The following is a 57671-nucleotide window of genomic DNA, read 5'->3' as shown; positions in this document are numbered from 1 at the left end:
TGAAAGAGAAGAGTTTGATTCGCTTGCAGGTCAACGGCGAGAAAGTGGTGGAGGAGCAGAGATTGCTGGAAAATCGTGGTGAGCGTATTCGAGATGTGCGTCAAGGCCCGGATGGTTATCTGTACGTGCTAACCGATGAATCCAACGGCAAGCTGCTGAAAGTGGGGCTGCCAGACACAGCCACCGCCCCACGCGGTTAAATTAGCGAGCCCAGTTACACACTTCCCATCCGCGCTGTTGTGCTTCCTGCAGCAGCAGCGGATTGGGATTGACCACCCACGCATGATCGGCATGTGCCAGCAGCGGTAAATCATTCATCGAATCGCTGTAAGCCCAGGTGCGTTCAAAGCGTTGATCTTGCTGTAAGGCTTTCCAGTCACTGAGGCGTGTCACTTTACCTTCGCGATAGGTCATGGTGCCGTAGGTTTGTCCGCTGTAGCGTTCATCCACCACTTCCACGCCAATCGCCAGCGCGCCGTGTACACCAAGGCGTTCGGCGATGGGCACCGCAAGATGATCGCCGCTGGCGGTGATGATCATTACCGTGTCGCCGCGCTGCTGGTGCCACGCAATACGCTCGCGGGCGGCAGGGAACACGCGCGGCATGATGTCGCGATGGATAAAGCGGCGTACCCAGCCTTCAACGGTCATCGTAGCCATGCCGGCGAGTGGCGCCAGCGTGGTGTTCATATACTCTTCAATGGATAACGTACCGGTGTGATATTGCTCCATCAGGATTTTCTCCTGCTGGATGATCTCTTCGGGGGCAAAGCCCTGTGAAACCAACCAGCGCAGCCAGAGGCTGGTGCTGTCTTCACAAATCAGGGTTTCGTCCAAATCGAAAATGGCTAAGTCCATCGCGGCTCTCCTCAGGCTGACTGAGTTCAGGTTAGCGGAAATTTGTGACTGGCTTAACCGTTCTGCGAAAAATCGGAATTACACGCAAAATTTTTCAATAGTCAGATGGGCAAAAGTGGCGGCGCTGCGCGGTTGGTGCCAGGGTTAGTCTAATAAACTCTATAAAACTTTACGATTGAGCGGTTTTTTTCGCTGGCCTGAACCGTTAGCGTGGGGCAAGACATGTCTTGCCTGCAAGAAAACCGAGATTTAACAAGGACAATCTGGTCACGCTCATGAGAAAAAACACCTTCGCTTCTGTCTGGCGGCCGTTGGCTGCGTCTTCACTTCTTTTACTCTTTATCCCCGCAGCCACCCTGGCTGAACAGGCACCTGCGGCACCGCAAATTGACGCCAAAGCCTGGATTTTAATGGATTACAACAGCGGCAAAGTGTTGGCGGAATCCAATGCCGATCAACGCCTCGATCCCGCCAGTTTGACCAAAATGATGACCAGCTATGTGGTCGGCCAGGCGCTGAAATCGGGCAAGATTCACAACGATGACATGGTTACCATCGGCCAGGATGCGTGGGCAACCGGCAATCCCAAGCTGCGCGGCTCATCGCTGATGTTCCTTAAGCCCGGCGATCGCATTCCGGTCTCTGAGCTGAATAAAGGTGTGGTGATTCAATCCGGCAACGATGCCTGTATCGCGCTGGCTGATTATGTCGCGGGCAGCCAGGATTCATTTATCGGGTTGATGAACAACTACGTCAAAGCCTTTGGCCTGCAAAACACCCACTTTATGACGGTACACGGCCTGGACGCCGAAGGGCAGTACAGCACCGCGCGTGATATGGCGATTATCGGCCAGCGCCTGATTAGCGATGTGCCGGAAGAGTATGCGATCAACAGCGAAAAAGAGTTCACTTTCAATAAGATTAAGCAGATGAACCGCAACCGTCTGCTGTGGAGCACCAATCTCAAGGTGGATGGCATTAAAACCGGTCACACCTCCGGCGCGGGTAACAATCTGGTGGCGTCGGCAACCGAAGGCGATATGCGGCTGATTTCCGTGGTGCTCGGTGCGGCGACCGATGCCACGCGTTTCCGCGAAAGTGAGAAGTTGCTGACGTGGGGCTTCCGCTTCTATGAAACCGTGACGCCGATTAAGGCCGATAAACCGTTTGCGCAGCAGCGCGTTTGGTTTGGCGATCGCAGCCAGGTCAATCTTGGCGTCGCAAAAGACGCCGCGATCACCGTGCCAAAAGGGCAGATGAAAAACCTCAAGGCCAGCTTTACCCTAAATTCACCGCAGCTGGAAGCGCCGCTGGAGAAGAATCAGGTGGTGGGCACTATCGATTTCCAGCTGGATGGCAAAACCATTGAGCAACGTCCGCTGGTGACGATGGAAGCTGTGCCGGAAGGTGGCTTTGTTGGTCGCATTTGGGATTTCATCATGATGAAATTCCACGGCTGGTTCGGGAAGTGGTTTAGTTGAGACAAAAACGGTGCGCTTGATGCGCACCGTTTTTTACAGGCTCGTCATTAATGGCGACCCCATCGCTTACTCACGAATCCACCCTTTCTTAATCGGCATGGCGAACAGCGCGCGATACACCTGATGCGTAAACGCCAGCATGCGTTCGCCATACAGCTGCCACGCCATGTGCGACGCCAGACAACCCAGCAAGCCAACCAGGAATCCGCCCAGCATATCCAGCGGCCAGTGCACGCCAAGATAGACGCGTGACCAGGCGATGGCGCTGCCTATCACCAGCAACACCACACCTGACCAAAGGCGATGCCAGAAGATAAATGCCAGCGCAAAGGTGAAAATGGTGGTGCCGTGATCGCTCGGATAGGAATCATCAGGTCGGTGTGACAGTAACTGATGGCCAAAACCAATAGCGAACGGACGCGGATGCGGCAGCAGCTGGCCGACGCACCATGAAATGCTCAGCGCGTACAGCAGCGCCATGCCGGTTTTTAGCACCAGCTCGCGTTGAGACTGCACCTGATCGCGCGGTCCCCACAGCCACAGTGCCACAATCAGCAGCGGTACGATGGCGATCACATCTTTGGCGATAAAGGTCGCCAGAGTGATCAGCCACTGCGGTGAATCCTCTGTGGCGTTGATCCATAAAAAGAGCGTGTGGTTCAATGCTTCCATCACGATTCCTTGTCCTCGTCTTGTTTACCCGAAAAACAGCAGAGCAAAATTGTCTGCAAAATAAAGCTGATAGCCTAGAAGCGTCCGAACCAGGAATAAATAGTCGCGCTCTTAATCTTATCGCGGGTTGTTGGAGTGTTTAACTTTGATGAAAGTTGCATGAAGATTTGAAAAAACGACATCAGAGTGGCTGGATGGAGTTTTTGTCTGAGAAGAACCTTAAGCGGCAGAATGGCAGCCATAAAAAAACCCGCAAGTCAGTGACCGGCGGGCTCCACAATTTGGGGATTTCAAAGAAAAGCAGTGGCACTTATTCAGACTGCGACCCCAGAAGAAAGTTCTGGACAGCGCAAAAATATTTTTATAAAGGCAAAAGCGGCCAGATTATCACAATCAGGGTACCGGCCAGCGTCAGCAAAACATTCGCGATCGCATATGTTCCTGCATAGCCCAAGGCTGGGATGCTGCTGCGCGCGGTATCGCTGATGATCTCCATCGCTGGCGCACAGGTACGCGCGCCCATGATGGCACCAAACAGCAGCGCGCGGTTCATACGCAGCACGTAAGCGCCGAACAGATAGCAAATCACCACCGGCAGCAAACTCACCAGCAAGCCACTCAGCAGCATCAACGCGCCGGCGCTGCCGAAACCGTGCTGCAAGCCGCTGCCCGCGCTCAGACCTACGCCCGCCATAAACACCATCAGGCCAAACTCTTTCACCATCGTCAGCGCACCCTGCGGGATGTAGCCAAACGTAGGATGGTTAGCGCGCATAAAGCCCAGCATGATGCCTGCGAACAACAATCCAGCGGCGTTACCGATGCCGAAGCTGAAATTGCTGAACTGGAAGGTGATCATCCCGACCATCAAGCCGACGATAAAGAAGGCGCAGAAGGCCAGCAGATCGGTGATTTGGCTGTGAATGGCGATAAAGCCAATGCGATCGGCCAGGCTTTTCACGCGACGCGCTTCGCCGCTTACCTGCAGCACATCGCCTTTGTTCAGCATAATGCTGTCATCGATCGGCATTTCGATTTGGCTGCGAATCACCCGGTTAAGGAAGCAGCCGTGATCGGTCAGTTTGAGATGACTCAGGCGCTTGTTCACCGCGTTGTGATTTTTCACCACGATCTCTTCGGTGACGATGCGCATATCCAGCAAATCACGGTCGAACACCTCTTTGCCGTTACGGAAGCTGGGATCAAGGCGTGCGTGCGCATCGGGATAGCCCACCAGCGAGATATCGTCGCCCAGCTGCAGCATCGCGTCACCGTCCGGGCTGGCGAGAATACCGTTGCGGCGCAGGCGCTCAATGTAGCAGCCGGTCTGGCGATGAATGCCCAGCTCGCGCAGGTTTTTACCGCCGCTCCACTCCACCAGTTCCGGACCCACGCGATACGCGCGGATCACCGGTAGAAACACTTTGCGCTGGCTATCAGCGTCGAGGCCGCGCTCGCGCGCGATTTGCTGCGCGCAAGTCGGCAGATCCTGATGCTGCAGGCGCGGCAGATAGCGGGCGCCAAAAATCAGGCTGACTAAACCTACCAGATAGGTGAGGGCATATCCGAGGCTGAGGTTGTCCTGCATCAAGGTGAGCTGATGGCTGTCGCTGATGCTTTGCCGCAACGTATCGCCAGCACCCACCAGCACCGGCGTTGAGGTCATTGAACCGGCCAACATGCCCGCGGTTAAACCAATATCCCAGCCGAATACTTTGCCGAGCGTCAGGGCGATTAACAGCGCGCTGACCACCATGACAATCGCCAGAAAGAAGTAGTTTTTACCGTCGCGGAAAAATATCGAGAAAAAGTTAGGCCCGGCTTCCACGCCAACACAAAAAATAAACAACATAAAGCCAAGACTTAATGCGTCAGTATTAATGGCGAAATGCTGTTGACCTAAAATCAACGAAACAACCAGGACTCCAATGGAATTACCGAGTTGGACCGAGCCGAGGCGTAATTTACCTAAGCAGAGTCCGAGGGCTAAAACGACAAATAATAACAGAACGTCATTTCCGCTTAACAATTCTGCGACGTTAATGTTCACGGTTTAACTTCTTCTTAACCTGTAACCAGTTGATGAGAGGGACTTTTTTCGCTATCTTGTGCCGAACGTTAAGGTTCTTGCAACAAAAGCGTTCAAGCCGAAATCTAAAGCGGCGTCATTCTAATCATAATTAACACCCTCAGCTATCGGCAGTTTTCATTCCTTTCGCCTCCAGCTGTTTCTTTTTATTTCCAGTCGTGCGCATCAGGGCAGTAAAAGTTTCATAATTGTTAACGTCAAAGTTGAGGATAATTATGTTGCAGCGCAATAATCGCTGGCCAGCATCCATTCTGGGCGTGATGCTTTATACGCTGGTGTTTATTTATGCACATCATTTCTGGGCCGCCGCCAGTGAACAAGCCGTTCGCGGACAGCCAGAATTACTGCTGTTTTTACTGCCGGGATGTTTGATGGCGCTACTGCAGCCGCAAAGTCCGCTTATCAGCACCTTGTGGGTCGCGCTAGGCGGTACGCTGCTGGGTATGATGTGGTTAATGCTGGCGGTGCCAATGACGCACAGCGGCTTGTTGATTGTGGCCTGGAGTTTGAGTGCGCTGTTTTGGGCGGGTTGTGGTGCGCTGCTGGTGCGCTTGCTGCGGATTATGCTGGCGATGCGAGCCGAATAGCACCTGCAAAAACGGGCCCGCAGGCCCGTTCTCTTAGGCTTCGATACCCAGGTTTTCTTTGGTCCAGGCAGCGAATTCGGTGTAACCACCGATGTGCTGATCGTCGAGGAAAATCTGCGGCACGGTTGTCACCGGCTTGCCGGCACGGGCTTCCAGATCGGCTTTAGTAATGCCGGTGGCCTGAATATCCACGTACTGATAGTTAAAATCGTCGCGCTCGCTGGTCAGCTTAGCCGCCAACTCTTTCGCACGTACGCAGTAAGGGCAGCTAGAACGGCCAAAAATCACTGCAATCATTGCTTCTCTCCTTCCGCTGCTGTTTTGTGACTAGAATCACATCACAGCGTGAATAATGCGTCACATCATGCCCGCCCATCCTGCTTAAAGGAAGAAGAATATACCTGTTACTCTAATACTTACCGCCTATACATTGGGTAAAATGCGGCTAACGCTGAAAGAACAATCAAGGAACCATCGCATGCGTAATCTCGCCACATTACCCAAACCCGTGTTGCTACTCGAAGTGCTCGGCGTGCTTGCCGTCATTGGCGCCTTGTTGCTTACCAACGATTGGGTGAGCGCACCTGATTTCATCGCCAAAAAGCCGCTGGCGACGCTGCTGTTTTTTCTTGGTATCGCGCTGATGCTGCCTGCCGCATGGATGATGATGTGGCGCACGGCGAAGGCGATGGCCCCGCAATTGTTCAATCATTCCAACAAAAAGAAGTAACCACCGGAGAGAATTTATGACGCCGACTATCGATTTACTGTGCAGCCACCGTTCCATTCGCGCTTTTACCGAACAGGGCATTGACGAGGCGCAACGCAGCGCCATCATTGCAGCGGCACAAGCGGCTTCGACCTCCAGCTTTTTACAGTGCTCCTCAATTATTCGTATCACCGATCCCGCTAAGCGCGAGCAGCTGGTCCAGCTGACCGGCGGCCAGCCTTGGGTCAGCGCAGCGGCGGAGTTTTGGGTGTTCTGCGCGGATTTCAATCGTCATCAACAGATCTGCCCGGATGCGCAACTGGGGCGTGCTGAACAGCTGCTGCTCGGTTGCGTTGATACCGCGCTAATGGCGCAAAATGCCATGGTGGCGGCGGAATCGCTGGGCCTTGGCGGCGTATTTATTGGCGGGATTCGCAACAGCATCGCTGAAGTGACCGAGCTGCTTGAACTGCCGAAGTTTGTGCTGCCGCTGTTCGGCTTCTGCATCGGTCATCCGGCTGATACACCCGATGTTAAACCCCGCATGCCGCACGCGATGCTGGTACATGAAAACCGCTATCATGCAGTCGATAAAAATCTGTTGGCGCAATACGATGAGCAAATTACCGCCTATTATCAGCAGCGTGATAGCAACCAGCGTTCCGAAACCTGGAGTCAGCTGATTCAGCGTCTGATTATCAAAGAAACGCGTCCCTTCATACTGGATTACCTGCATCAGCAGGGCTGGGCGACGCGCTAAGCACAAGGAACTCTGCAATGAAAATGGCCATTCTCACTCGCGATGGATCGATCTATTCGTGTAAGCGTCTGCGCGACGCCGCGGAGGAGCGTGGCCATCAAGTGCAGATGATCGATCCGCTCTCCTGCTACATGAACATCAATTCCGATTCGCCTGCGGTGCACTATCGCGGCGAGGCGCTGGGGCATTTTGATGCGGTGATCCCGCGCATCGGCACCGCTACCACTTTTTATGGCACCGCGGTGCTGCGTCAGTTCGAAGTGCGCGGCAGCTATCCACTCAATGAATCGGTGGCCATTACCCGCGCGCGCGACAAACTGCGTTCGCTGCAGCTGCTGGCGCGTGAGGGCATTGATATGCCGATCACCGGTTTTGCTTCTTCGCCGGATGATACTGATGATTTGATCGCGATGGTGGGCGGTGCGCCGCTGGTGGTGAAACTGGTGGAGGGCACACAGGGCATCGGTGTGGTGCTGGCGGAAACGCGGCAGGCAGCGGAGAGCGTGATTGACGCTTTTCGTGGCCTCAATGCCCATATTCTGGTGCAGGAGTTCATCAAGGAAGCGCAAGGACGCGATATTCGCTGCCTGGTGATTGGCAATGAAGTGGTGGCAGCGATTGAGCGCGAGGCGAAAGAGGGCGATTTTCGCTCCAATCTGCATCGCGGCGGCAAAGCGCGTGCGGTGGAGATCACTGAACAGGAGCGCAAAATCGCGGTGAAAGCCGCCTGCACGCTGGGGCTGGAAGTGGCCGGTGTGGATATCCTGCGCGCCCAACGTGGTCCGCTGGTTATGGAGGTAAACGCCTCACCGGGACTGGAAGGGATTGAGGGCGTTACCGGTTTAGATATCGCCACCATGATGATCACGTGGATTGAGCAGCACGCTTGCCCCGGCTATCGTCCTAAAACCGGCGGCTAACCGGCGCTTTTCAGCGGTTTTCGTGGCATCCAGATCGGTTTTTCCGTAAGCTAAGGCGCTTATTTCTTCACCCCACAGGATATTACGATGGATTCACTGGTCGTTCCGGACATTGACGTACTGCGTCGCTGGCTGGATCAACAAAATATCACCTGGTTCGAATGCGATGCCTGTCAGGCACTGCACCTGCCGCACATGCAGAATTTTGACGGGGTGTTTGATGCAAAAATTGACCTGGTGGATAACGTTATCCTCTTCTCCGCGCTGGCAGAAGTAAAACCTACGGCGCTGATTCCGCTGGTGGGCGATCTCTCGCAGATCAATGCCAGTTCGCTAACGATTAAAGCCTTTGTTGATATTCAGGACGACAATCTGCCGAAGCTGATTGTCTGCCAGTCGATCAGTACCAGCGCCGGATTAACCTTCGGGCAGTTCTCCCACTTTATGAAGCAGAGTGAAGAGGGCGTTTCTATGGTAATCATGGAAGCCTTTGCTAACCACCTGCTGGTGGTTGAAGAAGAAGAGGAGCGACAGCCGAGCTCCAGCAGCCACGCGATGCTGCACTGAGTTCCCCGCCTCGCTAACTGCCGCTTTTTGCGGCAGTTTTCATTTTTGTCCCACCACTTTTTATTCTGCACTTTGCCCTTTATTGCCAGATATTAGTCGTGCTTTATGCCACTAGTGCCAAACCCCATAGCAGAAACATGCATAACTCATCGCAAAAAGGCGTTTTTTAAGCTGGGATCTGGTGAAGGTGGTGCGGGGGGGCTATTCTTGCGGGGCTGCTTGAGACGTGCAACCTCAGCGCAGGTATAGGTTTTTGCTATTAAACTCCCGCTGAATATTGATTCATTGTGTGCCTGTGATTTAACAGAAAACGCAACGTCCGGATCGCCGTGTATGCAGCGTTGTGATGACCCGCTCAGGAGGAAGTAAAACATGTTCAACCAACGTCAAAAATGGTTGTCAGGTGTGGTTGCTGGTGCATTGATGGCTGCGGCCGGCGGTGTGCAGGCCGAAGGCAGTACGGTACATGTGTATAACTGGTCCGATTATATCGCGGCGGATACCGTGCCGAACTTCGAAAAGCAGACCGGCGATAAAGTGGTGTATGACGTCTTTGATTCCAACGAAGTGTTGGAAGGTAAACTGATGGCCGGTAGCACCGGTTATGACGTGGTGGTGCCGTCGTCCAGCTTCCTCGCGCGTCAGCTGCAATCCGGCGTATTCCAGGAGCTGGATAAGAGCAAGCTGCCGAACTACAAAAACCTTGATCCCGATCTGATGAAGAAACTGGAGCAGCACGATCCGGGTAACAAATTTGCGATTCCTTATCTGTGGGGCACCACCGGCATCGGCTATAACGTCGATAAAGTGAAAGCCGCACTGGGCAAAGATGTGCCGCTGGATAGCTGGGATCTGGTGCTGAAACCGGAAAACCTGGAAAAACTGAAAGGCTGTGGGGTTTCCTTCCTTGATGCGCCGGAAGAGATTTTCGCTACTGTGCTGAACTACCTTGGCAAAGATCCCAACAGCTCTGACGCGAAAGATTACTCTGGCGCAGCCACTGATTTGCTGCTGAAATTGCGTCCGAACATCCGTTACTTCCACTCGTCGCAGTACATCAACGACCTGGCGAACGGCAACATCTGCGTGGCGATTGGCTGGTCGGGCGATATCCTGCAGGCGAAAGATCGTGCGGACAAAGCCAACAACGGCGTGCATGTCGGCTATATCGTGCCAAAGCAGGGCGCTCTGGCATTCTTTGACATGTTCGCGATTCCCAAAGACGCGAAAAATGTGGAAGGCGCCTACCAATTCCTTAATTACATGATGGATCCCAAAGTCATCGCTGACGTTTCCAACAACATGAACTATGCCAACGGTAACAAAGCCTCGCTGCCGCTGATCAATGCGGACGTGCGCAACAATCCGGGCATTTTCCCAACGCCGGATGCCATGGCCAAACTGTTTGTGCTCAAGGTCCAGGATCCGAAACTGGATCGTGTGCGCACCCGTGCATGGACTAAAGTAAAAAGTGGTAAGTAATTCGTTCTGAACGATTATTGCCTGAAGACGACAGCAGAGGCGCAGTAATGGCCTCTGTTGTGCCATTTTTAGCGGCTGGCTGTGCCGCGCGATTTTAGCGCCGGAGAAATGTTAGTGAACGACGCGATTCCCCGCCCCCCAAATAAAACGGCTAAGGCGATGACGCCGCTGCTGGAAATTCGCAACCTGACTAAATCGTTTGACGGCCAGCACGCCGTGGATGATGTCAGTCTGACCATTTACAAAGGTGAGATTTTTGCGCTGCTGGGCGCATCCGGCTGTGGTAAATCGACCTTGCTGCGCATGCTGGCGGGATTCGAACCGCCCACCAGCGGCCAGATCGTGCTGGATGGCCAGGATCTCTCCCATGTTCCGCCGTATCAGCGCCCGATCAACATGATGTTCCAGTCCTACGCACTGTTCCCGCACATGACGGTGGAGCAGAACATCGCCTTTGGCCTGAAGCAGGACAAACTGCCGAAAGGCGAAATCAGCAGCCGCGTTGAAGAGATGCTGTCGCTGGTGCATATGCAGGAGTTCGCGAAGCGTAAGCCGCATCAGCTCTCTGGCGGTCAGCGTCAGCGTGTGGCGCTGGCGCGTAGCCTGGCGAAGCGGCCCAAACTGCTGCTGCTCGACGAGCCGATGGGCGCACTGGATAAAAAGCTGCGTGACCGCATGCAGCACGAAGTGGTCGATATTCTCGAGCGCGTCGGCGCCACCTGCGTAATGGTGACGCACGATCAGGAAGAAGCGATGACCATGGCGGGCCGCATCGCCATCATGAACCGCGGTAAATTTGTGCAGATTGGTGAGCCGGAAGAGATCTACGAGCATCCCACCAGCCGCTACAGCGCCGAGTTCATCGGTTCGGTAAACGTGTTCGAAGGCTTACTGCGCGAACGCGGTGAAGACGCGCTGATCATCGATGCGCCGGGCCTGGTGCATCCGCTGAAAGTGCAGACCGATGTTTCTGTCGTCGATAACGTGCCGGTCCATGTGGCGCTGCGTCCGGAAAAAGTGATGCTGTGCGAAGAGGTGCCTGCCGATGGCTGTAACTTTGCCGTAGGTGAAGTGGTGCATATCGCCTATCTCGGCGACCTGTCGATTTATCACGTGCGCCTGCGCAGCGGCCAGATGATCAGCGCACAGTTGCAAAACGCCCACCGCTACCGCAAAGGCGCGCCAACGTGGGGCGATGAAGTGCGTCTCTGCTGGGACGCCGACAGCTGTGTGGTTCTGACGGTTTAAGGGGGCGATATGAGCCAGATTTCTCAACGCAGCGAGCCCGAAGTGGTGGGCACGCCGCTGCAGCGCTGGGCGACGCGCATCAAGATGCAGCACGGCCGCAAGCTGGTGATTGCCATGCCATATCTGTGGCTGATCCTGCTGTTCCTGCTGCCGTTCCTGATCGTGCTGAAGATCAGCTTTGCCGATATTGCGCGCGCTATTCCGCCGTACACCGATTTGGTCACCTGGGCCGATGGTCAGCTCAATCTGGTACTCAATCTCGGTAATTACTTCACGCTGACCGACGATCCGCTGTATGCCGATGCGTACCTGACGTCGCTGAAAGTGGCGGGCATCTCCACCATTATCTGCCTGATGATCGGATATCCGCTGGCGTGGGCGGTGGCGCACAGCAAGCCGTCAATGCGCACTATTTTGCTGCTGCTGGTGATCCTGCCATCGTGGACCTCGTTCCTGGTGCGCGTTTACGCGTGGATGGGCCTGCTCAACAACAACGGCATTCTCAACCGCTTCCTGATGTGGCTCGGCGTTATCGATCATCCGCTGGTGATCCTCTACACCAACACGGCGGTGTATATCGGGATCGTTTACTGCTATCTGCCGTTTATGGTGCTGCCAATTTATACCGCGCTGACGCGTATAGATTATTCGCTGGTGGAAGCCTCGCTGGATCTCGGTGCACGTCCGCTGAAGACCTTTTTCAGCGTGATTGTGCCGCTGACCAAAGGCGGGATTATTGCCGGCTCAATGCTGGTGTTTATTCCGGCGGTCGGCGAGTACGTGATCCCGGAACTGCTCGGCGGTCCGGACAGCATCATGATTGGGCGTATTTTGTGGCAGGAGTTCTTTAACAACCGTGACTGGCCGGTAGCGTCCGCGCTGGCGGTGATCATCCTGTTGATTCTGATATTGCCGATTATCTGGTTCCACAAGCATCAGAATCGTGAAGTGGGAGAGAAAGAATGAGCCAGTTACCGACTATTCGCTCTCCGTGGCGCACTGTGATTCTGCTGCTGTGCTTTATGTTCCTCTATGCGCCGATGCTGCTGCTGGTGGTTTATTCCTTCAACAGTTCGCCGCTGGTCACGGTATGGGAGAGCTTCTCGTTCCACTGGTACAACGTATTGTTCCAGGATCAGGCGATGCTGGATGCGGTGGGGCTCAGCCTGACCATCGCCGCGCTCTCAGCCACCATGGCGGTGGTGCTCGGCACCATGGCGGCGGTGGTGATTGTGCGCTTTGGCCGCTTCCGTGGACACAACGGCTTCGCCTTTATGCTGACGGCGCCGCTGGTGATGCCTGATGTGATCACCGGTTTGTCCTTGCTGCTGCTGTTTGTGGCGATGGGCAATACTCTTGGCTGGCCGAGCGATCGCGGCATGCTGACCATCTGGCTGGCGCACGTGACCTTCTGTACTGCTTACGTGGCGGTGGTGATCAATTCGCGTCTGCGCGAACTGGATCGCTCAATTGAAGAGGCGGCGATGGATCTCGGCGCAACGCCGGTGAAAGTGTTCTTTGTGATCACCGTACCGATGATCGCGCCCGCGATCGTTACCGGCTGGCTGCTGGCGTTTACCTTGTCGCTGGACGATTTAGTGATTGCCAGCTTCGTGACCGGCCCAGGCGCGACCACCTTGCCGATGGCGATTTTCGCTACCGTGCGTCGTGGCGTCAATCCGGAGATCAATGCTTTAGCCTCGCTGATTCTGTTTGTCGTCGGTTTAGTTGGTTTTATCGCCTGGCGCTTTATGGCGCACGAAGAAAAGCAGCGTTTACGCGATATCCAGAAAGCAAAACGTGGCTGAAAGCCGTAACATTTGTCACTATAAGAACGGGCTGATTTTATCGGCCCGTTTTATTATGGTTACGGAGCGACACCATGTCGGAAACCCTGAAACACGGTTCAATGATTAACGCTACACCGGTGCCCGTGATGGTGGCGGGCAGCGCTATCATCATTACGCGTTGCCTCAGCGTGTTGATGCTGGCCAACGAACTGGGTTACGACGAACTCGCCAACTTCGTGCATCGCAGCGCGCAAGCCTGGGATTCTACCCTGATCTTTATCGCTAGCCAGCTGATTTTCCTGTTTGAACTGCGCTGCGCCTTTATTCTGATGCGCGGCAACAATCGTGGGCGCTGGGGCTATGTCGCGACGCAAATCATTGTGCTGATCTACATGTTGATGGCATCGGTGGGCTGGATCTACCCGGAAATTTTTAGCATTCCCGGTGAAAGTAATGCGCAGATCATTCATCACACGCTGCTGCAAAAGCTCCCGGATGTGTTGGTATTAGGGCTGCTGTTTGTGCCGGCCAGCAGTCGCGCTTTTTTCCGGCGCCGGTGATACAATCGCCCCCCATTTTTTCTCCCGATTCTGACTACAGGCATTTGCATGCATTGCGCGCTTTATGATGCCGGTCGCTGTCGTTCGTGTCAGTGGCTGGAAAAACCCTATCCGCAACAGCTCAACGATAAGCAGTCGCTGCTTGAACAACTGCTGGCTGAAAAGCCGGTGGGCGAATGGCTGCCGCCGGTGCAATCCGCGCAGCAAGGGTTTCGCAATAAGGCCAAAATGGTAGTCAGCGGGAGCGTAGAGCGGCCGATTTTAGGCATGGTGGCGCGCGACGGTGAACCGGTCGATCTCTGCGCTTGCCCGCTCTATCCCGACAGCTTCAGTGCGGTGTTCGCGCAGCTCAAACCTTTTATCGCCCGCGCCGGTTTAACGCCCTACAACGTGGCGCGTAAACGCGGTGAGCTGAAATTTCTGCTGCTGACGGAGAGTACGCAGGGCGGCATGATGCTACGTTTTGTGCTGCGTTCCACCAGCAAGCTGCAGCAGCTGCGCGACGCCTTGCCGTGGCTGCAACAGCAGCTGCCGCAGCTGAAGGTGATTTCCGCCAATATTCAGCCGGTGCATATGGCGATTCTTGAAGGTGATGAAGAGATTGCGCTGACGCCGGATCAGGCGCTAGCGGAGCGCTTTAATCAGGTTCCGCTCTATATTCGCCCGCAAAGCTTCTTCCAGACCAACCCACTGGTTGCAGCCGATCTCTATGCCACCGCGCGCGATTGGGTCGCGCACTTGCCGGTGAGCGGCATGTGGGATCTGTTTTGTGGCGTCGGGGGATTTGGCCTGCACTGCGCAACGCCCGAAATGCAGCTGACCGGCATCGAAATCAATGCTGAAGCCATCACCTGTGCGCAGCAGTCGGCGCAGCAGCTGGGATTAGAAAAAGTGAGTTTTGCCGCGCTGGATTCCACGCAGTTCGCCACTTCACGGGAAGCGGTGCCGCAGCTGGTATTAGTGAATCCGCCACGTCGCGGTATTGGCGCAGAGTTGTGTGCTTATCTCAGTGAGATGGCGCCGGATTACCTTCTCTATTCCAGCTGCAATCCCAGCAGCATGGCGCAGGATATCGCGCGTCTGGCTGATTATGACGTGAGCCGCGTGCAGCTGTTCGACATGTTCCCGCATACCGCGCATTTTGAAGTGCTGTGCTTGCTGGGCAAGAAGGGTGGGACGGCGTAACGTTCACCTGCACGGAGGACGTGCAGAACCTGGCAGGCAGCACGCTCCGCCATCCCATAATGCTTATTCCGGGAACCACTTCTGATTGATTTGCTGCCAGGTGCCGTTGGCTTTCAATGCCACTAACGCGCTGTTCAGCTCGTTCAGCAGCGGCGCATTGCCTTTGCGTACCGCGATACCTAAACCGGTGCCAAAGAAGTCGGTATCGGTGATGTGCTCGCCTACCGCGCTAAGATCGTCATTGGCCTTGAGCCACTGATTCACCACCGCCGTATCACCAAACACGCCGTTCAGGCGACCGTTTTTCAAGTCGAGAATCGCGTTCTGATAGCTGTCATACGCCACCGCAATCACCTCCGGATGTTTCTCCAGCAGGTATTTCTGATGTGTGGTGCCGTTCTCAACGCCAACACGTTTGCCTTTCAGCTGGCTGAAGTCGGTGAACTGGCCTTTATGCGCAATCACAATCGCCGAGTTAGCGTAGTAAGGTTGGGTGAAATCGACCTGCTTGCTGCGATCGGCGGTGATATCCATGCCGGAAATCACTGCGTCATAGCGACGGAATTTCAGCGACGGAATCAGGCTATCGAAGGCGTTGTTGGTGAAGGTGCAATCCGCTTTCATCTGCTGACACAGTGCTTTTGCCAGATCGATATCGAAGCCCACGATTTGGTTGTCGTGATCAAGGGATTCGAACGGGGGATAAGTGGCGGAAGAGGCGAAGCGGATTTTTTCCGCCGCATAAGCATTCATTGCCAGAGTTGCTAGCGCAGCAGCAACGATCCATTTTTTCATTATGTAACTCCTGTAAACCATGCCAGAGACGGAACGGGTTACACGATGCCAGTTAATGAATTTATATGCAATATTTTTGCTTATTAATTTAAATGAACAGCGGGCGCTTTTTTAGTACGCCCGCAGGGAGTAAATCAGTTACGACGCTCAAATGCCAGCGCACGCTTCTCGACCAGACGCATCATCAGCGTCAGCAAGCCGTTCACCACCAGATAGATCAGACCAGCGGCAGCGTATACCGAGATATCGTAAGTGCGGCCATACAGCAGTTGTCCGTGGCCCATCACTTCCATCAGCGTAATGGTGTAGGCCAGCGAGGTACTTTTGAATACCAGCACCACTTCGTTGGAGTAGGACGACAAGGCGCGCTTGAAGGCGTACGGCAGCAGAATGCGCAGCGTATCTTTGCGGTTCATACCGAGCGCCGCGCAGGATTGCCATTGACCGGACGGAATGGCGCGCACCGCACCGTAAAACAGCTGCGTGGTATAAGCCGCACTGTTGAGCGACAGCGCCAGCAGCGCACACAGCCACGGCTGCGACAGCAGATGCCACAACCAGGGAATGTTCTGGATGCTGGGGAACTGGCCGGGACCGTAATAGATCAGGAAGATCTGCACCAGCAGCGGCGTGCCGGTGAACAGCGTGATATAGCCTTTCACTAGCCAATTGAGCACCGGCACTTTGAGCGCCAGCACGATGGTGCAAAGTACAGAGAGCACCAATGCCGCAATCAGCGATGCCACGGTCAGCGTCAGGCTGGTGTGTAGCCCTTTCAGCAGCTCGGGTAAGTAATCCAGCATGCTTAAGCCCCTCGCTCGAAACGCGTGGTGCGCAATTCAATGCGGCGCAGCACGAACTGACTGAACAGCGTGATAATCAGATAGATCGCCGCCGCCACCAGATACCAGGTAAACGGCTCTTGCGTGCGCGTAGCGATACTTTTGGTTTGCAGCATCAGGTCATTCACGCTGATCAGCGATACCAGCGCAGTATCCTTCAGCAGCACCAGCCATTGGTTGCCCAAACCGGGCAGCGCGTGACGCCACATCTGCGGCATGATCAGGCGCAGGAAAATCGCCGACTTCTTCATGCCCAGCGCATGGCCCGATTCCCATTGACCCACCGGCACCGCTTTCAGCGCGCCGCGCAGGGTTTGTGACGCATAGGCGGAATAGAGCATCGCCAGCGCAATCACACCACACAGGAAGGGACTGACGTCGAAGTTTTCAATCTGCACCTGCACCGGAATAGATAACAGGCCGAGATTGATGTGGAAGCCATCGGAGAGCGTCAGCAGCAGCTGTGAGGCGCCGAAATAGATAAACAGCACCACCAGAATTTCCGGCAGGCCGCGAATCAGCGTGACCAGCGCGGTACCGAGCCACGCCAGCGGTTTCCAGCGCAGCGATTCCCAGCCAGCAAAAATCATCGCCAGCACAAGGCCGGCGATCAGTGCACAAACGGCAAGGCCGACGGTCATACCGGCGGCGCTTGCGAGTGGAATCATTTCATTCATCAGAAATTACTGCTGGAACCATTTGCTGTAGATGGTTTTGTAGGTGCCGTCAGCTTTGATCTTCTCCAGCGCCGCATTGAACTTGCCCTGCAGCTCGCTGTTGCCCTGACGCACGGCAATACCTAAACCGGTACCGAAGTAATCTTTGTCCGTCACTTTCTCACCCAGCGGCGCGAGGTTGGCGTTCTGCTTCAGCCACTCGTTCACTACCGCGGTGTCACCGAATACCGCATCGATACGACCGTTTTTCAGATCCAGCACGGCGTTCTGGTAGCTGTCGTAAGGCACAACGGTGATGTCGCTGTGTTTGTCAGAGAGGTATTTCTGGTGTGTGGTGCCGTTCTGCACGCCTACACGTTTGCCTTTCAGCGCGGCCACGTCAGCCATTTTGCCTTTCTGCGCGATGAAGATGGCAGAGTTGTCGTAGTACGGCTTGGAGAACAGCACTTGCTTCTCACGATCTGGCGTGATGTCCATGCCCGCCATCACCGCGTCAAAACGACGGAACTTCAGGCTGGGGATCAGGCTATCGAACGCCTGATTGGTGAAGGTGCAGGTCGCATCCATCTCTTTACACAGCGCGTTAGCCAGATCGACATCAAAGCCCTGAATTTTGTTGTCAGAGTCGACGAATTCAAACGGAGGATAAGAAGCCTCGGTAGCAAAACGCAATGTCTGTGCCGCTGAAGCGCTCAGGCTCAGGCCAGCAAGGAGGGCAGCAATTACAACTTTTTTCATTAGAAGCATCCTGACTTAATGCGAAAGATAATTAGCAAACGCGTCGGTTTGCGGCTGTGTAAAGTGACTGGCATCGCCTTGCTCAACAATGTGACCGTTTTCCATATACACCACGCGGCTGGCGGTTTTACGCGCCACTTCCACTTCGTGCGTCACGATCACTTGTGTGATGTTGGTCTGTGCCAGCTCACGAATAATGCTGACGATCTGGGCGGTGATTTCGGGATCGAGCGCAGCGGTCGGTTCATCAAACAGCAGCACCTGCGGCTCCATCATCAGCGCACGGGCAATCGCTACGCGCTGCTGCTGGCCGCCGGAAAGATGCAGCGGGAAGCGATCGGCGTAAGGCGTCAGGCGCAGACGGTCCAGCAGCTTTTCAGCACGCGCACGCGCGGCGTCCTTGCTGAGGCCGAGCACGCGGCACGGCGCTTCAATCAGGTTTTGCAGCACGCTCAGGTGCGGCCACAGATTATATTGCTGGAATACCATGCCCACGTTCTGCCGCAGCTCGCGAATCGCGCTGTCGGAAGGGGCTTTGGTGAAATCAAACTGGTTGCCGGCAATCTGCAGGCTGCCGGAGCGTGGTTGCTCCAGCAAGTTGAGGACGCGCAGGAGCGAACTTTTACCCGCGCCACTCGGGCCGAGCAACACCAGCGTTTCACCCTGCGGACAAGCCAGGTTGATATCGAACAGGGCCTGATGGGTACCGTAAAAACAGTTTATGGCGTTTAGTTGAATACTCATGCGCAAAAAATGAATAGTAATTAGTGTCGCGGATTTTAACGTCACCAGAATAGTTATGCAATTGTGGTGGGTTAATATTTATTAAAGAGCAGTGAAACCTCCAAAGCGTAGCACAAAATCGCGCAACTCAAGGTGGATGAGGGCTGGCGAGCCCTATTTTGTTCACAAAATATCAACAAAAAGCGCCGCAAGGATGCGGCGCGCTAAACAATGGTATTAACGGCGGGAAAAGTGAACGGTTACTTTTTCGCTTCCAGCAGCTGCGTCAGCGAACCGCCGCCAGCGTGGGGCACCTGGCCGACATAACGCACATCATCAACCACCCAGCAGGTGCCTTCGTGGATCATCAGCACTTCATCTTGCCAGGTTTTGCTGTCGCGGCTCAGCTCAACCCGCAGCGGAATATTGCGCGCGTCGCGGTTAGGAATGGTGGATGCGCTGGCCACGTCCGCTGAAGTTGGGCCTTGCGCCAGGCTGGAAAAGAGATCGCCGCGGGTCCACGCCGCTGGTTTCGGATTCTGGCTGCTGGCACTCAGCAGCTTTTGATACAGGCGATCGCTCAGGTAAGGGCGATATTTCGCCAGTGTGTTGCTGTCTGGCAAACCTTGCGTCGGCTGGCTGACGCGTAAATCGTAGAACTGTTGCGCCACGCTGTCCGGACCCCCGTCAACGCAGGCAGCGGTGCGCGGGCCATTATCCTTAATCACTGGCTCAACGGTGGTACAAGCACTTAGCAGCAACGCTGCGGGAATAAGCAGCGCAAAGGCATTGTTTCTCATCTCGATTTCCTTATTGTTCACTGGCAAAGCGCCATTTTTAGCATAGAGTATAGCCTTGCTTTTAAGCGCTACGAGCTGATTCAGAAAAGGAGAACACCATGAAATTTTCTACAACGCCCACGCTGGAAGGACACAGCATCAGTGAATATTGCGGCGTGGTCGCCGGTGAAGCGATTCTCGGCGCCAATATTTTCCGCGATTTCTTCGCCGGTATCCGCGATATCGTCGGTGGCCGCTCTGGCGCCTACGAAAAAGAGTTACGCAAAGCGCGCCAGATCGCCTTTAAAGAGCTGGAAGAGCAGGCGAAAGCGCTCGGCGCCAACGCGGTGGTGGGCATCGATATCGACTACGAAACTGTCGGCAAAGAGGGCAGCATGTTGATGGTGAGCGTCACCGGCACCGCCGTGATTATTCGCTAATGCGCGTGGTTGTCCTGCTGGCGATGGCGCTGTTACTCAGCGCTTGTCAGTCATCGATTGAAGCGCGCCACGGTTACTGGGTGGATACCGCGCATCCGGCGCAGGGCGCGCGGCCGCGTATTAAGGTGGTGGTGATTCATTACACCGCTGAGGATTTCTCCAATTCGCTGGCGACGCTGACCGATCGGGAAGTTAGCGCGCACTACCTGATTCCGCAGAATCCGCCGCATAAAAACGGCAAGGGCGTGGTGTGGCAATTGGTGCCGGAAAGCCAACTCGCGTGGCACGCAGGCCCGAGTTTCTGGCGCGGCGCAACGCGTATTAATGACACTTCGGTTGGTATTGAAATCGTCAACAGTGGTTATCGTCGAACCTTAACGGGTTTGCAGTGGCAGCCCTTTACGCCGCAGCAGATCAGCGCGCTGATAGCGCTGGTAAAAGATATCACTCAGCGCTACGGCATCGCGGCGGAAAATGTGGTCGGGCACAGCGATATCGCGCCGCAGCGTAAGCAGGATCCCGGTCCGCTGTTTCCCTGGCAGCAGCTGGCAGAGCACGGTTTAGGCGCTTGGCCCGAGCAGGCAACGGTGCAGCGCTATCTTAACGGACGCGCGGCGGATGAAGGCGTGGATCAGGCAGAACTGCTGGATGTGCTGCAGCGCTATGGCTACGACGTGGCGGCGGCGACCACGCCGCAAATGCAGCGCAAGCTGATTGCGGCGTTTCAAATGCATTTCCGCCCGCGTGATTATCGCGGCATCGCCGATGCAGAAACCCTGGCGATCGCCCGCGCGTTATCAGCGAAGTACGGTGCGGCGCAGTGATACGCGGCATTGGTCGCCATAAATGGCGGCCCTTTGTTTACTGCTGCAGGAATGCCTGCCAGTGCGCCACCAGCCGTTGCAGATCCTGACGGCTGACATCCAGATGCGTGACAATACGCGTTACGGGCCCAACGCTGATTAGCACATCGCCCGACTGCATCCAGCTTTTCAGCGCGTCAACTTTCTCTGTTGGCACCTTCACAAACAGCATGTTGGTGTGCTGATTGAGCACTTCAACACCGATGGCGCTGAGCTGCTCGCCTAACCATGCCGCATTATCATGATCCTCTTTGAGACGCGCGATATTGTGCTTCAACGCATACAACCCCGCCGCGGCCAGAATGCCCGACTGGCGCATGCCGCCGCCGGTCATTTTGCGCCAGCGACGCGCTTGCTCAATGTAGGCCTCATCGCCACACAGCAGCGAACCAATTGGCGTGCCGAGGCCTTTTGACAGGCAGATGGTTAAGGTGTCGCAGTAACGCGCAATCGCTTCCAGCTCCACATTCTGTGCCACCACGGCGTTAAAAATACGTGCGCCATCAATGTGCAGCGCCAGCTTATGCTCGCGGGTGAGAGTCCACGCTTGCTCCAGATAGCTGAGCGGCAGCACTTTACCGTGATGGGTGTTTTCCAGGCTCAGAAGACGGGTGCGGGCGAAGTGGAAATCGTCGGGTTTGATGGCGGCGGCCACCTCCGCCAGCGGCAGGGAACCATCTTCCGCATGCAGAATTGGCTGTGGCTGAATGCTGCCAAGCACCGCTGCGCCGCCGGCTTCATATTTGTAGTTGTGCGCCTGCTGACCCACGATATATTCATCGCCGCGCTGGCAGTGACACAGCAGCGCAACCAGATTAGCTTGCGTGCCGGTGGGGAAGAACAGGGCGGCGGCTTTGCCGCTCAAGCGTGCGGCTTCGACTTCCAGTGCGTATACGGTGGGGTCATCGCGGTAGACATCATCGCCGGTTTCGGCTGCCATCATGGCATCGAGCATGGCAGCACTTGGGCGGGTTACGGTATCACTGCGTAGATCGATCACGTCGCTCTCCTGAAATAAAAAAGCGGGCGAAGTGCCCGCGTTATCGTCATGTCTGGCCTGAATTGTTTTACCTCAGCCAGTTGGTTTTCGCCAGCTCCACGATCTCATCACCGCGTCCATTCAGAATGGCACGCATCATGTAGAGGCTGAAACCTTTGGCCTGCTCGGCTTTAATCTGCGGCGGCATCGACAACTCTTCTTTGGCGGTAATCACGTCAAGCAACACCGGGCCATCGTGCGCAAAGGCTTCCTGCAGCGCGCCGTTAAGATCGGAGGCTTTCTCGACGCGAATGCCTTTGATGCCGCAGGCGGCGGCGATGGCGGCGAAATCCGGGTTTTCGAGGTCGGTGCCGTCGGTCAGATAGCCACCGGCTTTCATCTCCATCGCCACAAAGCCCAGCACGCTGTTATTGAAGATCACCAGTTTCACCGGCAGCTTGAGCTGCGCCACCGAAATGAAATCGCCCATCAACATGCTAAAACCGCCGTCGCCACACAGCGCCACCACCTGACGCTGCTTGTCCAGCGACTGCGCGCCCAACGCCTGCGGCATGGCGTTGGCCATCGAACCGTGATTGAACGAGCCGATCAAACGACGTTTGCCGTTCATCTTCAGATAGCGCGCTGCCCACACGGTTGGCGTGCCGACGTCGCAGGTAAAGATGGCGTCGTCATCGGCGTATTCGCTGATTTGCTGGGCCAGATATTGCGGGTGAATCGCCAGCTTATCGTTAGCGGTGGCCAGTTCGTCCAGCCCTTTGCGCGCATCGACATAATGCTCCAGCGCTTTGTCCAAATGCTGACGATCGGTTTTGCTGGTGAGCTGCGGCTGCAGCGCATGCAAGGTGGTTTTGATGTCACCCACCAGCGCCATATCCACATGGCTGTGTGAGCCAAGGCTGCCCGGATTGATGTCGATCTGAATGATTTTGGCATCGGCCGGATAGAAGGCGCGGTAGGGGAATTGCGTCCCCAGCAGCACTAAGGTATCGGCATTCATCATGGCGTGGAAACCAGAGGAGAAGCCAATCAATCCGGTCATGCCGACATCGTAAGGGTTATCATATTCGATGTGCTCTTTACCGCGCATCGCGTGCACAATCGGCGCTTTTAGCGTTTCTGCCAGCTTCACCACTTCGTCATGCGCGCCAGCGCAACCGCTGCCGCACAGCAGGGTGATATTTTTCGCTGCATTCAACGTTTCAGCTAAGGCGGCCACTTCGCTGGCGGTTGGCACCACGTGCGGCAACTGCGGCGGATACCATTCGCTGCGTGCGCTTTCCGGGGCCGGCTGCAATGCCACGTCGCCGGGGATCACAATCACTGATACGCCACGATTGAGAATCGCTTTACGCATCGCAATGCCCAGCACCTGCGGCAGCTGCTCCGGATTGGAAACCAGCTCGCAATAGTGGCTGCATTCGCGGAATAATTCTTGTGGGTGGGTTTCCTGAAAATAGCCGCTACCAATTTCGCTGGAAGGAATGTGGGCGGCGATGGCCAAAACCGGAACGTGATTGCGGTGGCAATCAAACAAGCCGTTGATGAGATGCAGGTTGCCCGGTCCACAGGAACCGGCGCATACCGCCAATTCACCGCTGATTTGTGCTTCAGCGCCGGCCGCGAAGGCTGCCACTTCTTCATGGCGCGTCGGCATCCATTCGATGGTACCCATGCGATTCAGGCTGTCGCTCAGCCCGTTGAGAGAGTCACCGGTGACGCCCCAAATGCGTTTCACGCCGGCGTTTTCCAAAGTTTTTGCCAGCATTGCCGCCACAGTTTGCTTCATCGTTATGCTCCTTTCTGGTGTTGAGCCATCCATGCCGATGGCGAAAACGTGTCAGTCAGAAAGCGTAGACGATGAAGCCGGCGTGCAGGCGTGAAAAAATGCGTTATGCCGAGAACAGGGCGATAAGGATTGGCGCCAGCAAACTCATAATAAAACCGTGCACAATCGCAGCGGGCACGATCTCCATGCCGCCGGTGCGTTGCAGGATTGGCAGCGTGAAATCCATCGAGGTTGCGCCGCTCAAGCCCAGCGTCATGCTGCGTTGACGGGTGATCAGCAGCGGGATCAGCATAATGGTGATCAGCTCACGCAGCAGGTCGTTGAAGAAGGCGGCGCTGCCTATCACCGGGCCGAACGATTCGCTCATCAGAATGCCGGAGAGCGAATACCAGCCGAAACCGCTGGCTAACGCCAGGCCGGTTTTGATCGGCAGATCCAGCAGCAGCGCGGCCATTACGCCGCCCACCAGCGCGCTGCACAGCGATACCAGCGCCACCAGCATGCCGCGCCGGTTGATGGTGATTTGACGTAGCGTCATGCCGCTGCTGCGCAGCTGAATACCGACCAGCAATAGCATCAGCATCAAGGCGTATTCACTGATGGTCGAGGCGTGACGCAGCGGCGCCCATTGACTCAAACCGAGCAGAAAGCCCGCCAGCACCGAACCGCACAGCTTGAGCGACTCCAGCGCCATGTGCAGACGCGACGGCAGCGCTTGTGGCTTGTGCTGATGACGCCACGGCCAGCGTCGCTCCAGCAGCCACAGCGCCAGCAGCGAGCAGGCAAGAATGCTCAGCATGCTCACCAGCGCGATGTGGAAAATGGCCAGCAAATTGCTGCTCAGGTTATCGAGGAATGCCAGGCTGGTGCCCATAAAGAACAGAATGATGTAGACCAGCGCGCTCAGCGTGCGGGCAACCGCCTGTAAAAGCGTGGTGTGGCGCAGCGGCAGCAGATAGCCGAAAATCAGCGGCAAAAGGATGATAATCAATCCGTACATGTGAGGTTTCTATCCATGATTTGCGGGCTGCCACGCTAGCGAAAAACGGTTGAAGTGTAAACCTTTTCCCCTGGCGCTGACTTGACCAACGCAGCGTGGCGGACCATGCTCAGGCAAAGTAGCAGATGGAATGTATGATGATTCTGGAACATATCGATATTCACGGTTTTCGCGGTATTAATCGGCTGTCATTGCCGTTGACCAACACCAATGTGTTGATTGGGGAAAATGCCTGGGGTAAATCGAGCCTGCTCGATGCATTGACGCTGTTGCTGACGCCCGCCGCCGAGCCTTATCAGTTTAGCGAACACGACTTTCACTTCCCGCCCGGCGACATTGATGCCCGCATGCGCCAGTTGCAGCTGGTATTTCGTTTTCGTGCCCAGAGCGATGATGAGAGTGCGTTGTTTCAGCCCTTCTGGCAGCACGATGAGCATGGACGCTATATCCGTTTCAGCACGCGTGCTAAACGTCAGGATCAGGGTGTAAAAACCAGCTGGCGTTTCATCGATCAGCATAACGATGTGTTGCCAGCGGCAGGCACTGACGCAGCGTTGGCACATCTGCGCGCTTATTATCCGGTATTGCGTTTACGCGATGCGCGTTTTGGTCGCCGTAACCGCCATGCTCACAGCGATGCGGAGCGCCGCGCGACGACGCTGACGGCATTGGCGCAGGAAGTGGAAAAGCTGACGCGCGATTTGGTGGTGCGTCCGCAAACGCTGAGTGACAATCTGCTGCGTCAGGGATTGCATACTATGCAGCAGCTGCTGGAACACTATTTTCTGGTGCAGCAGTCAGGCAGCAGCGCGCCGCGCGTGGCACCGGAAGTTCGCGATGGCAGCGAAGGCTGGCGATCGCTGGATAAACTTAATCACCTGATTGCCGGCACCGAATCACGCAGTCGTCAGGTGATTCTGCTGCGCATGTTCTCGCTGTTGATTCAGGCGCACGGCAACGAGCCGCTGCCGGCGGGTGCGCATCCGCTGCTGCTGGTGGAAGATCCGGAGACGCGGCTGCATCCCATTATGCTGTCGGTGGCGTGGAATTTACTGGAACTGATGCCGCTACAGAAAATCGCCACCACCAACTCGGGTGAACTGCTATCGCAGGTGCCACTGGAAAATATGTGTCGGCTGGTGCGTGAATCCACGCGGGTGGCGGCATGGCGCATTGGGCCTGAAGGTTTAAGTGCTGAAGAGAGTCGCCGTATCGGTTTCCACATCCGCGTGAATCGTCCGTCGGCGCTGTTTGCCCGCTGCTGGCTGCTGGTGGAAGGCGAGACCGAAGTGTGGATTATCAATGAACTGGCGCGGCAGCGTGGCTATCACTTCGCGGCGGAAGGGGTGAAAGTCATTGAGTTTGCGCAATCGGGTTTAAAACCGCTGCTGAAGTTCGCCCAACGCATGGGCATCGCCTGGCATGTGCTGACCGACGGCGACCAGGCGGGCAGCAAATATGCGGCTACTGCCCGCAGCCAGCTGCCGTCGGCGGCACGGGAAAGCGATCATCTCACGCAGTTTCCGGCACCGGATATTGAACATTTTCTCTTTAAGCAGGGTTTCAGCGATGTTTATTACCAGACGGCGCACCTGCCGTTAAACGCGCCGATGAACACGCGGCGTATTATTAGTAAAGCCATTCAGCACAGCTCGAAACCTGAGCTGGCGATTGCCGTCGCGATGGCTGCGGCTGAACGCGGGCCGCAGGCGGTTCCGCCGTTGCTGGATCAGCTGTTTGCGCGCGTGATGTGGTTGGCTCGCGGCCGGGCGGATTGAGGAAAGGGTGAGATGCGCCAAATAAAAATGCCAGCGTCTGCGGCTGGCATTTTTTTTCGGGAGTGGTCAGAATACGTGAAACAGCATGCGCGTTAAGCGACCGCGGCTTGCGTGGCTTCACAGGGCACGATCAGGCTGGCATGATTGCCTTTTGGTCCTTCATGGACATCAAACTGAACCTGCTGGCCAGCTTTCAGCGTTCTGTATCCCTCCATCTGAATCGTGGAGTAGTGTGCGAAGATATCGTCGCCGCCGCTAATCGGACAGATAAACCCGAAGCCTTTGGCGTTATTGAACCATTTTACTGTACCCGTCTCCATGCTTTTACTTCCCTCGCAAGACATTTTGATAAGTAGGTGAGGTCATCGAAGCTGTGAGTCGAGTTTGTTTAAAACTCAATCAGCTTGTGTTAGTAGAATGTAGAGAAACGGACCTTACCGTCAAGCAAACGGCCCTGGCGGACGGGGATAAATTCATCAAAATTTGAGGCAGTTAACGCTATTGCAAATTTTGTGATACAGGTCGCGCATGTGCTTTTAGGGCCAGTTTTTATCAACTGAAAACCGGCTTGACAGGCATGTTAAACTTTAGGAATGGGCGCAGAGATGTGCACAACCGTAACGCAGAATTTCGACGGAACATTATGGCAAACACAAACGACTGGCTTAATTTTGAACATCTAGCCGAAGATAAAGTACGCGAAGGGTTAAAGCCGCCTTCAATGTATAAAGTCATTCTGAATAATGACGATTATACACCTATGGAATTTGTTATTGACGTTCTGCAAAAGTTCTTTTCTTATGATATTGAACGTGCAACGCAGCTGATGTTGAAAGTTCACTACCATGGAAAAGCAATCTGTGGTGTATTCACTGCAGAAGTGGCGGAGACCAAAGTAGCCCAGGTGAACAATTACGCACGAGATAATGAACATCCGTTGCTGTGTACGCTAGAAAAAGCCTGAAGCCATCTCCATATAGGAGATAGGTTGTCAGAGCGATAATTGGGGGAGGTGCCAAATGCTCAATCAAGAACTGGAACTCAGTTTAAATATGGCTTTCGCCAGAGCGCGCGAGCACCGTCATGAGTTTATGACCGTCGAGCATCTGTTGCTGGCATTGCTCAGTAACCCGTCGGCCAGAGAGGCACTGGAAGCCTGTTCGGTGGATATCGTGGCTCTGCGTCAGGAACTCGAAGCCTTCATCGAACAAACCACGCCGGTGCTGCCTGCCAGTGAAGAGGAGCGCGATACCCAACCTACGCTCAGCTTCCAGCGTGTGCTGCAGCGCGCGGTATTCCACGTCCAGTCCTCCGGTCGCAGCGAAGTCGCAGGCGCGAACGTGCTGGTGGCGATTTTCAGCGAGCAGGAGTCGCAAGCGGCTTATCTGCTGCGCAAACACGAAGTGAGCCGTCTCGATGTGGTGAACTTCATCTCCCATGGTACGCGTAAAGACGAACCCGGCCAGCCGCAGAACAATGCGGAGAATCCGGTTAACGAAGAGCAAGCAGGCGGGGAGGATCGTATGGAAAACTTCACCACCAATCTTAATCAGCTTGCTCGTGTCGGCGGAATCGATCCGCTGATCGGCCGCGATAAAGAGCTGGAACGTACTGTTCAGGTGTTATGCCGTCGTCGTAAGAATAACCCGCTGCTGGTGGGGGAATCGGGCGTGGGTAAAACCGCGATTGCCGAAGGGCTTGCCTGGCGCATTGTGCAGGGCGACGTACCGGAAGTGATGAAAGAGTGCACCATCTATTCACTCGACATCGGTTCGCTGCTGGCGGGTACCAAATACCGTGGTGATTTTGAAAAACGCTTCAAAGCGCTGCTGAAACAGCTGGAGCAGGACAGTAACAGCATCCTGTTTATTGATGAAATTCATACCATTATCGGTGCCGGTGCGGCATCGGGTGGCCAGGTGGATGCGGCGAACCTGATTAAACCGTTGCTCTCCAGCGGCAAAATTCGCGTGATGGGTTCAACGACCTATCAGGAATTCAGCAACATTTTTGAGAAGGATCGTGCGCTGGCGCGTCGTTTCCAGAAGATCGATATCACCGAGCCTTCTGTGGAAGAGACCGTGCAAATTCTTAACGGCTTGAAACCGAAGTACGAAGCGCACCATGACGTGCGTTATACCGCCAAAGCGGTGCGTGCGGCGGTGGAGCTGGCGGTGAAGTACATCAACGATCGTCATCTGCCGGATAAAGCGATTGACGTGATTGACGAAGCCGGTGCGCGTGCGCGTCTGGTGCCCGTCAGCAAGCGTAAGAAAACCGTTAACGTTTCGGATATTGAAACGGTGGTGGCACGTATTGCGCGTATTCCTGAGCAGAGCGTGTCACAAACCGATCGTGATACGCTGAAAAATCTCGGCGATCGCCTGAAAATGTTGGTGTTTGGTCAGGATAATGCGATTGAAGCACTGACTGAAGCGATCAAAATGAGCCGTGCAGGTTTGGGCCAGGATCGTAAACCGGTCGGTTCCTTCCTTTTTGCGGGCCCAACCGGTGTCGGTAAAACAGAGGTTACCGTCCAGCTGGCAAAAGCGCTGGGTATCGAGCTGCTGCGTTTTGATATGTCCGAGTATATGGAACGTCACACCGTCAGCCGTTTGATTGGTGCGCCTCCGGGCTACGTTGGCTTCGATCAGGGCGGTTTGCTGACTGATGCGGTGATTAAACATCCGCACGCTGTGGTGCTGCTGGATGAGATCGAGAAAGCGCACCCGGATGTCTTCAATCTGCTGCTGCAGGTAATGGACAACGGTATGCTGACCGATAACAACGGCCGTAAAGCAGATTTCCGTAATGTGGTGCTGGTGATGACCACCAACGCCGGTGTGCGTGAGACTGAACGTAAGTCGATTGGCCTGATTCATCAGGATAACAGCACAGACGCAATGGAAGAGATCAAAAAGATCTTCACCCCAGAGTTTCGTAACCGTCTCGACAACATTATCTGGTTCCGTCACCTGTCTCAGGAAGTGATTCATCAGGTAGTGGATAAGTTTATCGTCGAGTTGCAGGCTCAGCTGGATGCGAAGGGCGTATCGCTGGAAGTTAGCGATGATGCGCGCGATTGGCTGGCTGATAAAGGCTACGATAAAGCGATGGGTGCGCGTCCGATGGCACGTGCCGTACAGGAAAATCTGAAGAAACCGTTGGCGAATGAACTGCTGTTTGGTTCGCTGGTTGATGGTGGATCGGTATCAGTAGCGCTGGATAAAGATAAAAACCAGCTTACTTATCACTTCCTGAGTGCGGAAAAACGTAAAACCGAAGGTACAGTACACTAAGCGTTTTGCAGATATGAAAAAGGCCGGATGCGAATCCGGCCTTTTTTTTGCGCTAAGTTTGTGCCATCAGCGCGAGATAGAAATATCTACTTAGCGACTACGGAAGACAATGCGGCCTTTGCTCAGGTCGTACGGGGTCAACTCGACAGTCACTTTGTCGCCCGTCAGGATGCGGATATAGTTTTTGCGCATTTTACCGGAGATATGAGCGGTAACCACGTGCCCGTTTTCAAGCTCTACGCGGAACATGGTGTTCGGTAACGTATCCAGTACGGTACCTTGCATTTCAATATTGTCTTCTTTGGCCATCGAATCCTCTGGGTGTACTACCAAACTGTTGAACCGGCAAGATAATGCCGAATTCCATGATTTATGTAAAGAACCGTTGATGATTTTGCCAACGCTTCGCCGTGCGTCGCGCCGTTGCGCGTGCAGTACGGATAAATTAGGGTGTTTTTTGACGTCTGCGGGGGATTAGCGGGCTAAGAATCTGTAGCAATCGGCATCAGTTGCACAATCAAAACAGCTTCGGGAAATGTGTGTGATTCCCAACCTGGCAATTCCGGCTCGCCACAGCGAAGCGCGGACGACATACCAAACTCGCTTATTGTATCACTTTTGTCGGGAATTGTGTGCAAAACATCGGTGACCGATGTCAAAAAAGGGTTTGAGTGTGCCAGCAACTCTCGGAAACCGGTTGCCACGCCAGCGTTTGCACGTACTGCAGATAATCAACGCGAGGAATTTCCACCGCACCGAGGGAAGCGGTATGCGGATTCAGCACCTGACAATCAATCAGCCGGCCCTGATGCGCCAGAAAATGTTGCGCGAACACCCAGAGCGCTGTTTTCGAGGCATTTTCCTGACGGCTGAACATCGATTCACCGCAAAAAATTTGCCCCAGCGCCAGGCCATACATCCCGCCGACCAGTTGCTGCTCGCACCAGACTTCAATCGAATGTGCGTGGCCCAGTTCGTACAACCGCAACCACGCACGTTTCACTTCGAAAGTGATCCATGTCCCTTCCTGACGGCCGCTGGCGCAGCCTTCCAGCACCTGCGGAAACGCATGATTCATGGTGACGCGATACGGTGAGCGCTTATGGAAGCGCGCCATACTGCGGCTGAGATGGAAAGATTCTGGCAGCATGACCGCGCGGGGATCCGGCGACCACCAGAGAATCGGATCGCCAGGAGAAAACCACGGAAAAATGCCTCGCTGATAAGCATTCATCAGGCGGGCAGGGGAGAGATCGCCGCCCATCGCCAATAATCCATTGGGCTCGCGCAGCGCCATTTCCGGTGGTGGGAAATTTAATGAATCTCGTGAAAGCTGTATCAGTCTCATTGCATCAATCACACTCAGGGCTGTTGGCTAAGACTATAGCGTAAAGCGCTGATGGAAACGCCAGTAGCGGCCTGCTTTTGAGATTAATTCGGCGTGCGAACCGGATTCGATAATTTGTCCCTGATCCATAACGCAAATGCGGTCCATGGCGTCTAAACCACTTAAGCGATGCGTCACCATAATCAGCGTCTTGCCGCGGGTGACGTGTTGCAATAACGCCAGAATTTGCTGCTCGGTGTTGGCATCCAAACCTTCGGTGGGTTCATCCAGCAGCCACAAATCGCCATCATGCAGCAGGGCGCGTGCTATCGCCAGACGACGCAGTTCGCCGCCGGACAACGGTCGACCGCCGTCGCCCATCCACGCATTCAATCCTTCGCTGTGTTCGGCGAGATGGGCCAGACCCACCTTGTTCAACGTATCAACCAGTTGCTCATCGCTGGCATCGGGTTTTGCCAGCAGGAGATTGTCGCGCAGCGTTTGGCTGAACAGATGCACGCGCTGTGTTACCACGCTAATTCGGCTACGCAACGAAGCTTCATCCCAGGCGGCGAGATCGCTATCGTTGAGGCTAATTGAACCTTGCTGCGCTTCCCAACCGCGGGTAATCAGCGCCAGCAGACTGGATTTGCCGCAGCCGGTTGGACCGAGCAGCGCCAAATGCTCACCTGCATTTAACGATAGGGAAAAATGCTGCAACACCGGTTCGGGGCGCTGCGGATAGCTGAAGCGGATGTTTTCCATTTTCAGGCTGATACCTGATGGGCTACTGATTTTTGCGCTGGGAAAACGGATCGCGGCGGGCTGTTCAATGATTTCCTGTACCCGCTTAGCGGCGCTGGTCACCTGCGACAGAGGCAGAAACGCTCCGGCAACCGGGGCCAGCGCTTCAAACGCCGCCAGTCCGCAGAACACAAACAGCGCGATCAATGCGCCCGGCGAACTGTTTCCACCCACGCCATTCGCGGAAATCCATAGCAACAGCGTAACCGTCGCGCCGCTGATGACCAGTAACAGACTTTGCGCCAGTGCCTGCAGGCAATGTTGTCTGCGTTGCGCCTGTTGCCACTTCTGTTCATCGCTATCAAGTTGGTCGCGCCACTGTTGTGCTGCACCATAAATTTTCAGCTCAGACAGGCCAGTAATCCAGTGCGTCAACTGCATGCGCCAGCTGGCCTGATGCAGGGCGATTTGATGTCCGGCTGAGGTGCCAAGCCGCCAGAACAGCGGAGGCATGAGCAACAGCGTCAAAAGCATCATACCGCCGAGCAGCAAAGCTAACGGTACATCCAGCAGCGCCAAACCGCAGGTGACCACCACAATTACCACTGCTGCACCGATTAACGGCGAGATCACACGCAGGTAAAGATGATCGAGTGTATCCACGTCGCTGACAAAACGGTTGAGCAATTCGCCATGACGAAAACGAGCCAGCTGTTCCGGCGATAGGGCGATAAGTTTGCTAAAGGTGAATACGCGTAAATGTTGCAGCACGCGGAAGGTGGCATCGTGGCTCACCAGGCGCTCAAAATAACGTGCAGCCGTGCGCGTGATAGCCGCGCCGCGCACGCCGGCAGCGGGCAACATGTAATTGAACGTATAAAGTCCCGCTACGCCCGCCAGCGAAGAGGCGGCAAGGAACCAGCCGGATAAAGTCAGCAATCCGATGCTGGCAAGCAAAGTGATAATGGCGAGAATGATGCCAAGTCCCAAACGCCATGGATGACGGCTAAACAAACGCAGGAAAGGCAATAAATTATTCATTATGCGATCTCCTTCCGACGATGCTGCGCCATTTCACGCAAAGGTCCATCTTGTTCAATCAGCTGCTGCCAGGGACCTTGTTGCACCAGTTGCCCGGCCTGCATCACCCACACTTCATCCCAGCTAGCGAGCTCGTTGAGTTGATGCGTGATCATTAGCGTGGTTTGCTGGGTGGCCGCCTGCTGCAGTGCGCGGATAACATGTTGCTCACTTTGGCTATCCAGCCCAGAACCGGGCTCATCAAGCAGTAGCAGTTGTGCCGGTTTGAGCAGGGCTCGCGCCACGGCAATACGCTGCGCTTGACCGACGGAAAGCCCCACGCCGCCATCGCCTAAAAGAGTATCTAATCCGTTTGGCAGACGATCTAAAAATTCGTCAACGCCCGCGCGCTGCAGAACCGACATGAGCGTAGCGTCATCAATGGGGCTATTAAGCAGCAGGTTTTCGCGTAGCGTTTGCGCGGGTAAATGCGGATTTTGGCCAACCCAGGCAATGTATTGTTGCCAGCTATCGCGGCTGATATCACGCAGTTCCTGCCCGTTAACCTGCAGTGAACCTTGATAGGGCAGGAAACCCAGCAAGACGTTCATCAGCGCTGTTTTGCCTGCACCGCTTTGTCCTACCAACGCCACACGATTACCAGTATCGAGAGTGAAATTGAGCGATTGAGACAGCGCTTCACCGCCAGCAGTCATGACCACCAAATTCTGAGCCTGAATATGCAGCGGTGTAGTGAGAGAAAGCTCGCGAGAAGCATGCTCTTCGTGTGGATCGGGACTTTCGCGTAGAAACTGGTCCAGCGCATCAGCTCCGCCAATCGCTTGCGCTTTGGCGTGATAAAAGGTGCCTAAGTCGCGCAACGGCTGGAAAAATTCAGGCGCCAGAATAAGTGCCAGGAAACCAGCAAACAGCGTTACGCCGGTGCTGTAATGACCAAAATTCAGTTCGCCGAGATAAGAAAAACCGAAATAGACCGCGACGACAGCAATCGCCAGTGAGGCAAAAAATTCCAGCACGGCAGATGAGAGAAACGCCAGGCGTAATACTTCCATGGTACGTTGCCGAAAATCGGTGGTGCTGGCGGCAATTGCTTCTTGCTCTGCCGCAGCGCGATAGAACAGGCGCAGCGTTTCACGTCCACGCAGACGATCGTAAAAATCACCACTTAGCCGGGCGAGAGCAACAAAGTTGCGGCGATTGGCATCTGCAGCGCCCATGCCAACCATCGCCATAAATAGGGGAATCAGTGGCGCGGTGACCAGCAGAATCAATCCCGCCGCCCAGTTAATTGGAAAAATGGCGATCAATATGGCTAACGGAATAAAGAGTGCCAGCGACATCTGAGGCAGATACCGCGCGTAGTATTCCTGCATCTCTTCGATTTGTTCGAGCAGTAGCGTAGCCCAACTGCCTGCTGGCTTACCTTGAATCCAGGCGGGACCGAGCACATTGAGTCGATCCAGAACCTGCTGACGCAGCGCACGGCGAATGGCAACGCCGGCGCGATGTCCTGCCATTTCGCGGGCGTAATGCAATCCGGCGCGCAAAACAAAGCACAGCAGCAGCAACAGAAAATCGGTGAGCAGTGATGCGCGCGGTTGCTGTGCGACAAGCAGATTTTGCAGCAGCGAAGCCAGTAACCAGGCTTGGGCGATAATGACCAATGCGCCAGCAAAACCCAGCAGCGAAGCCGCACGTAAGTTGCGCGCACCGTGATGACGTTGCTGACGGAGCCAGCGGAGAAGTTCTTGTTGCCGTGATTTGTTCATGCGATGCCGTTTGGTAACTCAAAAGAGATGTAAATCCCGGATGAAAACCCAGCAATATCGGGCGCGTGAACTGTAGCACGCAGGTAACAAAAAAGGCGACCAAAACTGGCCGCCTTTTAGCGATTATGATCAGGTTATTAACAACTTACTTATCGTTTTTAACCAGTCCATCGAGGAAGTGTTCCGCATCCAACGCCGCCATACAGCCGGTACCGGCAGAGGTAATTGCCTGGCGATAAATATGATCCATCACATCGCCGGCAGCGAACACGCCTGGGATGCTGGTTTGCGTGGCGTTGCCGTGCAGACCAGACTGCACTTTGATGTAGCCATTTTCCAAATCCAGCTGACCATCAAAAATTGCGGTATTTGGACTGTGGCCGATGGCGACAAACAAACCAGCGACGTCCAGTGATTCAGCCGCTTCACCTTTGGTAGACAGCAGTTTCAAGCCCGTCACGCCCATTTGATCGCCAACCACTTCATCCAGCGTGCGGTCGGTGTGCAGCACGATGTTGCCATTGCGCACTTTTTCCATCAGACGGTCAATAAGGATTTTCTCAGCGCGGAAACTGTCGCGACGGTGAATCAGATGCACTTCTGCAGCAATATTAGCCAGATAAAGCGCTTCTTCAACGGCAGTGTTACCGCCACCAATGACGGCAACTTTCTGATTGCGGTAGAAGAAGCCGTCGCAGGTCGCACAAGCAGAGACGCCTTTGCCTTTGAACGCTTCTTCTGATGGCAATCCGAGATAACGTGCCGATGCGCCAGTGGCGATGATCAACGCATCAGCAGTGTATTCACCGCTGTCGCCGACCAGACGGAACGGACGGTTCTGCAAATCGACGGTATGAATGTGGTCAAAAATGATCTCGGTGTTGAATTTCTCGGCATGCTCCTGCATGCGCTCCATCAACGCTGGACCGGTCAGATCGTTTGCATCGCCTGGCCAGTTCTCCACTTCGGTGGTGGTGGTGAGCTGACCTCCTTTCTCCAGTCCGGTAATTAACACCGGATTCAGGTTAGCGCGCGCTGCATATACCGCAGCAGTATAACCGGCAGGGCCGGAGCCCAGAATGAGCAGCTTACTGTGTTTGGCCGTACTCATGCGTTCCTCAATTTTTTTCTGACAACATAGTTTTTGATTGTAGGGAAATTAACGCCGCAAAAAAAGGCTCCAGCAATTTTGTTAACAATCACTGCGAGCGGCGTAGACGATGAGTGCAAGTTTTGCACGCGCGTTGCGCCAAAAGGGGGCAATGCTCGGCAATTAGTGGTGCAGCAGCATAAAAATTCTCATTTAAAAACAGCAACCCAGAACTCTATCTGGCATCTTGTACTGAATTTGGATGTTTTACTTTGACAATCGCCTGCGCTTTTGCGAAAACATTGGGAGAAGCAGAGAATATTTAGCGATTCAAAACAGAATTTCATTTCTGTTTTGGGCTTTTTAGCCGAATAAACTCAGCCTGACATTGGTAGTGACGCATGATGTGGACAGACAACATGCGTCATACGGATGGACGCGTTACTGCACAGGCTTATGGTCTTCACTTCAGTAAGGCCCTGAACAATGAGCGTTTTCAGGGTGTGGCAGGTAAAGGGAAGGAATTAAGAGAGACAATAATAATGGTAGACAATAAGAAACGCCCCGGAAAAGATTTAGATCGTATCGACAGAAATATTCTGAATGAACTGCAGAAAGACGGTCGAATTTCTAATGTCGAGCTTTCCAAACGTGTTGGATTATCGCCAACTCCATGTCTTGAGCGCGTGCGCCGCCTCGAGCGTCAAGGCTTCATTCTGGGCTACACCGCGCAGCTCAACCCGCATTATCTGGATGCTTCACTGCTGGTTTTCGTTGAGATTACTCTGAATCGTGGTGCGCCAGATGTATTTGAACAATTTAACGCCGCCGTGCAAAAACTTGAGGAAACTCAAGAATGTCACCTCGTTTCCGGTGATTTTGACTACCTGCTGAAAACCCGCGTACCGGATATGTCCGCTTATCGTAAACTACTGGGTGAGACCTTGCTGCGTCTGCCGGGCGTAAACGACACCCGTACTTACGTGGTGATGGAAGAGGTCAAACAGAGCAATCGTCTGGTGATTAAAACCCGGTAGTGCAGGGCAGGTGCAAAGCTTGCAGGATTTCGGTACACTCCTGTGAATTCATACAGGACCAGCGTCGGGCATGCCCGACGTTGTTGCCTTCTTAATTTACAGGCACCTGGAGAGTTCTCTTGAGCCAGGAATATACAGAAGATAAAGATGTTTCGTTACAACCGCTGAGCAGTGGACGTCGTCTGCTGGAAGCGTTGCTCATTCTTGTGGCCTTGTTCGCCATCTATTTGATGGTGTCGCTGGTTAGTTTTAACCCGTCAGATCCAAGCTGGTCACAAACCGCATGGCACGAACCTATCCATAATCTGGGTGGTAGCGTCGGCGCATGGCTGGCCGATACGCTATTGTTCATCTTTGGCGTGATGGCCTACGCCATTCCTCCCGTCATTATTGGTCTGTGTTGGATCACCTTCCGCCAACGCGATCGTCAGGATTACATCGACTATTTTGCCGTTGGTTTACGCCTGATTGGCGTGCTGGCCTTGGTGGTAACGACCTGTGGTCTGGCGGCGCTCAACGTAGATGACATCTGGTATTTTGCTTCCGGCGGCGTAATCGGCAGCCTGGTCAGCAATGCGATGGCGCCGTGGTTCAGTTCGGCTGGCGGCACCTTGACGCTGCTGTGCGTCTGGGCTGCCGGCATCACGCTTTACACCGGATGGTCATGGCTGACGATTGCCGAGAAGATCGGCGGCGTGGTGATGGGTGTTCTGACCTTTGCCAGCAATCGTTCACGACATGACGAACCCTGGCAGGAAGAAGAATACGACGACGAAGAGCTTGCAGATGAGGTGTCGCCTCCGATGCATGCTGCACACTCCGTTAATGACGACGATGATGTCTTGTTAGCTCAACCGCGCAAGGTGAGCGAACCGGTTGCTGCGGAGTTGAGCGACGATCCGCTGCTGGCGAAGGCGAGTGCGGCAACTGCCGCTGCAATTGCGGTTACTACGCAAGCCGCACAGCAAACTCCAGCTGCTATGCAGCCTGCTCCAGCCGCATCTGCCGAACCCGACGCAATGCCACGCGTTGCCGAAGCCACGGCTCAGTCGACTCCGGCTCCTCAGCCTGTTGCTGCAGCGCAACAACCAATCGCGCAGCCTTCTGCTCCGCTCTATCGTTTCGAGATGCCAGGTGAAGCAGCACCTTCACCGTTTTCGCCGGCTGATGATGATGAGGGCCCGAGCATGGGCAACTGGCAGGATGCCGCTTCATCTTCTGCACCTTTAAACAGTCTCGCCGCCGCTTCACTTGCCGCTGGAGCAGTCAAAGCAGCGACATCACCTGCTGCTTATTCACCTGCCTTCGATATCGTACCCGAGCGTGATTATAACCCGCAGGTGAAGCAGGGCATTGGTCCAGAGTTGCCGCGTCCAAACAAAGTTAAGTTGCCAACACGACGTGAGTTAGCTTCGTACGGCATTAAGTTGCCTTCGCAGCGTATGGCGGAAGAGCAGGCTAAAGATGCTGAGCAGCAACAGCCAGAAGTCACTGCGTCTTACAGCGTTCCTCCACAGGAACAGGATGTTGAGCTGCAAGAGGCGCAGTTGCGTGAAGCCTTCGCGTCGCAGCAGCAGAATCGTTACGGTGAAAGCTGGCAGGAAGCGTCTGAGCCTGATGATGAGGATGCATTGCAGCAGGCTCAACTTGCACGCCAGTTCGCCGATCAGCAGCAGCAACGCTATACCGAACCTGAAGTGAAGGAAGCACCGGTATTTAATCTGGATACGACGTCTGCTTTTGATTTTTCACCAATGAAAGATTTGGTCGACGATAGCCCGAGCGAGCCACTGTTCACTATTTCTGCATCGCCAGAGCCGGAAGAGCCCGCGCCGTGGCAACAACCTGCTGCGCCGGAGCCAGCGGCAATGCCGTCGTTGAGTGCTGAATCCAGCCCATGGTCGTCGCCGGAACAGGAAGCTTATTCTGCGCCGCCTGCACCAGTGAAACCTGCTGCGCCGGTGCAGGACAGCTTGTTCCATCCGTTCCTGGTTCGCCATGAACAGCCGCTGGAAAAACCTTCTACGCCGCTGCCCACGCTGGATCTGCTCACGTCACCACCGGCAGAAGAAGAGCCGGTGGATATGTTTGCGCTGGAGCAAACCGCGCGGCTGGTTGAAGCACGCCTGGCTGATTATCGAGTGAAGGCGGAGGTTGTAGGTATTTCACCTGGTCCGGTCATTACCCGCTTCGAGCTCGATTTAGCGCCAGGCGTTAAAGCTTCCCGTATTTCTAACTTGTCGCGTGACCTGGCGCGTTCTCTGTCTGCGGTTGCCGTGCGCGTGGTGGAAGTGATTCCAGGCAAGCCTTACGTCGGGCTTGAACTGCCAAATAAACATCGTCAAACCGTTTATCTGCGCGAAGTACTGGATTGCCCTAAATTTCGTGAAAACCCGTCACCGCTTGCAGTGGTGTTGGGTAAAGACATTGCTGGCCAGCCGGTGGTGGCTGATTTGGCGAAAATGCCGCACTTGCTGGTTGCCGGTACCACCGGTTCCGGTAAATCAGTGGGCGTTAACACCATGATCATTAGCATGCTGTATAAAGCCACGCCGGAAGAAGTGCGCTTTATCATGATCGACCCGAAAATGCTCGAGCTGTCAGTCTACGAAGGCATCCCTCACTTGCTGACCGAAGTGGTTACAGACATGAAAGATGCGGCCAATGCGCTGCGCTGGAGTGTTGGTGAAATGGAGCGTCGCTATAAACTGATGTCTGCGCTGGGCGTGCGTAATCTGGCCGGCTATAACGAGAAGATTGAGCAGGCTGCCGCGATGGGTCGACCGATTCCGGATCCGTTCTGGAAACCGGGCGATAGCATGGACACCACACCTCCGGTGCTGGAAAAACTGCCTTATATCGTGGTGCTGGTCGACGAATTTGCCGATCTGATGATGGCGGTCGGTAAGAAAGTCGAAGAGTTGATTGCTCGTCTGGCTCAGAAAGCGCGAGCGGCGGGTATTCACCTGGTGCTGGCGACACAGCGTCCGTCGGTTGATGTGATTACCGGTCTGATCAAAGCCAACATACCGACGCGTATCGCCTTCACCGTTTCCAGCAAGATCGACTCACGTACCATCCTCGATCAGGGCGGTGCAGAATCGCTGCTGGGGATGGGTGACATGCTGTACATGCCGCCAAACTCCTCAATGCCTGTACGTGTGCATGGTGCATTCGTGCGCGATCAGGAAGTGCATGCGGTGGTTCAGGACTGGAAAGCACGCGGTCGCCCGCAATACATCGAAAGCATTACTGCTGGTGAAGAGAGCGAGAGTGCAGCTGGCGGAATGATGGGCGATGAAGAGCTGGATCCGCTGTTTGACCAGGCGGTCTCTTTCGTGGTGGAAAAACGTCGTGCCTCCATTTCTGGGGTTCAGCGCCAGTTCCGTATCGGTTATAACCGTGCCGCACGTATCATCGAGCAGATGGAAGCGCAGGGCATCGTTTCTGAACCGGGACATAACGGCAACCGCGAAGTGCTTTCGCCGCCGCCACACGAGATGTAATTTATCGCGTGCAGTTGTCTGCTTATGGGCCAGTTAACACTGGCCCATTGTTTATCTGTTGGTCGATCCCCATATCTTCGGGAGCTTTCGGCTTTTTCTCCTGTCGAAGAGACAGGACGGCAACTACCTTTAATGCCGTAAGTGTCGGGAAACAATGAATAAGGAATCGAATCAGATGAAATTACGCGTTATTGCCTGTGGCCTGTTGGCCAGTTTTGTTTCCGCATCAGTATTGGCGGATGCGTCCAGCGATCTGCAACAGCGTCTTAATAAAGTGAACAGCTTCCATGCCAGCTTCAGTCAGAAAGTGACCGATGGCAGCGGCGCCAACGTGCAGGATGGTGAAGGCGAGCTGTGGGTGAAGCGCCCAAGCTTGTTTAACTGGCACATGACCGCGCCGGATGAAAGCGTAATTATTTCTGATGGCAAAAATCTGTGGTTCTACAATCCCTTCGTTGAACAAGCCAGCGTTAGCCTGTTGCAAAATGCAGCCAGTAATACGCCGTTTATGCTGATTGCGCGTAACCAGCCAAGCGACTGGAAACAGTACAACATCAAGCAGCAGGGCGATAATTTTGAGCTAACGCCGAAGAGCAGTGATGGCAACCTCAAGCAGTTCACCATCAATGTGACATCGTCTGGCACCATCAATAAGTTCAGCGCGATTGAGCAAGATGGTCAGCACAGCGATTATCAGCTGAAGAGCCAAAACAACGGCGCTATTAGCCCAGACAAATTCACCTTTACGCCGCCAAAAGGGGTAACGGTGGACGATCAACGTCAGTGAGGTCACGGTGAGTAACCTGTCTCTGGATTTCGCTCCATCGAATGAGTTTCAGCCGCTGGCCGCGCGTATGCGGCCGGCGACGCTGCAACACTACATTGGGCAACAGCATTTGCTGGCGCCCGGTAAACCGCTGCCGCGCGCCATTGAGGCTGGGCATCTGCATTCGATGATTTTGTGGGGACCGCCTGGGACAGGGAAAACGACATTAGCCGAGATTATCGCCCATTACGGTAAAGCTGATGTTGAGCGCATTTCTGCTGTCACTTCTGGCGTGAAAGAGATTCGTGAAGCGATCGAGCGTGCCCGACAAAATCGTCAGGTGGGTCGACGTACCATCCTATTTGTCGACGAAGTCCATCGCTTTAATAAAAGTCAGCAGGATGCTTTCCTGCCACATATTGAAGATGGCACCATTACGTTTATTGGTGCCACCACTGAAAATCCCTCGTTTGAACTCAATTCCGCGCTGCTATCCCGTGCCCGCGTATATTTACTCAAGTCTCTTACCACTGCAGATATTGAACAGGTTCTGCTGCAGGCGATGCAGGATGACCAACGCGGTTATGGCAAAAGCGATATTGTGCTGCCAGATAATACGCGCCGTATGATAGCGGAACTGGTGAACGGTGATGCGCGTCGGGCATTGAATACGCTGGAAATGATGGCGGATATGGCTGAAAGCAATGCCGAAGGCCAGCGTGAATTAACGCCACAATTACTCAACGAAGTTTCCGGTGAAAGAGCGGCGCGTTTTGATAACAAAGGCGATCGTTTCTACGATCTGATCTCCGCTCTGCACAAGTCTGTTCGCGGTTCAGCACCTGATGCGGCACTTTACTGGTATGCAAGAATCATCACCGCCGGCGGCGATCCGCTGTATGTCGCCCGCCGTTTGCTGGCTATCGCCTCGGAAGATGTGGGTAACGCCGATCCGCGCGGCATGCAGGTTGCGCTAGCGGCCTGGGATTGCTTTACGCGCGTCGGTCCAGCCGAAGGCGAAAGGGCGATTGCCCAGGCGATTGTCTACCTTGCAAGTGCACCCAAAAGTAATGCCGTTTACACCGCTTTCAAAGCCGCGATGCGCGATGCGCGCGAATTTCCTGACTACGATGTGCCGGAACATTTACGCAACGCCCCTACCAAATTGATGAAAGAGATGGGGCTGGGCAAAGAGTATCGTTATGCGCACGACGAGACTAACGCCTATGCCGCTGGCGAAGTCTATTTCCCGCCTGAAATGGCGCAGACGCGCTACTATCAACCGACTAATCGCGGGCTCGAAGGGAAAATTGGCGAAAAACTCGCCTGGCTGGCTGAGCAGGATCAAAATAGCCCGATAAAACGCTACCGCTGATAAACACCTTACGGTAAGGTGAGCAAGGATTTCATTGCATTCCATAGGGATGCAAGTCCCGCCATTCGTTCAATCAACCTTTTATTACACAGGATTAGCATGCTCGATCCCAACCTGCTGCGTAACGAGCCAGACGCAGTCGCAGAAAAACTGGCACGCCGAGGATTTAAACTGGATGTGGAAACCTTACGTTCGCTTGAAGAGCGTCGTAAAGTCTTGCAGGTAGAAACTGAAAATCTGCAGGCTGAGCGTAATTCCCGATCCAAATCCATCGGTCAGGCCAAAGCACGTGGGGAAGACATCGAGCCGCTGCGTCAGGAAGTGAACGCGCTGGGCGAACGCCTGGATGCGGCTAAAGCAGAACTGGATGCCCTGCAGAACGAAATTCGTGACTTTGCCCTCGCATTGCCAAACCTCCCGGTTGACGAAGTCCCGTTGGGTAAAGATGACAGCGAGAACCAGGAAGTCAGCCGCTGGGGCCAGCCGCGCCAGTTCGATTTCCCGGTGAAAGATCATGTTGAGCTGGGTGAAGCCGCCAAAGGTCTGGACTTTGCCGCCGCGGTGAAATTGACGGGTTCACGTTTCATTGTGATGCAGGGCCAGATTGCGCGTCTGCACCGTGCGCTTAGCCAGTTTATGCTTGATCTGCATACGCAGCAGCACGGTTATCTTGAAACCTATGTTCCGTATCTGGTGAATCAGGAAACGTTGTATGGCACCGGACAGCTGCCGAAGTTTGGTGAAGATTTGTTCCATACCAAGCCGCTGGGCGAAGAAGCGGGTAGCAGCAACTATGCGCTGATCCCTACCGCTGAAGTGCCGCTGACCAATCTGGTGCGTGATGAGATCGTTGAAGAAGAATCTTTGCCGCTCAAACTTGCTGCGCACACGCCATGCTTCCGTTCTGAAGCCGGTTCGTACGGGCGCGATACGCGTGGTTTAATCCGTATGCACCAGTTCGATAAAGTGGAAATGGTGCAGATTGTGGCGCCTGAAACCTCCATGGATGCACTGGAAGAGTTGGTGGGCCATGCAGAGAAAGTGCTTCAGTTGCTCAATCTGCCATACCGTAAAGTGCTGCTTTGCACCGGCGATATGGGCTTTGGCTCTTCCAAGACCTACGACCTGGAAGTTTGGCTGCCAGCACAGGACACCTATCGTGAAATCTCCTCTTGCTCCAACATGGGTGATTTCCAGGCTCGTCGTATGCAGGCGCGCTGCCGTAGCAAAACCGACAAGAAACCGCGTTTGGTGCACACGCTGAACGGTTCTGGTCTGGCGGTGGGTCGTACTCTGGTGGCTGTGCTTGAAAACTATCAGCAAGCAGATGGCCGCATTGAAGTGCCAGAAGTACTGCGTCCTTATATGGGCGGACTGGAATTCGTTGGCTAATCAACGCGCAATTATATAAACCCGGCAATGCCGGGTTTTTTGTTTCTTAAGCGGCAAAATAATTATTTTTTAGTCGGAATTAATAAGAAATAAACGTTATCGACAAGAAATGGCTATTAACCATTAAAAATCGTAAATTCAAATAGATAGATGCCGCACTTGTATCCCTCATCATGCTTCTAACCCTCTGAAGATAAAAAAAATAAATTGTTCCGCAGCAAATCGTGCGGCGACGAATTTTTGCACATTGACTTTAAGATAGCCGATGGCAAACTGCGCGCAATTATCGTCATTTCTTTTGGTTTTATTCCCTATGTCAACCTGGTCGCGCCCCGTCGTTTTGCTGCTTTGCGGCTTAATGCTTATGACGGTGTCTATCGCTGTGCTTAATACGCTGGTACCGCTCTGGCTTACCCATGATCAATTGCCAACCTGGCAAGTGGGAATGGCTAGCTCATCGTATTACACCGGTAACTTGCTGGGCACCTTGCTCGCGGGCTGGTTGATTACTCGTTATGGTTTTAATCGCTGTTTTTACCTCGCCAGCGTGCTTTTTGCCGTAGCGACCATGGGCATGGTGATACTGGATGGTTTCTATAGCTGGACATTACTGCGCTTTACCGCAGGTGTCGGTTGTGCACTGATTTGGGTGGTGGTTGAGAGTGCCTTGTTATGCAGCGGTACCGTGCGTAATCGCGGTCAGTTGCTGGCGGCTTATATGATCATCTATTACCTCGGCACTGTTGCAGGCCAGTTGCTGGTGAGCCGCGTGTCAACCGAACTGCTCCACGTGATTCCATGGGTGACTGCACTGATTATCTGTGCGGTATTGCCGGTAGTATTTGTGCATGTCAATACCAGCGCTGCGACAGAAGAAGCTTCAACGGGGCGCCTTTGGGTTATGTTGCGTCGTCGTAGTTCTCGTCTCGGCATCAATGGCTGCATTATTTCCGGTATCGTTCTCGGCTCACTTTATGGCTTGATGCCGTTGTATCTGTCACATCAGGGCATGAGTGATGCAAACGTCGGTTACTGGATGGCGTTACTGGTCAGCTCCGGCATTGTCGGTCAGTGGCCGGTAGGACGTTTAGCCGATCGCTTTGGTCGCCTGATGGTGCTGCGTGTGCAAGTGTTTGTGGTTATCCTGGGTGCGATTGCTATGTTAGGTGATACTGCGATGGCGCCAGCGCTGTTTGTGCTTGGTCTTGCGGGTTTTACACTTTATCCGGTGGCGATGTCCTGGGCGTGCGAAACCGTCGCGCATCATGAGTTAGTGGCAATGAATCAGGCGTTACTGTTTAGCTATACCGTGGGCAGTTTGGTGGGGCCGGGAATGACGTCAATGCTGATGCAAAATTACTCTGACCGCCTGCTGTTTGTGATGATTGCTGCAGTTGCACTGGTTTATCTGGTGATGTTACTGCGCAAAGCCGATCATCAGGCTACTCCGGTCGCACATGCTTAACGCATTCCCATGAAATAGTAAAAAGGGGAGCCGGTGGTTCCCCTTTTGTTTGCGGTTAATACATCACTTCATGGCCGTAGCTGGCGAGGATATTCTTCACTCGCTCCATGGTTTCCTTGCTCGGCGGCTTAACACCATCCAGCTTGTACTCTTCGCCCATGGCGATCCATTTGTGTTTGCCTAACTCGTGGTAAGGCAGCAATTCGATCTTCTCTATGTTATCCATATCTTTGGTAAACTCACCCAAGCGATGAACGGAGTCATCATCATCGGAGTAGCCAGGCACCACTACAAAGCGGATCCAGGTGCGTTTGCCTCTCTTCTGCAGATAGCGCGCAAAGTCCAGCGTACGATGATTGGAAACGCCCACCAGAATCTGATGCACATCATCGTTAATCTGTTTTAAATCGAGCATTACCAAATCAGTGGCATCAAGCAATTCATCGATCACCGGATCGTAGCGACGAACAAAGCCGTTAGTGTCGAGACAGGTATGAATGCCTTCTGCCTGGCAAGCGCGGAACCAGTCACGCACGAACTCCGCTTGTAAGATCGCTTCGCCACCCGACGCCGTCACGCCACCGCCAGATGCATTCATGAAGTGACGATATGAGAGCGCATCCTTCATCAACTCTTCAACGGTAACTTCTTTACCGCCATGCGTGTCCCATGTATCGCGGTTATGGCAATACAAGCAGCGCATGAGGCAGCCCTGAAAAAAGGTAATGAAGCGGATGCCTGGGCCGTCAACGGTGCCGCAGGATTCAAAGGAGTGGATACGACCGATGGTTGACATTGCGATGAGTTCTCCAGGTGGGCCTGAATATCAGGCAGCACAATCTATGTTGTGCTCTAAAAGTGAAAGTCGATTTTGCCAGGTCGCCAGCACCAGCAAACTGGCAAAACGGACTTGTGGAGAAAAGGCTCCCGCAGGAGCCTTTCAATCTCAGTGAACTACGATTACAGCGACTGAGTGAACGTACGGGTAATTACATCCTTCTGCTGCTCTTTGGTGAGCGAGTTGAAGCGCACAGCATAACCGGATACGCGAATGGTCAGCTGCGGATACTTCTCAGGATGTTCCATCGCATCCAGCAACATCTCACGGTTCATCACGTTAACGTTCAGATGCTGACCGCCCTCAATATTGGCTTCATGGTGGAAATATCCATCCATCAGGCCAGCAAGATTGGTTTTACGCACGTTATCATCTTTACCCAGCGCATTTGGCACGATGGAGAAAGTATAAGAGATGCCGTCTTTCGCGTAAGCAAAGGGCAGTTTCGCGACGGAGGTCAGTGAAGCCACCGCACCTTTCTGATCACGGCCGTGCATTGGGTTAGCACCCGGACCGAATGGCGCACCCGCACGACGTCCGTCTGGCGTATTACCGGTTTTCTTACCGTAAACCACGTTAGAAGTGATGGTCAGCACTGACTGAGTTGGCACCGCGTTACGGTAGGTTTGCAGTTTCTGAATTTTCTTCATGAAACGTTCAACCAAATCGCACGCCATGTCATCAACGCGAGAGTCGTTATTACCAAATTGCGGATATTCGCCTTCAATTTCAAAGTCTACCGCTAGACCATCTTCATCACGGATGGTTTTCACTTTGGCGTATTTGATGGCAGAAAGTGAGTCAGCCGCAACAGACAGACCCGCGATACCACAGGCCATGGTGCGATAAACGTCACGATCGTGCAGCGCCATCAGTGAAGCTTCGTAGCTGTACTTATCGTGCATGTAGTGAATGATATTCAGGGAGGTGACGTACTGCTTAGCCAGCCAATCCATGAAGTGATCCAGGCGCTCCATCACGATGTCGTAATCAAGAATCTCGTCAGTGATTGGTGCTTCTTTCGGACCCACCTGCATTTTCAGTTTTTCATCAACGCCACCGTTGATTGCGTAAAGCAGGGTTTTTGCCAGGTTGGCACGCGCACCGAAGAACTGCATCTGCTTACCGACAATCATTGGGCTAACGCAGCAGGCGATAGCATAGTCATCGTTGTCGAAGTCAGGACGCATCAGGTCATCATTCTCATACTGCAATGAGGATGTATCGATAGACACTTTTGCGGCGTATTTCTTAAAGTTAACCGGCAGTTTTTCTGACCACAGGATGGTCATATTTGGCTCCGGAGATGGCCCCATGGTGTAAAGCGTATTCAGGAAACGGAAGGTGCTTTTAGTCACCAGAGTACGACCATCGACGCCCATACCCGCCAGTGATTCTGTTGCCCAGATTGGGTCACCGGAGAACAGCTCATCGTATTCAGGCGTACGCAGGAAGCGCACCATACGCAGTTTCATCACCAGATGGTCAATCAGTTCCTGTGCTTCTTCTTCAGTCAGTTTTCCGGCCTGAATATCGCGCTCGATATACACATCAAGGAAGGTGGATACGCGACCAAAGGACATTGCCGCACCGTTCTGAGATTTCACCGCCGCGAGATAGCCATAGTAAGTCCACTGAACGGCTTCTTGAGCATTGGTAGCGGGCAGCGAGATATCTGAACCATACTTCGCAGCCATCTCTTTGATCTGACCCAGTGCGCGGTGCTGTTCAGAGATCTCTTCACGCAGGCGAATGGTGGCTTCGAGGTCAACGCCATTCTCCATATCGCTCTGCAGAGAATTGAACTGCGCAACTTTGTCTTTCATCAGAAAATCTATGCCGTACAGCGCAACGCGGCGATAGTCACCGATGATACGACCGCGGCCATAGGCATCCGGTAAACCCGTCAACACGCCTGATTTACGGCAGCGCATGATGTCAGGGGTGTAAACATCGAACACGCCCTGGTTATGGGTTTTGCGGTAATCAGTGAAGACTTTTTTCAGCGCGGGATCAAGTTCGCGGCCATAAACCTTGCAAGAACCCTCAACCATTTTGATGCCGCCAAACGGGATGATGGCACGTTTCAAAGGTGCTTCAGTTTGCAGGCCAACGATTTTTTCCAGCGATTTGCTGATGTAGCCGGCATCATGAGAGGTGATGGTTGAAGCCAGATCGGTGTCAAAATCTACCGGCGCGTGGGTGCGGTTCTCGATTTTGATGCCTTCAAGTACACTGTCCCACAGCTTAGTTGTGGCCGGCGTCGCGCCAGCGAGGAAGGATTCGTCGCCTTCATACGGTGTGTAGTTTTTCTGGATAAAGTCACGGACGTTGACGCTGTTCTGCCATTCGCCGGCGCTAAATCCTTCCCAGGCTGACGCCATTTTTTCATTCAGTTCGGACATGATATACCTGCCTTATTTAGGGAGACTTTGACGTATGGCGCGCTGACTCAGCACGCCCGTACCAATTCATTAATGCACCGGCTCATCGCCACGCAGATAGATTACCCAGTAGGTCAAACCGACTAATAATCCGCCGCCAATAATGTTGCCGATGGTCACGGGAATCAGGTTGTTAACAATAAAGTCACTAACGCTTAGTGATGGGAACTGTGCTGCGCTTGCACCAGCCATTTGCCAGAATTCCGGGCTGGAAAAATCACGGATAACGATGGCCATCGGGATAAGGAACATGTTGGCAATGCTATGTTCAAAACCGCAGGCAACAAACATCGCCACCGGTAGGATCATCGCAAACATTTTGTCCATCAGACTGCGGCCGGAATAACTCATCCACACCGCCAGGCAAACCATCAGGTTGGCGAGCGTGCCGAGACTCACTGCTTCAATAAAGGTGTGATGCATTTTATGGTCAGCGGTTTGCAGGACATTCAAACCCCAGGCACCATTCGCCACCATGTGTTCACCGGCTAACCAGATCAGCGCGACAAAGAACAGCGCACCAAACAGGTTACCGATATAGACCGTCAACCAGTGTCGACCGAGTTGCAGCCAGGTGATACGGCCGCTGGCTTTTGCCACCACGATCAAAACAGTTGAGGTGAACAGGTCAGCACCGCACACCACGACTAACATTAAACCGAGCGAGAAACAGATACCGCCGATCAGTTTTGCTATGCCGTAGGGCATTGCTCCACTTCCGGTGGTCGCAGTGATATAGAAGACAAATGCGATTGAGATAAATACGCCAGCAGTGATGGCAAGGAAGAAGGTGGTTAAAGGACGTTTAGTAGCTTTATATATGCCGGCTTCTTCTGCAACTTTCGCCATTGCCGCCGGTAATAATGAATTAAAAGGGTTGTCAGCTTTCACACTAACGCTCTCCAAAAATTGCCTGTAAAGATATTAACAAAGGAGTATAGGTCAGAAATTGATGTGGATCATATTTGACCGGAAGGTAGCTGATAAGCGAAGCGTAAATGCGTCTGAGTGCTGCTTAAATTATTGAATTTATTGTAATAAATAATTTTTAATTTATGCAAAATAAGTTGAAGGTGGCTGCGGGCAAAACTAGATTTTGTTAAATATCATTAACGATTAAAGCTGAATTGTTATTTAATAATGCACTTAAATCTCTTTGTATGATCAATATAAAAAAATGGCACTGATTTTTTCAGTGCCATTGACCAATACCCTAATTTCTATAAATGGAAATTTAAGCGTTAAGGCTATTTTTGTGACCAATAACGACGTTTAGCTGTCTGCAGCTTTTCATAGGCAGCGAGTAATGATTGATGCGCAGGGAAAGCTTTCAGATCCAGATCGACCGCTTGCAATCCATAGAAGGGCGCTTCGCCACTGATTGCCGCTGAAGCAGCCTCAACAGCAGCCTGGCCGTACATACGAATAAAGGCGCGATGATATTGTAGCGGATCGCGTTCCTCTTCCATTGCCAGCAGCAGCAAGGTTTGCAGACAGCGGTAGTAGTTTGCGCGCTCTTCACTAAAGATGGACTGATTAAACTCCATCGTCCATTCAGTCCAGATCAGAGCCTGATCCAGGTCGCCGCCGGCCAGCGCCAGCATAGCTTTCAGCTCGCCAATACGTAGCGTGTACCAGCCATTATCTTTGCCTGATGCCAGACCCAGCAGCTCGCGCACGCGAGTAAAGTCATCATGACCTTCCTCATCCAGTTGCACAATCAGCTCGAGATAGGCTTCGGGTTCCCATTGGCTGTCTGGCAGCGCCAGCAGGGTTTTGCGCAGTGGTGCGCCCATGCTGTTATTTGCCAGCAGCAGATCTTCTGCTGGATAAATATCAGACATGCCCGGCACGATAATGCGGCAAGCGTAAACACTCAGATGTTCATAGTCAGCGATATAGACTTCTTTATCTTCCGCACGGAAGATCGCCATTAGCGTATCAAACTCTTCGTGAGTGGTACCCGCAAAGCTCCAGTCGACGAAAGGATAATCGGCATCGTCTTTAAACATATCCCATGAAATCAGACCGCTTGAATCGATGAAATGCGTTTCCAGGTTAGCGTGTTCCGCTACCTCTTCATCATCGAACGTCGGCGGTGTGAACACGTCGAGATCTTTCAGACCACGGCCCTGCAGCAGTTCAGTAACGGTTCGCTCAAGTGCGACGCCAAAGTCCGGATGTGCGCCAAACGAAGCGAAGCAGGTACCATTTGCTGGATTGAACAGCACAACGCAGATAACCGGGTATTTGCCGCCGAGTGACGCATCGTATGAGAAGATTGGGAAACCTTCTGCTTCCAGACGTTCAATTGCTTCAATTACGCCAGGATAACGCTGCATCACCTCTGCTGGTATTTCTGGCAGGCTGATGGATTCGGCGATGATGCGATTCTTAATATGACGCTCAAACACTTCAGAAAGACCCTGTACACGCGCTTCGTTCGCGGTGTTACCGGCAGACATACCATTCGAAACGTACAGATTACCGATGATGTTCATCGGGATATACACTGTTTGCTGGTCAGATTGACGGGTAAATGGCAGGCCACAAATTCCACGCTCGTCATTGCCGGATTGCAGATCAATCAGCTCAGAAGCACCCAGGCTCTCATCAGGATCATAGAACTTGCGCAGGCGCGCATCCAAAATGCCTTCTGGCAGGCTGTCGTCCTCAGTGAGCGGGAACCATTTTTCATTCGGATAGTGAACAAAATCACCATTAGCGATGGATTCACCCAACCAGAAATCGGCGAAGAAATAGTTAGTAGAGAGGCGCTCAAAATATTCGCCCAGCGCTGAAGCCAGAGCGGCTTTTTTGCTAGCACCTTTGCCATTTGTAAAGCACAGCGGGCAGTCGCGATCGCGAATGTGTACTGACCAGACGTGTGGCACCGGATTCAGCCAGGAAGCTTCTTCAATGTTGAAACCAAGGTCTTGCAGTTTCTGCTGAAAGCGAGCAATGGAATCTTCCAGTGCGGCGTCTTTTCCGGGGATAAACGTTTGCGTCATGGTGGCGCTCTCTTAAGTCAATGGGGTGGGCGTAAAGCGCGCAATAATACGGGTTTTATGCGTGCTTCGCTATTCAGTCAGCCAAATTTATCTCAGACTGGTTAAGGTTGTTACGCCATTCCGCTTGCCGATTTTTCTTTCTGGAACAACCTCACAAAATTCCATGGCTTAATGCATTTATGACATAAGCTGCGGTGAAGCTGGCTCTGGAAATGTGATCGCTGCCGGATTAATGATTGCAGCCATCTGGAGGCAATGATAAAACCGGTTGGGTATTCATAACCGTTCGATATGACAGTGGTGAGGGGAAATGACTCAGGTTTATAATTTTAGCTCTGGCCCGGCTATGCTGCCGGTAGAAGTGCTCCGTCGCGCAGAACAAGAACTGACAAACTGGCACGGATTAGGCACCTCGGTGATGGAGATCAGTCACCGCAGTAAAGAGTTTATTGCTGTTGCAGAAGCGGCAGAACAAGATTTTCGCGATCTGCTGAAGATCCCAGCCAACTACAAAGTTTTATTCTGCCATGGCGGTGCGCGTGCGCAGTTCGCGGCCATTCCCGGCAACTTGCTGGGTGATGCAAAAACCGCGGATTATATTGACGGCGGTTACTGGGCTCACAGCGCAATTAAAGAAGCTGAGAAATTCTGCTCGCCAAATACCATTGATATCAAAACTACGCGTGATGGTAAGCGTGCTTTATTACCAATGCGTGAATGGCAGTTAAATGATGATGCGGCTTATGTCCATTTCTGCCCGAACGAAACGATTGATGGTATTGCTATCGATGAAGAGCCGGATTTTGGCGATAAAGTCGTAGTTGCCGATCTCTCTTCTACTATTCTGTCTCGTCCAATCGATGTGAGTCGCTATGGCGTGATCTACGCTGGCGCGCAAAAAAATATCGGCCCGGCGGGCTTAACCTTAGTGGTTGTGCGCGAAGATCTGCTAGGCAAAGCACAACGTTATGTGCCTTCTATCCTTGATTACAAGGTGCTGGCCGAAAATGAATCAATGTTTAACACTCCGCCGACTTTCGCATGGTATCTCTCTGGCCTGGTATTCAAATGGCTGAAAGAGAAGGGCGGCGTGGCTGAGATGGACAAGCTGAATCAGGCAAAAGCCGACTTATTGTATGGCGTGATTGATAACAGTGCGTTTTATCGCAACGATGTCGCAAGTGAAAACCGATCACGTATGAACGTGCCATTCCAGTTAGCCGATTCCTCATTGGACAAAGTGTTCCTGGAAGAGTCTCTCAAGGCTGGGCTGCACGCGTTGAAAGGCCATCGCGTGGTTGGCGGTATGCGTGCATCGATCTACAATGCGATGCCGCTGGAAGGGGTTAAAACGCTCACTGAGTTCATGGTCGACTTCGAACGTCGCCACGGCTAATTGCTTTTTCATGCCAGCTTGTCTGGTATCAGACCCCGTCACTCGATGGGGTCTCGTATTTTCTGGAGATTTGGTTTCACATGCAGGACTCCCTGACTCTACAACCGATTGCTCGCGTTGACGGCACGGTAAACTTACCGGGTTCAAAAAGCGTCTCGAACCGCGCACTCTTGCTGGCCGCGCTGGCAAAGGGCACCACCCGCCTGACTAACTTGCTTGATAGCGATGACGTTAAGCACATGCTGAATGCCCTCAAAGCGCTGGGTGTCAGCTATACGCTCTCAGACGATCGCACCATATGCGAAGTAGTAGGTAACGCGGGCCCTTTACATGCTGAAAAACCGCTTGAGCTGTTTCTCGGTAACGCAGGTACAGCGATGCGACCTTTGGCTGCCGCGCTCTGTTTGGGCGAGCAGTCAATCGTTCTGACTGGCGAGCCACGCATGAAAGAGCGTCCGATTGGTCATCTGGTTGATGCACTGCGTCAGGGCGGAGCAAAGATTGACTATCTCGAACAGACCGATTACCCGCCAGTGCGTCTTAATGGTGGTTTTGTTGGTGGGGAAGTCAGCGTCGATGGCAGTGTATCCAGCCAGTTCCTCACGGCATTGCTAATGACCGCGCCACTGGCGCAGCAAGACACCATCATCACCATAAAAGGCGATCTGGTTTCTAAGCCTTACATTGATATCACCTTGCACCTGATGCGCTGCTTTGGTGTGGATGTTGATAATCAGGACTATCAGCGTTTTGTGGTTAAAGGGCAGCAACAGTACCAGTCTCCGGGCGATTATCTGGTGGAAGGTGATGCGTCTTCTGCATCATACTTCCTCGCTGCCGCTGCCATTAAAGGGGGTACCGTACGTGTAACCGGTATTGGCCGCAACAGCGTGCAGGGCGACATCCGTTTTGCTGATGTGCTGGAAAAGATGGGCGCAGTGATTGAGTGGGGAGATGACTATATCTCTTGCACACGCGGATCGCTGACGGCAATCGATATGGATATGAACCATATTCCCGATGCGGCAATGACAATTGCAACTACTGCACTTTTCGCTCAAGGCACCACGTTGATGCGCAACATCTATAACTGGCGCGTAAAAGAGACAGACCGTCTTGCTGCGATGGCGACTGAGTTACGCAAAGTGGGGGCGGAAGTAGAAGAAGGACACGACTTTATTCGTGTTACACCCCCGGCTCAGTTGCAACATGCGGACATCGGTACTTACAACGATCACCGTATGGCAATGTGCTTCGCACTGGTGGCTCTGTCGGATACGCCGGTAACCATCCTTGATCCAGGCTGCACTGCGAAAACCTTCCCGAGCTATTTCCAGCAGTTGGCGAAAATCAGTCATACTTCCTGATCGTCTAACCCGGTGCACAGCGCCGGGTTTCTTTGCTCTCTTCTCGCCTTATCAGGCGGAAATTCTTCTGAATCTGTCTATATTTCTAGCGCTGTCTACGCTAAAGGGTACTAACCCGACGCAGGCAGCGTATAATGCCGCGCAATCCAGGCGGCCTGGAAGGGCTGACAATAAGCACGCAGCAACAGGAGAGAACAATGACGGCAATCGCCCCGGTTATTACCATCGATGGGCCAAGTGGCGCGGGTAAAGGGACTTTATGTAAAGCGATGGCGGAGTCGTTGCAGTGGCACTTACTGGATTCTGGCGCTATTTATCGCGTTTTAGCATTGGCCGCACTTCACCATCAGGTGGATATTGAGTCCGAGGAAGCATTAGTACCGATGGCTGCGCATCTTGATGTGCGTTTTCTATCGGTTGACGGTGAAATGCAGGTGGTTCTTGAAGGTGAAGATGTCACCGGTGAAATCCGCACGCAAGAAGTCAGCAATACCGCATCGCGCGTTGCCGCTTTTCCGCGGGTGCGTGAGGCATTGCTTCGACGCCAACGCGCATTCCGCGAAGAGCCCGGTTTAATCGCCGATGGACGCGATATGGGAACCGTGGTTTTCCCTGATGCGCCAGTGAAAATATTCCTCGACGCTAGCTCGGAAGAGCGTGCGCATCGCCGTATGCTACAGTTGCAGGAGAAAGGCTTTAATGTTAACTTTGATCGCCTTTTATCCGAGATAAAGGAACGCGACGACCGCGATCGTAATCGTGCCATCGCCCCTTTAGTGCCTGCCACAGATGCTCTGGTACTGGATTCAACCAGTATGTCGATTGAGCAAGTGATTGAAAAGGCGCTTGATTATGCTAAGCGTAAGTTGGGCATTTAATCTTTCGGCAACCGAATTGCTGTAACCCTGTACCAAGGACCCGGTGCAGGGCATGTGAAACAACCCCATCCGACAATGAAGTCAGGTGGACGTTAAATTGAAGAATCCTAAGATTATCAATATGACTGAATCTTTTGCTCAACTCTTTGAAGAGTCCCTGAAAGAAATCGAAACCCGTCCGGGTTCCATCGTTCGTGGCGTTGTTGTCTCTATCGACAAAGACGTAGTTCTGGTTGATGCGGGTCTGAAATCTGAATCTGCAATTCCTGCAGAGCAGTTCAAGAACGCAGCCGGCGAACTGGAAATCCAGGTAGGCGACGAAGTTGACGTTGCGCTGGACGCAGTAGAAGACGGCTTCGGTGAAACCCTGCTGTCCCGTGAGAAAGCTAAACGTCACGAAGCTTGGATCACGCTGGAAAAAGCTTACGAAGACGCTGAAACTGTTACCGGTGTTATCAACGGCAAAGTTAAAGGTGGCTTCACAGTTGAGCTGAACGGTATTCGTGCGTTCCTGCCAGGTTCACTGGTAGACGTTCGTCCGGTTCGCGATACTCTGCACCTGGAAGGCAAAGAGCTTGAATTCAAAGTAATCAAGCTTGATCAGAAACGTAACAACGTCGTGGTTTCACGCCGTGCAGTTATCGAATCTGAGAACAGCGCTGAGCGCGATCAGCTGCTGGAAAACCTGCAGGAAGGCATGGAAGTTAAAGGTATCGTTAAGAACCTCACTGACTACGGTGCATTCGTGGATCTGGGCGGCGTTGACGGCCTGTTGCACATTACCGATATGGCTTGGAAACGCGTTAAGCATCCGAGCGAAATCGTCAACGTGGGCGACGAAATCACTGTTAAAGTGCTGAAGTTCGACCGCGAGCGTACCCGTGTATCTCTGGGCCTGAAACAGCTGGGCGAAGATCCTTGGGTTGCTATCGCTAAGCGCTATCCAGAAGGCACCCGCCTGACTGGTCGTGTAACCAACCTGACTGATTACGGCTGCTTCGTAGAAATCGAAGAAGGCGTTGAAGGTCTGGTACACGTTTCAGAAATGGACTGGACCAACAAAAACATCCATCCGTCTAAAGTTGTAAACGTAGGCGATGTGGTTGAAGTAATGGTTCTGGACATCGATGAAGAGCGTCGTCGTATCTCCTTGGGTCTGAAGCAGTGCAAATCTAACCCATGGCAGCTGTTCGCTGAGACCCACAACAAAGGCGATCGCGTTGAAGGTAAAATCAAGTCAATCACTGACTTCGGTATCTTCATCGGCCTGGACGGTGGCATCGACGGTCTGGTTCACCTGTCTGACATCTCCTGGAACGCGACTGGCGAAGAAGCCGTTCGTGAGTACAAAAAAGGCGACGAAATCGCTGCCGTTGTACTGCAGGTTGATGCAGAGCGCGAGCGCATCTCTCTGGGCGTGAAGCAGTTGGCTGAAGATCCATTCAACAACTACATCACCCTGAACAAGAAAGGCGCTATCGTGACTGGTAAAGTCACTGCAGTTGACGCGAAAGGTGCTACAGTAGAATTAGCTGACGGCGTAGAGGGTTACCTGCGCGCTTCTGAAGCTTCTCTGGACCGCATCGAAGACGCAACTCTGGTTCTGAGTGTTGGCGACGACGTTGAAGCTAAATTCACCGGCGTTGACCGTAAGAACCGCGTTGTGAGCCTGTCTGTTCGTGCTAAAGACCAGGCTGATGAGAAAGAAGCTATCAACACTGTTAACACCAAACAGGATGAAGGCAGCAACTTCTCTAGCGCGATGGCTGAAGCGTTCAAAGCGGCTAAAGGCGAGTAATCGACCTAAGGCACCGGACGATGAAAATCGTCCGGTTTCGGTAAAAGCTGTCATACCTTTCCAAATAAGGATTAACCGGAGGTTACATGACCAAGTCAGAACTAATTGAGAGACTTGCTGGCCAGCATACTCATATTCCGGCGAAAGTCGTTGAGGATGCGGTCAAAGAGATGCTTGAGCACATGGCCACTACGTTGGCCCAGGGCGAGCGCATTGAAATCCGGGGATTCGGCAGCTTTTCTTTGCATTACCGTGCACCGCGTACGGGTCGTAACCCGAAAACGGGCGACAAAGTGGATCTGGAAGGTAAATACGTTCCCCACTTTAAGCCGGGCAAAGAATTGCGTGACCGTGCGAACATCTACGGCTAAGCCGTTACCGAACGATAAAAACGACACTTTAGGGTGTCGTTTTTTTTGTTTAAAGTATGCGGAATTGAGATCTGCTTTCCAAAATGAAGTCTCATCAATGTAATCTCTGCAAAAGTCTCGGAATCCATCGCGACACACTCTCTTTTCAATGAAGTAAATCCCTGCTTTTCTCGGCACACTCTTCCGCCAATGAGGGAGAGTAATGATGCATATGAACTGGATTGTTCTGGCCAGATTGATGATTGCCTCGGCATTGCCGTTGGGCATATTGCCGCACATACCCGCAGCCAACGGAATAGTCATCATGGTTGTATTCGCTGTGGCGCTTGGGTTGATGCCAATCACGTTGCTACGGCTTGCAGGGATTGCTCTCTTAATGGTGGCCTGGACATTGACTGAAGCCCGCCAGATGGTCAATGCCATTG

Annotated in this window: 53 protein-coding genes (2 of these 53 cut by a window edge); 30 read left to right on the top strand and 23 right to left on the bottom strand. The window is 53.5% G+C overall.

Features of this window, described 5'->3' with window-relative positions:
• Positions 1 to 200, top strand: partial view of a PQQ-dependent sugar dehydrogenase gene (locus PZBJ_RS02315; RefSeq protein ID WP_101760995.1) — the final stretch only. Its footprint begins 934 nt before the window's first position; only the last 200 of its 1134 coding nucleotides appear in the window; the start codon falls outside the window, past its left edge; it ends in the stop codon at positions 198 to 200.
• Between the two features lies 1 nt (position 201).
• Here the strand turns inward: PZBJ_RS02315 and PZBJ_RS02310 are convergent, their stop codons facing one another.
• Positions 202 to 858 carry an HAD family hydrolase gene (locus PZBJ_RS02310; protein WP_101760994.1) on the bottom strand — a complete coding sequence of 219 codons (657 nt, stop codon included), beginning with the start codon at positions 856 to 858 and terminating at the stop codon, positions 202 to 204.
• A 275-nt stretch (positions 859 to 1133) separates the two neighbouring features.
• On the opposite strand from PZBJ_RS02310, the gene PZBJ_RS02305 reads away from it, so the two are divergent.
• Entirely contained in the window at positions 1134 to 2339 is a 1206-nt protein-coding gene (locus PZBJ_RS02305) for a serine hydrolase (RefSeq protein ID WP_101760993.1), read from the top strand.
• 66 nt (positions 2340 to 2405) lie between these two features.
• Here the strand turns inward: PZBJ_RS02305 and ybjG are convergent, their stop codons facing one another.
• The gene (ybjG, locus tag PZBJ_RS02300; protein ID WP_101760992.1) at positions 2406 to 3011 is read right to left on the bottom strand and encodes an undecaprenyl-diphosphate phosphatase; all 606 of its coding nucleotides are present in this window, start codon (positions 3009 to 3011) and stop codon (positions 2406 to 2408) included.
• A gap of 361 nt (positions 3012 to 3372) precedes the next feature.
• Complete coding sequence (locus PZBJ_RS02295) at positions 3373 to 5061, bottom strand: aspartate:alanine antiporter (protein ID WP_101760991.1); 1689 nt, start codon at positions 5059 to 5061, stop codon at positions 3373 to 3375.
• A gap of 254 nt (positions 5062 to 5315) precedes the next feature.
• Between PZBJ_RS02295 and ybjM the strand changes: the two genes are divergently transcribed.
• Complete coding sequence (gene ybjM, locus PZBJ_RS02290) at positions 5316 to 5687, top strand: inner membrane protein YbjM (RefSeq protein WP_101760990.1); 372 nt, start codon at positions 5316 to 5318, stop codon at positions 5685 to 5687.
• A 33-nt stretch (positions 5688 to 5720) separates the two neighbouring features.
• On the opposite strand, the gene PZBJ_RS02285 is transcribed toward ybjM, so the two are convergent.
• Positions 5721 to 5984, bottom strand: a complete 264-nt coding sequence (locus PZBJ_RS02285; RefSeq protein WP_007887673.1) for a GrxA family glutaredoxin — start codon at positions 5982 to 5984, stop codon at positions 5721 to 5723.
• Between the two features lie 181 nt (positions 5985 to 6165).
• Between PZBJ_RS02285 and PZBJ_RS02280 the strand changes: the two genes are divergently transcribed.
• The 10 genes from PZBJ_RS02280 to rlmC all read left to right on the top strand — a co-directional run bounded on the left by PZBJ_RS02280 (position 6166) and on the right by rlmC (position 14908).
• Positions 6166 to 6417: a DUF1418 family protein gene (locus tag PZBJ_RS02280; RefSeq protein ID WP_101760989.1), complete on the top strand. Its 252-nt coding sequence runs from the start codon at positions 6166 to 6168 to the stop codon at positions 6415 to 6417.
• Positions 6418 to 6433: 16 nt separating this feature from the next.
• On the top strand, positions 6434 to 7156 hold the full coding sequence (gene nfsA / locus PZBJ_RS02275; RefSeq protein WP_101760988.1) for an oxygen-insensitive NADPH nitroreductase: 723 nt from the start codon (positions 6434 to 6436) through the stop codon (positions 7154 to 7156).
• A 17-nt stretch (positions 7157 to 7173) separates the two neighbouring features.
• Positions 7174 to 8076 (top strand): 30S ribosomal protein S6--L-glutamate ligase, encoded by a 903-nt coding sequence (gene rimK, locus PZBJ_RS02270; protein ID WP_101760987.1) that lies wholly within the window; start codon positions 7174 to 7176, stop codon positions 8074 to 8076.
• A gap of 87 nt (positions 8077 to 8163) precedes the next feature.
• Complete coding sequence (locus PZBJ_RS02265; RefSeq protein ID WP_008102469.1) at positions 8164 to 8643, top strand: type III secretion system chaperone family protein; 480 nt, start codon at positions 8164 to 8166, stop codon at positions 8641 to 8643.
• 372 nt (positions 8644 to 9015) lie between these two features.
• Positions 9016 to 10125 carry a spermidine/putrescine ABC transporter substrate-binding protein PotF gene (gene potF / locus PZBJ_RS02260; RefSeq protein WP_101760986.1) on the top strand — a complete coding sequence of 370 codons (1110 nt, stop codon included), beginning with the start codon at positions 9016 to 9018 and terminating at the stop codon, positions 10123 to 10125.
• Between the two features lie 114 nt (positions 10126 to 10239).
• Positions 10240 to 11373 (top strand): putrescine ABC transporter ATP-binding subunit PotG, encoded by a 1134-nt coding sequence (gene potG / locus PZBJ_RS02255; protein ID WP_158238594.1) that lies wholly within the window; start codon positions 10240 to 10242, stop codon positions 11371 to 11373.
• 9 nt (positions 11374 to 11382) lie between these two features.
• The gene (gene potH, locus PZBJ_RS02250) at positions 11383 to 12339 is read left to right on the top strand and encodes a putrescine ABC transporter permease PotH (RefSeq protein WP_101760984.1); all 957 of its coding nucleotides are present in this window, start codon (positions 11383 to 11385) and stop codon (positions 12337 to 12339) included.
• Positions 12336 to 13181 carry a putrescine ABC transporter permease PotI gene (potI, locus tag PZBJ_RS02245; RefSeq protein ID WP_101760983.1) on the top strand — a complete coding sequence of 282 codons (846 nt, stop codon included), beginning with the start codon at positions 12336 to 12338 and terminating at the stop codon, positions 13179 to 13181. The genes potH and potI overlap by 4 nt, the downstream gene beginning before the upstream one ends.
• A 74-nt stretch (positions 13182 to 13255) precedes the next feature.
• Positions 13256 to 13723, top strand: coding sequence for a YbjO family protein (locus PZBJ_RS02240; RefSeq protein WP_101760982.1), 468 nt, complete (start codon positions 13256 to 13258; stop codon positions 13721 to 13723).
• A gap of 48 nt (positions 13724 to 13771) precedes the next feature.
• Positions 13772 to 14908 (top strand): 23S rRNA (uracil(747)-C(5))-methyltransferase RlmC, encoded by a 1137-nt coding sequence (gene rlmC / locus PZBJ_RS02235; RefSeq protein ID WP_101760981.1) that lies wholly within the window; start codon positions 13772 to 13774, stop codon positions 14906 to 14908.
• A 63-nt stretch (positions 14909 to 14971) separates the two neighbouring features.
• On the opposite strand, the gene artJ (PZBJ_RS02230) is transcribed toward rlmC, so the two are convergent.
• The 6 genes from artJ (PZBJ_RS02230) to PZBJ_RS02205 form a co-directional block, all read right to left on the bottom strand.
• The gene (gene artJ, locus PZBJ_RS02230) at positions 14972 to 15703 is read right to left on the bottom strand and encodes an arginine ABC transporter substrate-binding protein (RefSeq protein ID WP_101760980.1); all 732 of its coding nucleotides are present in this window, start codon (positions 15701 to 15703) and stop codon (positions 14972 to 14974) included.
• 134 nt (positions 15704 to 15837) lie between these two features.
• Positions 15838 to 16506, bottom strand: a complete 669-nt coding sequence (artM, locus tag PZBJ_RS02225; RefSeq protein ID WP_008102451.1) for an arginine ABC transporter permease ArtM — start codon at positions 16504 to 16506, stop codon at positions 15838 to 15840.
• 2 nt (positions 16507 to 16508) lie between these two features.
• Positions 16509 to 17222 carry an arginine ABC transporter permease ArtQ gene (gene artQ, locus PZBJ_RS02220; RefSeq protein WP_101760979.1) on the bottom strand — a complete coding sequence of 238 codons (714 nt, stop codon included), beginning with the start codon at positions 17220 to 17222 and terminating at the stop codon, positions 16509 to 16511.
• Positions 17223 to 17228: 6 nt separating this feature from the next.
• Entirely contained in the window at positions 17229 to 17960 is a 732-nt protein-coding gene (gene artJ / locus PZBJ_RS02215; RefSeq protein WP_008102446.1) for an arginine ABC transporter substrate-binding protein, read from the bottom strand.
• 15 nt (positions 17961 to 17975) lie between these two features.
• Entirely contained in the window at positions 17976 to 18704 is a 729-nt protein-coding gene (artP, locus tag PZBJ_RS02210; protein ID WP_101760978.1) for an arginine ABC transporter ATP-binding protein ArtP, read from the bottom strand.
• Between the two features lie 239 nt (positions 18705 to 18943).
• Positions 18944 to 19483, bottom strand: a complete 540-nt coding sequence (locus PZBJ_RS02205; RefSeq protein ID WP_101760977.1) for a lipoprotein — start codon at positions 19481 to 19483, stop codon at positions 18944 to 18946.
• Positions 19484 to 19581: 98 nt separating this feature from the next.
• Here PZBJ_RS02205 and PZBJ_RS02200 point away from each other — a divergent pair, with 98 nt between their 5' ends.
• Together PZBJ_RS02200 and PZBJ_RS02195 are read left to right on the top strand one after the other, a co-directional pair.
• Complete coding sequence (locus tag PZBJ_RS02200; protein WP_007887640.1) at positions 19582 to 19902, top strand: heavy metal-binding domain-containing protein; 321 nt, start codon at positions 19582 to 19584, stop codon at positions 19900 to 19902.
• A complete protein-coding gene (locus PZBJ_RS02195; protein WP_101760976.1) occupies positions 19902 to 20726 on the top strand; it encodes an N-acetylmuramoyl-L-alanine amidase in 825 nt (274 codons plus the stop codon). Before PZBJ_RS02200 ends, PZBJ_RS02195 begins: the two co-directional genes overlap by 1 nt.
• Before the next feature lie 37 nt (positions 20727 to 20763).
• On the opposite strand, the gene ltaE is transcribed toward PZBJ_RS02195, so the two are convergent.
• From ltaE to PZBJ_RS02180, 3 genes are all read right to left on the bottom strand, one after another.
• Complete coding sequence (gene ltaE, locus PZBJ_RS02190) at positions 20764 to 21765, bottom strand: low-specificity L-threonine aldolase (protein WP_101760975.1); 1002 nt, start codon at positions 21763 to 21765, stop codon at positions 20764 to 20766.
• 67 nt (positions 21766 to 21832) lie between these two features.
• Positions 21833 to 23554 (bottom strand): ubiquinone-dependent pyruvate dehydrogenase, encoded by a 1722-nt coding sequence (gene poxB, locus PZBJ_RS02185; protein WP_101760974.1) that lies wholly within the window; start codon positions 23552 to 23554, stop codon positions 21833 to 21835.
• 103 nt (positions 23555 to 23657) lie between these two features.
• The gene (locus PZBJ_RS02180; RefSeq protein WP_101760973.1) at positions 23658 to 24554 is read right to left on the bottom strand and encodes a LysO family transporter; all 897 of its coding nucleotides are present in this window, start codon (positions 24552 to 24554) and stop codon (positions 23658 to 23660) included.
• 137 nt (positions 24555 to 24691) lie between these two features.
• Here PZBJ_RS02180 and PZBJ_RS02175 point away from each other — a divergent pair, with 137 nt between their 5' ends.
• A complete protein-coding gene (locus PZBJ_RS02175) occupies positions 24692 to 26332 on the top strand; it encodes an ATP-dependent nuclease (RefSeq protein ID WP_101760972.1) in 1641 nt (546 codons plus the stop codon).
• A gap of 92 nt (positions 26333 to 26424) precedes the next feature.
• Here PZBJ_RS02175 and cspD read toward each other — a convergent pair whose 3' ends face one another.
• Entirely contained in the window at positions 26425 to 26652 is a 228-nt protein-coding gene (gene cspD, locus PZBJ_RS02170; protein WP_007887624.1) for a cold shock-like protein CspD, read from the bottom strand.
• A gap of 323 nt (positions 26653 to 26975) precedes the next feature.
• On the opposite strand from cspD, the gene clpS reads away from it, so the two are divergent.
• Together clpS and clpA are read left to right on the top strand one after the other, a co-directional pair.
• On the top strand, positions 26976 to 27296 hold the full coding sequence (gene clpS, locus PZBJ_RS02165; RefSeq protein ID WP_007887621.1) for an ATP-dependent Clp protease adapter ClpS: 321 nt from the start codon (positions 26976 to 26978) through the stop codon (positions 27294 to 27296).
• Between the two features lie 55 nt (positions 27297 to 27351).
• On the top strand, positions 27352 to 29631 hold the full coding sequence (gene clpA / locus PZBJ_RS02160) for an ATP-dependent Clp protease ATP-binding subunit ClpA (RefSeq protein WP_064740732.1): 2280 nt from the start codon (positions 27352 to 27354) through the stop codon (positions 29629 to 29631).
• A 90-nt stretch (positions 29632 to 29721) separates the two neighbouring features.
• On the opposite strand, the gene infA is transcribed toward clpA, so the two are convergent.
• From infA to trxB, 5 genes are all read right to left on the bottom strand, one after another.
• A complete protein-coding gene (gene infA / locus PZBJ_RS02155) occupies positions 29722 to 29940 on the bottom strand; it encodes a translation initiation factor IF-1 (RefSeq protein WP_002211347.1) in 219 nt (72 codons plus the stop codon).
• A gap of 346 nt (positions 29941 to 30286) precedes the next feature.
• On the bottom strand, positions 30287 to 30979 hold the full coding sequence (gene aat, locus PZBJ_RS02150) for a leucyl/phenylalanyl-tRNA--protein transferase (RefSeq protein WP_101760971.1): 693 nt from the start codon (positions 30977 to 30979) through the stop codon (positions 30287 to 30289).
• Positions 30980 to 31012: 33 nt separating this feature from the next.
• On the bottom strand, positions 31013 to 32743 hold the full coding sequence (gene cydC, locus PZBJ_RS02145) for a heme ABC transporter ATP-binding protein/permease CydC (RefSeq protein ID WP_101760970.1): 1731 nt from the start codon (positions 32741 to 32743) through the stop codon (positions 31013 to 31015).
• A complete protein-coding gene (cydD, locus tag PZBJ_RS02140; RefSeq protein ID WP_101760969.1) occupies positions 32743 to 34512 on the bottom strand; it encodes a heme ABC transporter permease/ATP-binding protein CydD in 1770 nt (589 codons plus the stop codon). Before cydD ends, cydC begins: the two co-directional genes overlap by 1 nt.
• Before the next feature lie 145 nt (positions 34513 to 34657).
• On the bottom strand, positions 34658 to 35623 hold the full coding sequence (trxB, locus tag PZBJ_RS02135) for a thioredoxin-disulfide reductase (RefSeq protein WP_101760968.1): 966 nt from the start codon (positions 35621 to 35623) through the stop codon (positions 34658 to 34660).
• Positions 35624 to 36144: 521 nt separating this feature from the next.
• Between trxB and lrp the strand changes: the two genes are divergently transcribed.
• From lrp to PZBJ_RS02105, 6 genes are all read left to right on the top strand, one after another.
• Positions 36145 to 36639 (top strand): leucine-responsive transcriptional regulator Lrp, encoded by a 495-nt coding sequence (lrp, locus tag PZBJ_RS02130; RefSeq protein ID WP_006118610.1) that lies wholly within the window; start codon positions 36145 to 36147, stop codon positions 36637 to 36639.
• Positions 36640 to 36758: 119 nt separating this feature from the next.
• Positions 36759 to 40145, top strand: a complete 3387-nt coding sequence (locus PZBJ_RS02125) for a DNA translocase FtsK 4TM domain-containing protein (protein WP_101760967.1) — start codon at positions 36759 to 36761, stop codon at positions 40143 to 40145.
• Positions 40146 to 40320: 175 nt separating this feature from the next.
• Entirely contained in the window at positions 40321 to 40932 is a 612-nt protein-coding gene (gene lolA / locus PZBJ_RS02120; protein ID WP_008102417.1) for an outer membrane lipoprotein periplasmic chaperone LolA, read from the top strand.
• A gap of 7 nt (positions 40933 to 40939) precedes the next feature.
• Positions 40940 to 42286 carry a replication-associated recombination protein A gene (locus PZBJ_RS02115; protein WP_101760966.1) on the top strand — a complete coding sequence of 449 codons (1347 nt, stop codon included), beginning with the start codon at positions 40940 to 40942 and terminating at the stop codon, positions 42284 to 42286.
• 99 nt (positions 42287 to 42385) lie between these two features.
• Positions 42386 to 43678: a serine--tRNA ligase gene (gene serS, locus PZBJ_RS02110; protein ID WP_101760965.1), complete on the top strand. Its 1293-nt coding sequence runs from the start codon at positions 42386 to 42388 to the stop codon at positions 43676 to 43678.
• A 313-nt stretch (positions 43679 to 43991) separates the two neighbouring features.
• Complete coding sequence (locus PZBJ_RS02105; RefSeq protein WP_101760964.1) at positions 43992 to 45143, top strand: MFS transporter; 1152 nt, start codon at positions 43992 to 43994, stop codon at positions 45141 to 45143.
• A gap of 55 nt (positions 45144 to 45198) precedes the next feature.
• Here PZBJ_RS02105 and pflA read toward each other — a convergent pair whose 3' ends face one another.
• The 4 genes from pflA to ycaO all read right to left on the bottom strand — a co-directional run bounded on the left by pflA (position 45199) and on the right by ycaO (position 51436).
• The gene (gene pflA, locus PZBJ_RS02100; protein WP_101760963.1) at positions 45199 to 45939 is read right to left on the bottom strand and encodes a pyruvate formate lyase 1-activating protein; all 741 of its coding nucleotides are present in this window, start codon (positions 45937 to 45939) and stop codon (positions 45199 to 45201) included.
• 164 nt (positions 45940 to 46103) lie between these two features.
• Positions 46104 to 48386 carry a formate C-acetyltransferase gene (gene pflB / locus PZBJ_RS02095; RefSeq protein ID WP_101760962.1) on the bottom strand — a complete coding sequence of 761 codons (2283 nt, stop codon included), beginning with the start codon at positions 48384 to 48386 and terminating at the stop codon, positions 46104 to 46106.
• Positions 48387 to 48455: 69 nt separating this feature from the next.
• Positions 48456 to 49316, bottom strand: a complete 861-nt coding sequence (focA, locus tag PZBJ_RS02090) for a formate transporter FocA (RefSeq protein WP_101760961.1) — start codon at positions 49314 to 49316, stop codon at positions 48456 to 48458.
• Between the two features lie 356 nt (positions 49317 to 49672).
• The gene (gene ycaO / locus PZBJ_RS02085) at positions 49673 to 51436 is read right to left on the bottom strand and encodes a 30S ribosomal protein S12 methylthiotransferase accessory factor YcaO (protein ID WP_101760960.1); all 1764 of its coding nucleotides are present in this window, start codon (positions 51434 to 51436) and stop codon (positions 49673 to 49675) included.
• A 310-nt stretch (positions 51437 to 51746) separates the two neighbouring features.
• On the opposite strand from ycaO, the gene serC reads away from it, so the two are divergent.
• From serC to PZBJ_RS02055, 6 genes are all read left to right on the top strand, one after another.
• Positions 51747 to 52832 (top strand): 3-phosphoserine/phosphohydroxythreonine transaminase, encoded by a 1086-nt coding sequence (serC, locus tag PZBJ_RS02080; RefSeq protein ID WP_101760959.1) that lies wholly within the window; start codon positions 51747 to 51749, stop codon positions 52830 to 52832.
• An 80-nt stretch (positions 52833 to 52912) separates the two neighbouring features.
• Positions 52913 to 54199 (top strand): 3-phosphoshikimate 1-carboxyvinyltransferase, encoded by a 1287-nt coding sequence (gene aroA / locus PZBJ_RS02075; protein WP_101760958.1) that lies wholly within the window; start codon positions 52913 to 52915, stop codon positions 54197 to 54199.
• Positions 54200 to 54396: 197 nt separating this feature from the next.
• Complete coding sequence (cmk, locus tag PZBJ_RS02070; RefSeq protein WP_101760957.1) at positions 54397 to 55077, top strand: (d)CMP kinase; 681 nt, start codon at positions 54397 to 54399, stop codon at positions 55075 to 55077.
• 121 nt (positions 55078 to 55198) lie between these two features.
• A complete protein-coding gene (gene rpsA, locus PZBJ_RS02065) occupies positions 55199 to 56875 on the top strand; it encodes a 30S ribosomal protein S1 (protein WP_052025984.1) in 1677 nt (558 codons plus the stop codon).
• An 86-nt stretch (positions 56876 to 56961) separates the two neighbouring features.
• The gene (ihfB, locus tag PZBJ_RS02060; protein ID WP_003849360.1) at positions 56962 to 57246 is read left to right on the top strand and encodes an integration host factor subunit beta; all 285 of its coding nucleotides are present in this window, start codon (positions 56962 to 56964) and stop codon (positions 57244 to 57246) included.
• A 205-nt stretch (positions 57247 to 57451) separates the two neighbouring features.
• Positions 57452 to 57671, top strand: the 5' end (the start) of a protein-coding gene (locus tag PZBJ_RS02055; RefSeq protein WP_101761039.1) for a DNA internalization-related competence protein ComEC/Rec2. The gene runs 2039 nt beyond the window's last position; the window shows 220 of its 2259 coding nt (coding positions 1-220); the start codon lies at positions 57452 to 57454; its stop codon lies off the right edge, out of view.

This window comes from Pantoea endophytica (genome assembly GCF_002858935.1).
Classification (GTDB): Bacteria; Pseudomonadota; Gammaproteobacteria; order Enterobacterales; family Enterobacteriaceae; genus Pantoea; species Pantoea leporis.
This window is presented reverse-complemented; position numbering and strand designations above follow the sequence as displayed.

Excerpts from the sequence above, each read along its gene's own strand:
- trxB (WP_101760968.1), bottom strand. The coding sequence starts at position 35,623 with ATGAGTACGGCCAAACACAGTAAGCTGCTCATTCTGGGCTCCGGCCCT.
- cydC (WP_101760970.1), bottom strand. The coding sequence starts at position 32,743 with ATGAATAATTTATTGCCTTTCCTGCGTTTGTTTAGCCGTCATCCATGG.
- artJ (WP_008102446.1), bottom strand. The coding sequence starts at position 17,960 with ATGAAAAAAGTTGTAATTGCTGCCCTCCTTGCTGGCCTGAGCCTGAGC.
- potF (WP_101760986.1), top strand. The coding sequence starts at position 9,016 with ATGTTCAACCAACGTCAAAAATGGTTGTCAGGTGTGGTTGCTGGTGCA.
- serS (WP_101760965.1), top strand. The coding sequence starts at position 42,386 with ATGCTCGATCCCAACCTGCTGCGTAACGAGCCAGACGCAGTCGCAGAA.
- potI (WP_101760983.1), top strand. The coding sequence starts at position 12,336 with ATGAGCCAGTTACCGACTATTCGCTCTCCGTGGCGCACTGTGATTCTG.
- PZBJ_RS02175 (WP_101760972.1), top strand. The coding sequence starts at position 24,692 with ATGATTCTGGAACATATCGATATTCACGGTTTTCGCGGTATTAATCGG.
- artM (WP_008102451.1), bottom strand. The coding sequence starts at position 16,506 with ATGCTGGATTACTTACCCGAGCTGCTGAAAGGGCTACACACCAGCCTG.
- PZBJ_RS02310 (WP_101760994.1), bottom strand. The coding sequence starts at position 858 with ATGGACTTAGCCATTTTCGATTTGGACGAAACCCTGATTTGTGAAGAC.
- rimK (WP_101760987.1), top strand. The coding sequence starts at position 7,174 with ATGAAAATGGCCATTCTCACTCGCGATGGATCGATCTATTCGTGTAAG.
- PZBJ_RS02280 (WP_101760989.1), top strand. The coding sequence starts at position 6,166 with ATGCGTAATCTCGCCACATTACCCAAACCCGTGTTGCTACTCGAAGTG.
- clpS (WP_007887621.1), top strand. The coding sequence starts at position 26,976 with ATGGCAAACACAAACGACTGGCTTAATTTTGAACATCTAGCCGAAGAT.
- ybjM (WP_101760990.1), top strand. The coding sequence starts at position 5,316 with ATGTTGCAGCGCAATAATCGCTGGCCAGCATCCATTCTGGGCGTGATG.
- cydD (WP_101760969.1), bottom strand. The coding sequence starts at position 34,512 with ATGAACAAATCACGGCAACAAGAACTTCTCCGCTGGCTCCGTCAGCAA.
- PZBJ_RS02240 (WP_101760982.1), top strand. The coding sequence starts at position 13,256 with ATGTCGGAAACCCTGAAACACGGTTCAATGATTAACGCTACACCGGTG.
- clpA (WP_064740732.1), top strand. The coding sequence starts at position 27,352 with ATGCTCAATCAAGAACTGGAACTCAGTTTAAATATGGCTTTCGCCAGA.
- nfsA (WP_101760988.1), top strand. The coding sequence starts at position 6,434 with ATGACGCCGACTATCGATTTACTGTGCAGCCACCGTTCCATTCGCGCT.
- PZBJ_RS02305 (WP_101760993.1), top strand. The coding sequence starts at position 1,134 with ATGAGAAAAAACACCTTCGCTTCTGTCTGGCGGCCGTTGGCTGCGTCT.
- cspD (WP_007887624.1), bottom strand. The coding sequence starts at position 26,652 with ATGGAGACGGGTACAGTAAAATGGTTCAATAACGCCAAAGGCTTCGGG.
- PZBJ_RS02180 (WP_101760973.1), bottom strand. The coding sequence starts at position 24,554 with ATGTACGGATTGATTATCATCCTTTTGCCGCTGATTTTCGGCTATCTG.
- aroA (WP_101760958.1), top strand. The coding sequence starts at position 52,913 with ATGCAGGACTCCCTGACTCTACAACCGATTGCTCGCGTTGACGGCACG.
- ybjG (WP_101760992.1), bottom strand. The coding sequence starts at position 3,011 with ATGGAAGCATTGAACCACACGCTCTTTTTATGGATCAACGCCACAGAG.
- PZBJ_RS02105 (WP_101760964.1), top strand. The coding sequence starts at position 43,992 with ATGTCAACCTGGTCGCGCCCCGTCGTTTTGCTGCTTTGCGGCTTAATG.
- ihfB (WP_003849360.1), top strand. The coding sequence starts at position 56,962 with ATGACCAAGTCAGAACTAATTGAGAGACTTGCTGGCCAGCATACTCAT.
- lrp (WP_006118610.1), top strand. The coding sequence starts at position 36,145 with ATGGTAGACAATAAGAAACGCCCCGGAAAAGATTTAGATCGTATCGAC.
- lolA (WP_008102417.1), top strand. The coding sequence starts at position 40,321 with ATGAAATTACGCGTTATTGCCTGTGGCCTGTTGGCCAGTTTTGTTTCC.
- aat (WP_101760971.1), bottom strand. The coding sequence starts at position 30,979 with ATGAGACTGATACAGCTTTCACGAGATTCATTAAATTTCCCACCACCG.
- ycaO (WP_101760960.1), bottom strand. The coding sequence starts at position 51,436 with ATGACGCAAACGTTTATCCCCGGAAAAGACGCCGCACTGGAAGATTCC.
- pflB (WP_101760962.1), bottom strand. The coding sequence starts at position 48,386 with ATGTCCGAACTGAATGAAAAAATGGCGTCAGCCTGGGAAGGATTTAGC.
- PZBJ_RS02205 (WP_101760977.1), bottom strand. The coding sequence starts at position 19,483 with ATGAGAAACAATGCCTTTGCGCTGCTTATTCCCGCAGCGTTGCTGCTA.
- rlmC (WP_101760981.1), top strand. The coding sequence starts at position 13,772 with ATGCATTGCGCGCTTTATGATGCCGGTCGCTGTCGTTCGTGTCAGTGG.
- potH (WP_101760984.1), top strand. The coding sequence starts at position 11,383 with ATGAGCCAGATTTCTCAACGCAGCGAGCCCGAAGTGGTGGGCACGCCG.
- serC (WP_101760959.1), top strand. The coding sequence starts at position 51,747 with ATGACTCAGGTTTATAATTTTAGCTCTGGCCCGGCTATGCTGCCGGTA.
- poxB (WP_101760974.1), bottom strand. The coding sequence starts at position 23,554 with ATGAAGCAAACTGTGGCGGCAATGCTGGCAAAAACTTTGGAAAACGCC.
- artQ (WP_101760979.1), bottom strand. The coding sequence starts at position 17,222 with ATGAATGAAATGATTCCACTCGCAAGCGCCGCCGGTATGACCGTCGGC.
- PZBJ_RS02195 (WP_101760976.1), top strand. The coding sequence starts at position 19,902 with ATGCGCGTGGTTGTCCTGCTGGCGATGGCGCTGTTACTCAGCGCTTGT.
- rpsA (WP_052025984.1), top strand. The coding sequence starts at position 55,199 with ATGACTGAATCTTTTGCTCAACTCTTTGAAGAGTCCCTGAAAGAAATC.
- PZBJ_RS02200 (WP_007887640.1), top strand. The coding sequence starts at position 19,582 with ATGAAATTTTCTACAACGCCCACGCTGGAAGGACACAGCATCAGTGAA.
- pflA (WP_101760963.1), bottom strand. The coding sequence starts at position 45,939 with ATGTCAACCATCGGTCGTATCCACTCCTTTGAATCCTGCGGCACCGTT.
- cmk (WP_101760957.1), top strand. The coding sequence starts at position 54,397 with ATGACGGCAATCGCCCCGGTTATTACCATCGATGGGCCAAGTGGCGCG.
- artJ (WP_101760980.1), bottom strand. The coding sequence starts at position 15,703 with ATGAAAAAATGGATCGTTGCTGCTGCGCTAGCAACTCTGGCAATGAAT.
- artP (WP_101760978.1), bottom strand. The coding sequence starts at position 18,704 with ATGAGTATTCAACTAAACGCCATAAACTGTTTTTACGGTACCCATCAG.
- PZBJ_RS02265 (WP_008102469.1), top strand. The coding sequence starts at position 8,164 with ATGGATTCACTGGTCGTTCCGGACATTGACGTACTGCGTCGCTGGCTG.
- PZBJ_RS02285 (WP_007887673.1), bottom strand. The coding sequence starts at position 5,984 with ATGATTGCAGTGATTTTTGGCCGTTCTAGCTGCCCTTACTGCGTACGT.
- infA (WP_002211347.1), bottom strand. The coding sequence starts at position 29,940 with ATGGCCAAAGAAGACAATATTGAAATGCAAGGTACCGTACTGGATACG.